The 57172-nt window shown below is 33.9% G+C and carries 59 protein-coding genes and 1 pseudogene (1 of these 60 cut by a window edge); 29 read left to right on the forward strand and 31 right to left on the reverse strand.

Annotated elements, in window-relative coordinates; translation table 11 throughout:
- Positions 1 to 931: the end of a DNA topoisomerase IV subunit B gene (locus ACHRWY_RS08955; protein ID WP_395353943.1), read on the forward strand. 938 nt of this gene lie to the left of the window's left edge; 931 of the gene's 1869 nt are visible here — the last part of the coding sequence; its start codon lies beyond the left edge, outside the window; its stop codon occupies positions 929 to 931.
- Positions 932 to 981: 50 nt separating this feature from the next.
- Positions 982 to 3702: a DNA gyrase/topoisomerase IV subunit A gene (locus ACHRWY_RS08960; protein ID WP_395353945.1), complete on the forward strand. Its 2721-nt coding sequence runs from the start codon at positions 982 to 984 to the stop codon at positions 3700 to 3702.
- A 75-nt stretch (positions 3703 to 3777) separates the two neighbouring features.
- Here ACHRWY_RS08960 and ACHRWY_RS08965 read toward each other — a convergent pair.
- The 7 genes and pseudogenes from ACHRWY_RS08965 to ACHRWY_RS08995 all read right to left on the reverse strand — a co-directional run.
- Positions 3778 to 4434 (reverse strand): annotated as a pseudogene (locus ACHRWY_RS08965) (AAA family ATPase); the annotation flags it as partial.
- A 124-nt stretch (positions 4435 to 4558) separates the two neighbouring features.
- On the reverse strand, positions 4559 to 5185 hold the full coding sequence (locus ACHRWY_RS08970; RefSeq protein ID WP_395353946.1) for a PolC-type DNA polymerase III: 627 nt from the start codon (positions 5183 to 5185) through the stop codon (positions 4559 to 4561).
- 3 nt (positions 5186 to 5188) lie between these two features.
- Positions 5189 to 7108, reverse strand: a complete 1920-nt coding sequence (locus ACHRWY_RS08975; RefSeq protein WP_395353948.1) for a DUF294 nucleotidyltransferase-like domain-containing protein — start codon at positions 7106 to 7108, stop codon at positions 5189 to 5191.
- Between the two features lie 159 nt (positions 7109 to 7267).
- Positions 7268 to 8041: a TerC family protein gene (locus ACHRWY_RS08980; RefSeq protein WP_395353950.1), complete on the reverse strand. Its 774-nt coding sequence runs from the start codon at positions 8039 to 8041 to the stop codon at positions 7268 to 7270.
- Positions 8042 to 8075: 34 nt separating this feature from the next.
- Positions 8076 to 8447, reverse strand: a complete 372-nt coding sequence (locus tag ACHRWY_RS08985; RefSeq protein ID WP_395353951.1) for a DNA topoisomerase IV — start codon at positions 8445 to 8447, stop codon at positions 8076 to 8078.
- A gap of 181 nt (positions 8448 to 8628) precedes the next feature.
- Positions 8629 to 9204, reverse strand: a complete 576-nt coding sequence (locus ACHRWY_RS08990) for a DUF1572 family protein (RefSeq protein ID WP_395353952.1) — start codon at positions 9202 to 9204, stop codon at positions 8629 to 8631.
- Positions 9205 to 9216: 12 nt separating this feature from the next.
- Positions 9217 to 9567: a winged helix-turn-helix transcriptional regulator gene (locus ACHRWY_RS08995; RefSeq protein WP_395353953.1), complete on the reverse strand. Its 351-nt coding sequence runs from the start codon at positions 9565 to 9567 to the stop codon at positions 9217 to 9219.
- A 169-nt stretch (positions 9568 to 9736) separates the two neighbouring features.
- Between ACHRWY_RS08995 and ACHRWY_RS09000 the strand changes: the two genes are divergently transcribed.
- Complete coding sequence (locus tag ACHRWY_RS09000) at positions 9737 to 10540, forward strand: DNA alkylation repair protein (protein WP_395353955.1); 804 nt, start codon at positions 9737 to 9739, stop codon at positions 10538 to 10540.
- A gap of 4 nt (positions 10541 to 10544) precedes the next feature.
- On the opposite strand, the gene ACHRWY_RS09005 is transcribed toward ACHRWY_RS09000, so the two are convergent.
- The 5 genes from ACHRWY_RS09005 to ACHRWY_RS09025 form a co-directional block, all read right to left on the reverse strand.
- Complete coding sequence (locus ACHRWY_RS09005; RefSeq protein ID WP_395353956.1) at positions 10545 to 11117, reverse strand: pentapeptide repeat-containing protein; 573 nt, start codon at positions 11115 to 11117, stop codon at positions 10545 to 10547.
- 52 nt (positions 11118 to 11169) lie between these two features.
- The gene (locus ACHRWY_RS09010) at positions 11170 to 11391 is read right to left on the reverse strand and encodes a DUF6095 family protein (RefSeq protein WP_017498392.1); all 222 of its coding nucleotides are present in this window, start codon (positions 11389 to 11391) and stop codon (positions 11170 to 11172) included.
- Positions 11392 to 11479: 88 nt separating this feature from the next.
- Positions 11480 to 12292, reverse strand: coding sequence for an N-acetylmuramic acid 6-phosphate etherase (gene murQ / locus ACHRWY_RS09015; protein WP_395353958.1), 813 nt, complete (start codon positions 12290 to 12292; stop codon positions 11480 to 11482).
- Between the two features lie 189 nt (positions 12293 to 12481).
- Complete coding sequence (locus ACHRWY_RS09020) at positions 12482 to 13150, reverse strand: ZIP family metal transporter (RefSeq protein WP_395353959.1); 669 nt, start codon at positions 13148 to 13150, stop codon at positions 12482 to 12484.
- A 97-nt stretch (positions 13151 to 13247) separates the two neighbouring features.
- Positions 13248 to 14012, reverse strand: coding sequence for a class I SAM-dependent methyltransferase (locus tag ACHRWY_RS09025; RefSeq protein WP_395353960.1), 765 nt, complete (start codon positions 14010 to 14012; stop codon positions 13248 to 13250).
- Between the two features lie 155 nt (positions 14013 to 14167).
- Here ACHRWY_RS09025 and ACHRWY_RS09030 point away from each other — a divergent pair, with 155 nt between their 5' ends.
- The 3 genes from ACHRWY_RS09030 to ACHRWY_RS09040 all read left to right on the forward strand — a co-directional run bounded on the left by ACHRWY_RS09030 (position 14168) and on the right by ACHRWY_RS09040 (position 16364).
- Positions 14168 to 15331: a class I SAM-dependent RNA methyltransferase gene (locus tag ACHRWY_RS09030; RefSeq protein ID WP_395353962.1), complete on the forward strand. Its 1164-nt coding sequence runs from the start codon at positions 14168 to 14170 to the stop codon at positions 15329 to 15331.
- A gap of 87 nt (positions 15332 to 15418) precedes the next feature.
- Complete coding sequence (locus ACHRWY_RS09035) at positions 15419 to 15655, forward strand: hypothetical protein (RefSeq protein WP_068843170.1); 237 nt, start codon at positions 15419 to 15421, stop codon at positions 15653 to 15655.
- A gap of 16 nt (positions 15656 to 15671) precedes the next feature.
- Positions 15672 to 16364, forward strand: a complete 693-nt coding sequence (locus ACHRWY_RS09040) for an aspartate/glutamate racemase family protein (protein ID WP_395353963.1) — start codon at positions 15672 to 15674, stop codon at positions 16362 to 16364.
- Between the two features lie 54 nt (positions 16365 to 16418).
- On the opposite strand, the gene ACHRWY_RS09045 is transcribed toward ACHRWY_RS09040, so the two are convergent.
- The 4 genes from ACHRWY_RS09045 to rlmD are packed head-to-tail and all read right to left on the reverse strand — an operon-like array spanning position 16419 to position 20137.
- Entirely contained in the window at positions 16419 to 17357 is a 939-nt protein-coding gene (locus tag ACHRWY_RS09045; protein ID WP_395353965.1) for an XAC2610-related protein, read from the reverse strand.
- A gap of 9 nt (positions 17358 to 17366) precedes the next feature.
- Entirely contained in the window at positions 17367 to 18182 is an 816-nt protein-coding gene (locus ACHRWY_RS09050; RefSeq protein ID WP_395353966.1) for a DUF6048 family protein, read from the reverse strand.
- Positions 18154 to 18714, reverse strand: coding sequence for a DUF6452 family protein (locus tag ACHRWY_RS09055; protein WP_395353968.1), 561 nt, complete (start codon positions 18712 to 18714; stop codon positions 18154 to 18156). The genes ACHRWY_RS09050 and ACHRWY_RS09055 overlap by 29 nt, the downstream gene beginning before the upstream one ends.
- A gap of 10 nt (positions 18715 to 18724) precedes the next feature.
- Positions 18725 to 20137, reverse strand: a complete 1413-nt coding sequence (gene rlmD / locus ACHRWY_RS09060) for a 23S rRNA (uracil(1939)-C(5))-methyltransferase RlmD (protein ID WP_395354064.1) — start codon at positions 20135 to 20137, stop codon at positions 18725 to 18727.
- 195 nt (positions 20138 to 20332) lie between these two features.
- On the opposite strand from rlmD, the gene ACHRWY_RS09065 reads away from it, so the two are divergent.
- Positions 20333 to 21346: a sensor histidine kinase gene (locus ACHRWY_RS09065; protein WP_395353970.1), complete on the forward strand. Its 1014-nt coding sequence runs from the start codon at positions 20333 to 20335 to the stop codon at positions 21344 to 21346.
- A gap of 126 nt (positions 21347 to 21472) precedes the next feature.
- Here the strand turns inward: ACHRWY_RS09065 and ACHRWY_RS09070 are convergent, their stop codons facing one another.
- The 3 genes from ACHRWY_RS09070 to ACHRWY_RS09080 form a co-directional block, all read right to left on the reverse strand.
- A complete protein-coding gene (locus tag ACHRWY_RS09070; protein ID WP_395353971.1) occupies positions 21473 to 22459 on the reverse strand; it encodes an aldo/keto reductase in 987 nt (328 codons plus the stop codon).
- A gap of 263 nt (positions 22460 to 22722) precedes the next feature.
- The gene (cysM, locus tag ACHRWY_RS09075; protein WP_395353972.1) at positions 22723 to 23610 is read right to left on the reverse strand and encodes a cysteine synthase CysM; all 888 of its coding nucleotides are present in this window, start codon (positions 23608 to 23610) and stop codon (positions 22723 to 22725) included.
- 1 nt (position 23611) lies between these two features.
- Positions 23612 to 24403 carry a serine O-acetyltransferase gene (locus ACHRWY_RS09080; protein WP_395353973.1) on the reverse strand — a complete coding sequence of 264 codons (792 nt, stop codon included), beginning with the start codon at positions 24401 to 24403 and terminating at the stop codon, positions 23612 to 23614.
- Between the two features lie 191 nt (positions 24404 to 24594).
- Here ACHRWY_RS09080 and ACHRWY_RS09085 point away from each other — a divergent pair, with 191 nt between their 5' ends.
- The 3 genes from ACHRWY_RS09085 to ACHRWY_RS09095 all read left to right on the forward strand — a co-directional run bounded on the left by ACHRWY_RS09085 (position 24595) and on the right by ACHRWY_RS09095 (position 26436).
- The gene (locus ACHRWY_RS09085) at positions 24595 to 25296 is read left to right on the forward strand and encodes a DUF1003 domain-containing protein (protein ID WP_395353975.1); all 702 of its coding nucleotides are present in this window, start codon (positions 24595 to 24597) and stop codon (positions 25294 to 25296) included.
- Between the two features lie 413 nt (positions 25297 to 25709).
- Positions 25710 to 25895: a hypothetical protein gene (locus ACHRWY_RS09090; protein ID WP_395353976.1), complete on the forward strand. Its 186-nt coding sequence runs from the start codon at positions 25710 to 25712 to the stop codon at positions 25893 to 25895.
- Positions 25885 to 26436 carry a Smr/MutS family protein gene (locus tag ACHRWY_RS09095; RefSeq protein ID WP_395353977.1) on the forward strand — a complete coding sequence of 184 codons (552 nt, stop codon included), beginning with the start codon at positions 25885 to 25887 and terminating at the stop codon, positions 26434 to 26436. Before ACHRWY_RS09090 ends, ACHRWY_RS09095 begins: the two co-directional genes overlap by 11 nt.
- A gap of 152 nt (positions 26437 to 26588) precedes the next feature.
- On the opposite strand, the gene ACHRWY_RS09100 is transcribed toward ACHRWY_RS09095, so the two are convergent.
- Positions 26589 to 27596, reverse strand: coding sequence for a hypothetical protein (locus ACHRWY_RS09100; protein WP_395353978.1), 1008 nt, complete (start codon positions 27594 to 27596; stop codon positions 26589 to 26591).
- An 87-nt stretch (positions 27597 to 27683) separates the two neighbouring features.
- Here ACHRWY_RS09100 and ACHRWY_RS09105 point away from each other — a divergent pair, with 87 nt between their 5' ends.
- Positions 27684 to 28808 carry a cysteine desulfurase family protein gene (locus tag ACHRWY_RS09105; RefSeq protein ID WP_395353980.1) on the forward strand — a complete coding sequence of 375 codons (1125 nt, stop codon included), beginning with the start codon at positions 27684 to 27686 and terminating at the stop codon, positions 28806 to 28808.
- 54 nt (positions 28809 to 28862) lie between these two features.
- Here ACHRWY_RS09105 and ACHRWY_RS09110 read toward each other — a convergent pair whose 3' ends face one another.
- Positions 28863 to 29432: an L-threonylcarbamoyladenylate synthase gene (locus ACHRWY_RS09110; protein WP_395353981.1), complete on the reverse strand. Its 570-nt coding sequence runs from the start codon at positions 29430 to 29432 to the stop codon at positions 28863 to 28865.
- A gap of 287 nt (positions 29433 to 29719) precedes the next feature.
- Between ACHRWY_RS09110 and ACHRWY_RS09115 the strand changes: the two genes are divergently transcribed.
- Positions 29720 to 30835 (forward strand): glycosyltransferase family 4 protein, encoded by a 1116-nt coding sequence (locus tag ACHRWY_RS09115; RefSeq protein ID WP_395353983.1) that lies wholly within the window; start codon positions 29720 to 29722, stop codon positions 30833 to 30835.
- A 395-nt stretch (positions 30836 to 31230) separates the two neighbouring features.
- Positions 31231 to 31998: a lipopolysaccharide kinase InaA family protein gene (locus ACHRWY_RS09120; RefSeq protein WP_395353985.1), complete on the forward strand. Its 768-nt coding sequence runs from the start codon at positions 31231 to 31233 to the stop codon at positions 31996 to 31998.
- 35 nt (positions 31999 to 32033) lie between these two features.
- Here ACHRWY_RS09120 and ACHRWY_RS09125 read toward each other — a convergent pair whose 3' ends face one another.
- Together ACHRWY_RS09125 and ACHRWY_RS09130 are read right to left on the reverse strand one after the other, a co-directional pair.
- Complete coding sequence (locus ACHRWY_RS09125; protein ID WP_395353987.1) at positions 32034 to 33101, reverse strand: glycosyltransferase family 9 protein; 1068 nt, start codon at positions 33099 to 33101, stop codon at positions 32034 to 32036.
- A gap of 58 nt (positions 33102 to 33159) precedes the next feature.
- The gene (locus ACHRWY_RS09130) at positions 33160 to 33930 is read right to left on the reverse strand and encodes a glycosyltransferase (RefSeq protein ID WP_395353988.1); all 771 of its coding nucleotides are present in this window, start codon (positions 33928 to 33930) and stop codon (positions 33160 to 33162) included.
- 42 nt (positions 33931 to 33972) lie between these two features.
- Here ACHRWY_RS09130 and ACHRWY_RS09135 point away from each other — a divergent pair, with 42 nt between their 5' ends.
- A complete protein-coding gene (locus tag ACHRWY_RS09135) occupies positions 33973 to 34698 on the forward strand; it encodes a polysaccharide deacetylase family protein (RefSeq protein WP_395353990.1) in 726 nt (241 codons plus the stop codon).
- Here the strand turns inward: ACHRWY_RS09135 and ACHRWY_RS09140 are convergent.
- Positions 34690 to 35439: a glycosyltransferase family 2 protein gene (locus ACHRWY_RS09140; protein WP_395353992.1), complete on the reverse strand. Its 750-nt coding sequence runs from the start codon at positions 35437 to 35439 to the stop codon at positions 34690 to 34692. The genes ACHRWY_RS09135 and ACHRWY_RS09140 overlap by 9 nt on opposite strands.
- Before the next feature lie 168 nt (positions 35440 to 35607).
- The gene (locus ACHRWY_RS09145) at positions 35608 to 36423 is read right to left on the reverse strand and encodes a 2,3,4,5-tetrahydropyridine-2,6-dicarboxylate N-succinyltransferase (protein WP_395353994.1); all 816 of its coding nucleotides are present in this window, start codon (positions 36421 to 36423) and stop codon (positions 35608 to 35610) included.
- A 285-nt stretch (positions 36424 to 36708) separates the two neighbouring features.
- Here ACHRWY_RS09145 and ACHRWY_RS09150 point away from each other — a divergent pair, with 285 nt between their 5' ends.
- From ACHRWY_RS09150 to ACHRWY_RS09165, 4 genes are all read left to right on the forward strand, one after another.
- Positions 36709 to 37341, forward strand: coding sequence for a PAS domain-containing protein (locus tag ACHRWY_RS09150; protein ID WP_395353996.1), 633 nt, complete (start codon positions 36709 to 36711; stop codon positions 37339 to 37341).
- Positions 37342 to 37532: 191 nt separating this feature from the next.
- Positions 37533 to 37973 carry a hypothetical protein gene (locus tag ACHRWY_RS09155; protein WP_395353998.1) on the forward strand — a complete coding sequence of 147 codons (441 nt, stop codon included), beginning with the start codon at positions 37533 to 37535 and terminating at the stop codon, positions 37971 to 37973.
- 1 nt (position 37974) lies between these two features.
- Positions 37975 to 38391 (forward strand): Holliday junction resolvase RuvX, encoded by a 417-nt coding sequence (ruvX, locus tag ACHRWY_RS09160; protein WP_395354000.1) that lies wholly within the window; start codon positions 37975 to 37977, stop codon positions 38389 to 38391.
- 122 nt (positions 38392 to 38513) lie between these two features.
- Positions 38514 to 40010, forward strand: coding sequence for a malate:quinone oxidoreductase (locus ACHRWY_RS09165; protein ID WP_395354001.1), 1497 nt, complete (start codon positions 38514 to 38516; stop codon positions 40008 to 40010).
- A gap of 133 nt (positions 40011 to 40143) precedes the next feature.
- On the opposite strand, the gene ACHRWY_RS09170 is transcribed toward ACHRWY_RS09165, so the two are convergent.
- Positions 40144 to 42366, reverse strand: coding sequence for an FUSC family membrane protein (locus ACHRWY_RS09170; protein WP_395354003.1), 2223 nt, complete (start codon positions 42364 to 42366; stop codon positions 40144 to 40146).
- A 200-nt stretch (positions 42367 to 42566) separates the two neighbouring features.
- On the opposite strand from ACHRWY_RS09170, the gene def reads away from it, so the two are divergent.
- From def to mazG, 3 genes are all read left to right on the forward strand, one after another.
- Positions 42567 to 43157 (forward strand): peptide deformylase, encoded by a 591-nt coding sequence (gene def, locus ACHRWY_RS09175; protein ID WP_395354004.1) that lies wholly within the window; start codon positions 42567 to 42569, stop codon positions 43155 to 43157.
- Between the two features lie 68 nt (positions 43158 to 43225).
- Positions 43226 to 43711 (forward strand): DUF5606 domain-containing protein, encoded by a 486-nt coding sequence (locus ACHRWY_RS09180; protein ID WP_395354005.1) that lies wholly within the window; start codon positions 43226 to 43228, stop codon positions 43709 to 43711.
- Between the two features lie 102 nt (positions 43712 to 43813).
- Complete coding sequence (mazG, locus tag ACHRWY_RS09185; RefSeq protein WP_395354007.1) at positions 43814 to 44584, forward strand: nucleoside triphosphate pyrophosphohydrolase; 771 nt, start codon at positions 43814 to 43816, stop codon at positions 44582 to 44584.
- On the opposite strand, the gene ACHRWY_RS09190 is transcribed toward mazG, so the two are convergent.
- The gene (locus tag ACHRWY_RS09190) at positions 44585 to 45265 is read right to left on the reverse strand and encodes a Crp/Fnr family transcriptional regulator (protein WP_395354008.1); all 681 of its coding nucleotides are present in this window, start codon (positions 45263 to 45265) and stop codon (positions 44585 to 44587) included.
- A gap of 201 nt (positions 45266 to 45466) precedes the next feature.
- Here ACHRWY_RS09190 and ACHRWY_RS09195 point away from each other — a divergent pair, with 201 nt between their 5' ends.
- The 8 genes from ACHRWY_RS09195 (at position 45467) to ACHRWY_RS09230 (ending at position 54093) form a co-directional block, all read left to right on the forward strand.
- A complete protein-coding gene (locus tag ACHRWY_RS09195; RefSeq protein ID WP_395354009.1) occupies positions 45467 to 47854 on the forward strand; it encodes a heavy metal translocating P-type ATPase in 2388 nt (795 codons plus the stop codon).
- Positions 47855 to 47968: 114 nt separating this feature from the next.
- Positions 47969 to 48160 carry a cbb3-type cytochrome oxidase assembly protein CcoS gene (ccoS, locus tag ACHRWY_RS09200; protein ID WP_041517968.1) on the forward strand — a complete coding sequence of 64 codons (192 nt, stop codon included), beginning with the start codon at positions 47969 to 47971 and terminating at the stop codon, positions 48158 to 48160.
- A 2-nt stretch (positions 48161 to 48162) separates the two neighbouring features.
- The gene (gene ccoN, locus ACHRWY_RS09205; RefSeq protein ID WP_395354011.1) at positions 48163 to 50349 is read left to right on the forward strand and encodes a cytochrome-c oxidase, cbb3-type subunit I; all 2187 of its coding nucleotides are present in this window, start codon (positions 48163 to 48165) and stop codon (positions 50347 to 50349) included.
- A 7-nt stretch (positions 50350 to 50356) separates the two neighbouring features.
- Positions 50357 to 50551, forward strand: coding sequence for a CcoQ/FixQ family Cbb3-type cytochrome c oxidase assembly chaperone (locus ACHRWY_RS09210; RefSeq protein ID WP_395354013.1), 195 nt, complete (start codon positions 50357 to 50359; stop codon positions 50549 to 50551).
- A 1-nt stretch (position 50552) separates the two neighbouring features.
- Complete coding sequence (locus ACHRWY_RS09215; protein WP_395354015.1) at positions 50553 to 51494, forward strand: cbb3-type cytochrome c oxidase N-terminal domain-containing protein; 942 nt, start codon at positions 50553 to 50555, stop codon at positions 51492 to 51494.
- 10 nt (positions 51495 to 51504) lie between these two features.
- On the forward strand, positions 51505 to 52923 hold the full coding sequence (gene ccoG, locus ACHRWY_RS09220) for a cytochrome c oxidase accessory protein CcoG (RefSeq protein ID WP_395354016.1): 1419 nt from the start codon (positions 51505 to 51507) through the stop codon (positions 52921 to 52923).
- A gap of 13 nt (positions 52924 to 52936) precedes the next feature.
- Positions 52937 to 53386, forward strand: a complete 450-nt coding sequence (locus ACHRWY_RS09225) for a FixH family protein (protein WP_395354018.1) — start codon at positions 52937 to 52939, stop codon at positions 53384 to 53386.
- Positions 53387 to 53391: 5 nt separating this feature from the next.
- The gene (locus ACHRWY_RS09230) at positions 53392 to 54093 is read left to right on the forward strand and encodes a sulfite exporter TauE/SafE family protein (protein WP_395354019.1); all 702 of its coding nucleotides are present in this window, start codon (positions 53392 to 53394) and stop codon (positions 54091 to 54093) included.
- On the opposite strand, the gene hemN is transcribed toward ACHRWY_RS09230, so the two are convergent.
- From hemN to ACHRWY_RS09250, 4 genes are all read right to left on the reverse strand, one after another.
- Positions 54090 to 55454, reverse strand: coding sequence for an oxygen-independent coproporphyrinogen III oxidase (gene hemN / locus ACHRWY_RS09235; RefSeq protein ID WP_395354021.1), 1365 nt, complete (start codon positions 55452 to 55454; stop codon positions 54090 to 54092). The two genes, ACHRWY_RS09230 and hemN, sit on opposite strands and share 4 nt — an antisense overlap.
- 122 nt (positions 55455 to 55576) lie before the next feature.
- A complete protein-coding gene (locus ACHRWY_RS09240; protein ID WP_395354022.1) occupies positions 55577 to 56047 on the reverse strand; it encodes a hypothetical protein in 471 nt (156 codons plus the stop codon).
- 113 nt (positions 56048 to 56160) lie between these two features.
- Positions 56161 to 56508: a hypothetical protein gene (locus ACHRWY_RS09245; protein WP_395354024.1), complete on the reverse strand. Its 348-nt coding sequence runs from the start codon at positions 56506 to 56508 to the stop codon at positions 56161 to 56163.
- Positions 56509 to 56628: 120 nt separating this feature from the next.
- Complete coding sequence (locus ACHRWY_RS09250; RefSeq protein ID WP_395354026.1) at positions 56629 to 57051, reverse strand: DoxX family protein; 423 nt, start codon at positions 57049 to 57051, stop codon at positions 56629 to 56631.
- Positions 57052 to 57172 lie beyond the last annotated feature (121 nt).

Below are 57172 nucleotides of genomic sequence, written 5' to 3' on the forward strand. Positions count from 1 at the left end.
CAAAACCAAATTGGGTTCTATGGATATGGGTTCTGATGACGGAACACCGCCCGTATCAGTTCGTACTTTTGTAAACGATTTTATTAAAACGAAATTAGACAATTATTTACATAAAAATCCGCCAACAGCAGAAGCTTTATTGCGTAAAATTTTGCAGGCTGAACGTGAGCGAAAAGAATTATCAGGAATTAGAAAACTGGCGACAGATCGTGCCAAAAAAGCCAATCTCCATAATAAAAAATTAAGAGATTGCCGTGCGCATCTTCCGGATACAAAAAACCCAAGAAACTTAGAAAGTACGCTTTTTATTACCGAGGGAGATTCGGCTTCCGGATCGATTACAAAGTCACGTGACGTAAATACTCAGGCCGTTTTCAGTTTGCGCGGTAAGCCTTTGAACTCCTACGGAATGACGAAGAAGATTGTATATGAGAATGAAGAATTCAACTTATTGCAAGCCGCATTAGATATCGAAGACGGACTCGAAAAATTACGTTACAATAATATCGTAATTGCAACTGATGCCGATGTCGATGGTATGCACATTCGCTTGCTGTTGATTACTTTTTTCCTTCAGTTTTTCCCGGAATTAATTAAGGAAGGACATTTGTATATCCTGCAAACACCACTTTTCAGGGTTCGAAATAAAAAAGAAACTATTTATTGCTATTCAGACGAAGAAAGAAAAGATGCGATCGAAAAACTAAAACCAAAACCGGAAATCACCCGATTTAAAGGTTTGGGAGAGATTTCGCCGGATGAGTTCAAAAACTTTATTGGAGAAACGATTCGATTAGACCCAATTATGATGGATAAGAATACTTCGATTGAGCAATTACTGTCATTTTATATGGGGAAAAATACCCCGGACAGACAGGAATTTATTATCAAAAACTTGAAGGTGGAACTGGATGCTGTTGAAGCAGAATAGAAAGAAAGAATTATAGAAGAATTTTTTAGTATTTATACTGAACAAAATATATGAAAGACGAAGAAGACGATAACATAATTCCAAACGACGACGAGAATAATGCTGAAGACAACCATCTTGATGACAATCAGGACGGAGATGATGCTGAGGAAATTATTAGTGTAAATGCCAAGAGTTTTGAAGGACAGCATTTTTACGAAAACCAGGAAGAAGAAGGAGAGGACGTTATTACCAAAGTAACGGGCATGTACAAAGACTGGTTCCTGGATTATGCTTCATACGTAATTCTGGAACGTGCAGTACCCGCGATTGAAGATGGTTTTAAACCCGTTCAGCGTCGTATTATGCATTCGCTTAAAGAATTGGATGACGGTCGTTATAATAAGGTTGCCAATGTTGTAGGGCACACGATGCAGTATCACCCACACGGAGATGCGAGTATTGGTGATGCCATGGTACAAATTGGTCAGAAAGATTTATTAATTGACTGCCAGGGAAACTGGGGAAATATCTTAACAGGCGACGGAGCTGCGGCTTCCCGTTATATCGAGGCACGTTTGTCTAAATTTGCTTTGGAAGTTTTGTATTCGCCAAAAATTACCGATTGGGGAGTTTCGTACGATGGTCGTCGTGCTGAACCCAACAATCTTCCGGTAAAGTTTCCGTTGCTTTTGGCACAGGGAGCAGAGGGAATTGCCGTGGGTCTTTCGACTAAAGTTTTACCTCACAACTTCAATGAATTAATTGATGCTTCGATCAAGATTTTAAAAGGAAAAGCCTTTACCTTATATCCTGATTTCATGACACAGGGTATTGCCGATGTGTCGAATTATAATGACGGACTTCGTGGCGGACGTGTACGTGTACGTGCTAAAATTGCCCAATTAGACAAGAATACACTGGTGATAACGCAAATTCCGTTTTCGACCAATACCACGACTTTGATTGACAGTATTTTGAAAGCCAATGATAAAGGTAAAATCAAAATCAAGAAAATCGAAGACAACACAGCTGCCGATGTTGAAATTTTAATTCATCTTTTCCCTGGTGTTTCTCCGGACAAAACGATTGATGCTTTGTTTGCTTTTACCGCCTGTGAAACTTCTGTAGCACCTTTAGGCTGTGTTATTGAAGACAATAAGCCATTGTTTATCGGGGTTTCTGAAATGTTGAAAATTTCGACACACAGAACCGTTGATTTGCTTCGCCAGGAATTAGAAATTCAGTTAGAAGAATTAAAAAACAAATGGCATTTCTCTACTTTAGAGAAAATCTTCATTCGTGAAGAAATGTACATTGATTTCAAATTATACTCAGACAGAGAATCGCTGTATAAATATTTATACGATCGATTTGAGCCTTTCAAAAAATCATTCGTAAGAGAAATCAACGATGAGGATTTGCAACGATTGACTCAAATCCCAATGATTCGTATTACCCGTTTTGACTCTGATAAAGCCGATGATTTTATCGCTAAATTAGAAGACGAGATGAAAGAAGTAGAGCATAATTTAGAAAATCTTACTGATTTTGCTATTGCCTATTTTACCAAATTAAAAGAGAAATACGGAAAAGGACGCGAACGTCAGACAGAACTTCGTGTTTTTGATAACGTTGAGGCTACAAAAGTAGTTTTGCGTAACACAAAACTATATGTAAACCGCGAAGAAGGTTTCGTGGGAACCAGCCTTAAAAAGGACGAATATGTTACCGATTGTTCTGATATTGATGATGTAATCGTGTTTTTACGAGACGGAAAAATGCTCGTCACAAAAGTCGATGCTAAAACGTTTGTAGGTAAAGATATCATTCACATTGCTATTTTTGACAAGAGTGATAAGCGAACGATTTACAACATGATTTATCGCGACGGAAAATCAGGTCCGTCGTATATTAAACGTTTCAATGTTTCTGGTGTAACACGTGATAAGCCTTATGATTTAACGAATGAAACGAATGGTTCTCAGGTTGTTTATTTTTCACACAATCCAAATGGGGAAGCAGAAGTAATTACCATATTATTGCGCCAGATAGGAACGATCAAAAAACTGAAATTCGATATTGATTTTGCCAAATTGGCCATTAAAGGCAGGGCTTCAAAAGGGAATCTGGTAACCAAATATCCAATCAAGAAAATCGAGTTAAAAGAGAAAGGAATCTCTACGTTGCTGCCAAGAAAAGTCTGGTTTGATGACACGGTAAAACGTTTGAACGTTGATGCAAGAGGGGAGTTATTGGGTGAATTTAAACCAAGTGATAAAATTCTGATCATCAATCAAAGTGGTAAACTGAAGGTTATTATTCCGGAATTATCGACTCACTTTGAAGAAGATATGATTGTACTGGAAAAATTTAATCCTAAAAAACCAATTTCGGCTATTTATTACGACGGAGAAAAAGAACGTTACTATTTAAAGCGTTTTCTGGTTGAAACCGAAAAAGAAGAAAGCTTTATTACAGAGCATCCTAATTCGCAATTAGAAATTGTATCGACAGATTATCGTCCGGTAGCACAATTGATTTTTGCTAAAGTAAAAGGAGTTCAGAAAGAAGATTTACATATCGATGTCGAAGATTTTATTGCTATAAAGGGTTTTAAAGCTTTAGGAAACCAATTAACGACGGATAAATTAAAACAAGTTAACTTGTTAGAGCCACTTCCTTATGAAGAACCAGTCGAAGAAATTCCTGAAAAACCGGAATTGCCTGAAGATGATTCCGTTGAAACAGAATTAGACGATGATGGCCAGATAGGTTTGGTTTTAGATTAATATAAAAAACGAAAAACGCTAAGATTTATTTCTTAGCGTTTTTTTTGTATAGGATACCTTTTATTATTTTAGTTCTCAGGAAATGTTGACCATTTCTTCCTTAATCCATTTTACTTCATTATTCTCAATTATAACAGTCATGGTATCACAATCTTTAACTTCTCCTGAAATTATTTTCTTGGCTAACGGTCTTCTTAAATGGCTTCTTATAATACTTTTTATAGGTCTTGCTCCGTATTTGGCATTGTATCCATTTTCAGCAAGATAAAGTTTGGCTTCCATCGGGATTTCGACTTTAATATTAATATTCTTCAATAAATCCATAAACTCTTTTTTAAGATGGATCTCAAATATTTTTAAAGCATTTTCTTTGCTGATAGGGGCAAAAGGGATAATCTCCGTTAAACGCCCTAAAAATTCAGGCCTGAAATAATTCCCCATAATCTCCATTAAAGAAGTTGAAGTTGGAATTTTACCGCTATTGAAAGTCTCCACAATATGATCTGCACCAATATTTGAGGTAAACAATATAATAGAATTCGAAAAATCGCCTTCTTTTCCTAGTCGGTCATGTAGTTTTCCTTCGTCCATTATTTGAAGGAACACGTCATAAACAGAAGTATGTGCTTTTTCGATTTCATCAAACAATACAATAGAATAGGGTTTTTGTCTGATCTTATTGACGAGCAGCCCACCCTCTTCATATCCGACATATCCCGGGGGCGCACCGTAGAATGGGATTACTTGTGTCACAGTTTTATGAAAAATTTAAAAAATAGATCATCGAATGTATTTCCGTATCGACTCTTTATAGAAGATTAATGTACGCTAAAAGCCTGATTTTAAATCAGGCTTTCTATTTAAACAAAGCATTCAAATTAATGTTTTTTTTCTCTTTTAATTTTTTTACAATTTTCAAAAAAGCAATTGCAGTGATGTAAGCGTCTCCCAAAGCGGTATGACGGTCTTTTTTTGAAATATCAAATTTGTCCGCAAGATCGTCTAAAGTATAGTGATCTTTTCGTTCAAACAAATGCGATTTTATTAATGTCTTTTTATATAAAATAGCGGTATCTAAACGCTTGTTGGTCAATTCAGGTAATCCGTTTCGTTCTAAGGCTTTATTGATCATGGTAACATCAAAAATAGTGTGATGGGCAATAATAACCGAATCTCCTAAAAAAGCCAAAAATTGTTGTAAGGCTTCTGATTCACCGGGGCGTGGAATAACAAAAGCTTTTAAGATGCCGTGAATCTGGGCAGTCGATTTGTCATAATGATCCTGTTCAATATAAACTTCAAAACTGTTCTGAATCGCTATAATGCCATTTTGGAGTACCAGTGCTCCAATACATAGTATGCGGTCATTATCGTAATCAAAACCTGTAGTTTCGGTATCTAAAACGACAAAACGAGTTTCCTCAATGGTACTATTTTCGTCAAAGAGATTTTCTTCTTTTTTCCACAAATTAAATAAACTCATACCTTATACCAGATTTGAAATATTAAAACGTATCGAAATTAATTCCTGAAGCTCTTTAATCGTTTTAAAAGTTCTTTTGAGTTTGATCTTTTCCATTTTTGATAACGATTCTAATGCAATAAATTGTCCGGAATCGTGATGCAGGAGCCCTTGTTTGGTTCTGAATTTTAGTAAGGCTTTAAACGAATACGAACAGGACAAATACAATTCCCTGTTGTTGGGTTCTAACCCGGCCAGCTTTTCAAATCGTTCTGCCGTATTGCTAATCGATTTAACCGAATGTGATAAAATCAAAACCCGGGCTGCATCAGTTAAAGGCATCAGCGCTCTTCTTTTAATATCAAAATGATCTTTATTGGCTCCGTCCTGTTCTACCAAAAATTGTCTAAAAAAACCAGTTGGTGAGGGACTTTGCAAAGCACCACTTACCAAATGAACATAAAAGACAGGATTTGCTTTTACATTTTCAAAAATAGATTCCGAAAGTTCATCCACAATTTTAGCATCTCCATAAGTCAGCGTATAATCGAAGAATATAAAAGAGAGTAAAACTTCATTTTTTCCGGGATTCGTGATCCAGTGGTGCACCTGGTTTTTCCATTCATCAAGGCTCATACACCACTTTGGGTTCGAAGCCATCATTTCAGCAGGACAATATTCATAGCCAATTTCAAAAAGGCCCTTATTGACAAGGGCAGCAAATTTTAAGAAATAAACCTTAGTTTCCTCTTTAAAAACATCAGAAACATTTTCGTAAACAATGGCATTATCCTGATCCGTATGTAGCATCTGTTCACCGCGTCCCTGACTTCCTAGTGCGAGCCATGCAAATTTTGCCGGAGGCGGACTGCTCATTTTTTCTAACGAAATTTCGATAACGCGCGTTGTGCAGGCTTCATTTAATTCTGTAATAATTTTAGAAATCAAGGTCATGGGAATGTTTTGATCCAGATAACCCTGAAGCAATTCCATAATACTGTTTCGGATAGGTTTTATTTCCTTTGTTTTTTTGGCTCTTTTTAAAGCTTTTATTAATACAGCAGGATTGTTGCCTAAGGCTACCATTACATCATGTTTGGATAAGATTCCGACAGCTTTGGTATTTGTAGTTCCGTCTTTGGTAAGGCATAAATGACTGATATTACTTTTCATCATGGCCATTTGTGCCTCTGTAACAGTCATTTTTTTAGGATAGGTAATTACCGGTTTCGTCATGATCGTTTCCGCTGTTGTGAGGATCGAATAGTCTCCCGTAACAATTTTATTGCGAAGGTCTTTGTCTGTTAAGATACCAATAGGCAGCATTTCATCGACAATTAATATCGCACCGACTTTTTTCTGATTCATGATTTTTGCAATATCACGAACTGTAGTTGACGGACTGCAGGTCACAATTTTTTTGGAATATTTAATTGGGGCGAGATCAAAGGAGTGCTTACTGGAATGAAGATTTTCATTTAACAAATCATCGCCATACAATTTATCTTTATGAATGTCTGAATACGGATTTCGGGTATTTGAGGCGTAACTTTCGATCAAAAAATTACCAACAGTTCTGTTTTCCAGTGCATAAGGTTTAAAAACGGCAATTGGAATTGCATATAGAATAGTTTCTTCATACGCAACGGCTTCCATAATATAATTTTCCTGCGCCAATAACGGACGCAATCCAAAAATATCTCCTTCGTCACACATGTCTAAGACTGTGTTTTTCGGGCTTTTTTTAAGGGCTACAGCACCTTTGTGAACAACATAAAAAGAATCATGCGTTTTATCGTTTTCAGCAAATATAACAGTGTCTTTCTCTTTATAAACAATAGAGATCTGTTCCGATAGCTTTTCTAAATCCTTTTGGTGCAGGAAGCTAAAAGGCGGGAAATTCTTTAAAAAGTCGGCAACTCTTTGTGAAATGGTATTTTTCATGCGTTAGATTTAGGTTCTAAAGTACCATTTAAAATAGAAATGTAAAAGAAACACCTTTAAACTTTTTTTAATAGGCCGGAAAGTCACAAAGACATAAAGTTTTGTTTATTCTTTGCGTTCTGACAGTCATAAAAAAAGCTCCAAAATGAACCTTTTAATTTATGATTGTTTCTTTCGAATTCTCATATTGATAAATTCTACAGCGAGCGAAAATGAAATAGCAAAATACAGGTATCCTTTTGGAACTGCGCCAATATGTTCGCCTGCAAGCGCAGCATTGGATAAATGCATACTTTCGGTAATCAGCATAAATCCAATAAGGATTAAAAACGAAAGTCCTAATATTTGGATCGAAGGATTTTTATTGACAAAATTTCCAACCGGAACCGCAAACAGCATCATCACCAAAACCGAGATAATAACTGCTGTAATCATAATAGTTAATGCACCGGGAACACCATTAGTCATACCAACCGCCGTTAAAATGGAATCGACGGAAAAGATTAAATCGATCAGTAAAATTTGCACAATTACATTCGAAAAGGATTTTTTTGCTGCCGTTTCAATTGTCTTTTCTTCCTCTCCTTTATGGTCTACCTTTTCACTGATTTCTTTGGTGCTTTTATAAATTAAAAACAAACCTCCCAAAAATAAAATTAGGGCCTGCCCGGTAAAATTACCTTCAAACCACCCCCAGTTTATACTGAATATTGTGGCTTTCATAGCAATTAGATATGAAATTCCCATCAATAAAGCGATACGCATAAACATAGCCAGAAACAAACCAATTCTAGTTGCTTTTTTACGATCTTCTTCGGGTAATTTGCCTGTTACAATCGAAATAAAAATGATATTATCAATTCCTAAAACAATTTCAAGAAAAGTCAATGTCAATAAGGCTATCCAGGCATCAGGATTTAAAAATACTTCCATTCTCAAAAAGGTTTAGTGTTGTTGTTTAGATTCTTTACTCCACTTTCACGACTGTTCCGCGTTGTTTCTGATCAGAGCCGACCATACCAAATTCAAATGTATAAGAATCTTTTGAAGTGGTAAGGATTTTCATGCTGATCGCTTTTTCTTCGGCCATGTTTTTCGGGTGTTTCTTTTGCAAAATATACTCACAATCACTTACCCAGCGTACTGTTGAGGTATCTGTTTTTCCTTCAAAAGTTTCGATTTCAATACCATCTTTGCGTTCAAAAACAGTTGTTTTTTTAACGCCGTTTACGTCAAACTCAAACTTGAATTTTCCAGTTTTAAAATCTTTACAATTGTGCTCTGCATCATAACAGGAAACTAAAGCAAGTAATGGCAGTAAGAATATAATTTTTTTCATTTTTAATTAAGGTTTTTTTTAGGGGCTAATCCTGCTGTTCGCTATATCTTTTGTAGCGAACCCCGCTACAAAAGGATGCCGCTTCCATCAGGGCCAGGGGCTTTGTTTTATAGGGTCCGGAGTGAAGTCAGAGAGATTTGATTTTCGAAAGGATCCCGACTACGCCCGGTCTGACAAAATGTTATTTTAATCTTTTTAGTTCATCATCGGTAAAGTTCTTAATTTCTTTTTCCTTAGCAAACTTTTCGGCATTGTAATTTCCCGATTTATTCTTCGGAATAGATAAACTGTCCCAACTGCTGCTTTTTAATTGTTTGGCGTAAAAAACGATTTGGCCAATATGATAAGGATAGTGTGCCAATTGTCTATTTATGGCTTCTATAACCGTATGGCCTTCATTACGGATATAAATAATAGCAGAAAGCTGCTCCGGTTTTAAATCATTCAAAGCATTTTCAAAACAATCCCAGCCCTTATTCCAAAGAGAAAGAACCTCTTCTTTTGATTTTAAATCATTTTCAAATTCGGCATCGCGGTTTCGCCACTCTTTTTCCCCGTCAGAAGTGAGGAAATCGGTCCATCTGGAAAGCATATTTCCTGAAATATGTTTGATGATAGTAGCAATACTATTGGTGTCTTCGTTTACAGATATAAAAAGTTGTTCAGGTTCTAATTGATGGATAGCTTTTTCGCCAAGCATTTTATAATATAAAAATTGCTTTTTAACGCTTTCTAAATAAGATTCATTTGTTTTCATAATTATAGAATTTTAGGAAAGAGATTCAATTTTATTTTCAGAAATCAATACTTTTCCCCAGTCATTAAGTTTCCAGAGTATTTCAACTAATTTTTTGCCTGTTTCGGTTAAGGAGTATTCAACCCGCGGAGGGAGCTCATTAAATGACTCTTTTACTAAAATACCGTCCTCAACCATCTCATTTAGCTGTAGGTTTAAAACACGTCTGTCTACCTTTGCAATGCCTCGCAGCAATTCGCCAGGTCTTTTTTTACCTTCATTAATCTGCCAGACAATAGGAATTTTCCATTTTCCGCTAATAGAGTTTACAGCAATTTCCAGGGGACAAATTTTATTTTCTGTATTTCGTTTCTTTGTTTGCATAAAATTGACTTTTATATCCCTACGGGATAAAAATATGCGGTATTGCCCGGTTAATTGAGCTTTCCGATATTTACAAAAATAATCAATTTTTTATGTAGAACGATTGATTTCACCAGCGAAATCGAATGAATCGGTTAGATGTTGTAATGTTGGATTTTAAATTTATTTTATGAGTATTATAAAACGCAAAGGAGCCCGCTCTGCCAAAGATATTCCTATGGCTATTTTGGAACAACTTAATAAGGGAGAAATTGAAACGGCTAATCTGGTTGAATGGCTGGCAGTTGATCAGGTTCTTTTACTTAAAAATGTACTGGAGCAGTTTGATAAGACATGTTATCTGGAGCCTGTTTTGTGTGACATTAAAAGTTTGAAAAAGCTAACCGTTAATACCGTAAACGAAGCCATTGGAGTTGGATTAATGAGACAATCGATCTTGAATAATGATGTTACAATACTAGCAGAAATGTCTAATCATAAATCTGATTTGGTACGTTGCTGGACAGCTTATACCATAGGCAGAGACTCAAAATTGAATATTAATGAAATGCTGGAGCAGATTCAGGTTTTTGCAGCCGATACACATTTTGGTGTTAGAGAAATTTCCTGGTTGGCTGTTCGATCCGTTATCCTGAAAAATTTGAATCAAAGCCTTGAAATTTTATTAAAATGGACTTTTAACGAAAATGAAAATATCAGACGTTTTGCAACTGAATCGACGAGACCCAGAGGTATTTGGTGTGAACATAGTGAAGAACTTAAGAAGAAACCGGAATTGGCAGCAGCAATTTTAAACTCTTTAAAATCTGATTCATCCAAATATGTTCAGGATAGTGTTGGTAATTGGCTGAATGATGCGAGTAAATCAAGACCTGATTTTGTAATGGATTTATGTGAAAGGTGGAAAGCTGAAAATCCGGAAGAAGAGACTCTTTATATTATAAAGAGAGCATTACGGACAATTAAAAAATAAATCGTCAGACAATTTTAATATCGTATTTGTCTAAAAGCCCCACAATTCCCTGAGTAGAAAATTGTGCTTTTCGCATGGGATTAAATTCCGGATCTATTTTATAATTATAGGCTGTTCTAAAATCTACAGAGGCTAATTGTGTATCATTAAAAATAGCACCTTCAAGATTGCAATTATCAAATAACGAATTTGTTAAATTGCATCCAATAAAAGTTACCTCTCTTACAGATGAATTGATAAACTTTGTTTTTGGCATTTTTTTATTCGAAAATGAAGCATAATCCAGTGTGCTTTCTTCAAAATAAACCTGAAATAAAAAATCATCACATTCGTTAAAAGCGATTCCCAGGAGTTTACAATTTTTAAAAGTCACATTCTTTAAATTCGTACCAAATAAACTTGTCATCGATAAGTTGCAATCGATAAATTCGCAATCTAAAAAAGTATTGTAGGCAAAATTACTGTTCGAGAAATCACAGTTTTTGAAAACACAATCTTCAAACTCCCGATTGTTGATTTTTTTATCAATGTAAACGACTCTCTCGAAGGTTTTCTGAATGTGAATTAGACTTTCCATAATTTATTTGAATAGAGGATTTAAAATTATTTGTTGTGGTTAAGTCAAATGACTAGTCATTAAATAACCCTTTCATAATAATTTTCAATCCGTAAAAAATTAAAAACATGGCACTCAAACAAGCTACGATTCCGATTCCTAAAACGAGATAATGCCAATTGGTATGCTGATTCATGAATGCATTGTAAATTAATGATGGTCCAATAAATAAAAGAGGTAATGAGCCTGATAAATATTTAATTCCTTTTCCTAATAATTCTTTATTTGTTGCCATTTTTTAATTTTAGTTTGAGGTTTCATGTTTTTTTAGTTTGAAGTTTGACAAACTTTACCACCTCTTAATTTACATTTTATAAAAAAAATTACTTTTTATAATTGTCAACAGCATTTCTTACGCTGCCGTATTTTTTTAATAATGCTGAAGCTTCTTCATAGGAAACCGAAATTTCTCCCATAATCATCTTTACGCCACGATCTACTAATTTTATGTTGCTCAGTTGCATATCGACCATTTTATTGCCTCTCACTTTTCCTATTTGAATCATAGCAGCGGTTGATATCATATTAAGAACTAATTTTTGTGCAGTTCCGGCTTTCATTCGGGAGCTTCCGGTAATGAATTCCGGGCCTACAACAACTTCAACAGGAAATTGTGCTGTAAGGGCCAAAGGACTGCCGGCATTACAGGTTATGCAGCCTGTTACGATGTTATTTTGATTGCATGTTTGCAGGCCACCAATAACGTAAGGCGTTGTTCCTGAGGCAGCAATGCCAATTACCACATCGTTTGAATCGATATTATGAGCTTGTAAATCTATCCAGGCTTGTGTAGCATTATCTTCGGCATTTTCTACTGCGCGACGAATGGCAGTGTCACCTCCGGCAATAATTCCGTTTACTAAATCAAAAGGAACACCAAAAGTAGGCGGACATTCTGAAGCATCCACTACACCAAGACGACCTGATGTTCCGGCTCCAATATAAAATATTCTGCCTCCCAGTTTTAATTTAGCAACAATTTGCGCCACTAAAGTTTCAATTTGCGGAATTGCCTTTTCGACGGCATTCGGAACGGTCTTGTCTTCCTGATTGATATTGGTTAAAAGCTCATGAACAGACATTTTTTCTAAATGTTCATATTTTGATGCTTGTTCTGTAATATTCGTAAATGTCATTTTTATATTGGAGTCTAAGTTGCAAGGGTCAAAGTTACAAAGTTTTGGGTCTTATAACAATGAAATATATTGCCATCTGGTGACTTTTTTTTGTAAGAGAAAGTGGTGTTATTTTTTTAATGCAGCCAGAAAAGATACAACTAATCTTAAAGCTTTGTGATGTCCCCGTTTTTCTAAGCTCATCAAAAATTATAAGAAAAATGCCAGTACAATTCCAAGTATAATCATGGAAACTTTGGCCACATTAAATTTGTGCCCTTCGCTACTTTCAAAAATAATAGTGGACGAGATATGAAATAAAATACCAATAACGACAGCAGTAATCTCAGTATAATATTCATTTAAAAAAGGTAAGTATTCAGATGCAATTGTGCCAAGTGGCGTCATGACAGCAAATGTAAGCATAAAGGCAAAAATGGCTTTTTTATTGAGATTTGCATTAATAAAAAAGGTAGTCAGAATTACGGCAATTGGCAAGTGATGAATGGCTATCCCCAGTGCTAAATCGTGATGATGACTCACCGGAAAACCTTCCAGAAACGCATGAATACACAAACTGATAAAAAGCAACCACGGGATCTGGCTCATTTGTGCATGTCCGTGAACATGTCCGTGTTCAGCCCCTTTTGAGAAGAATTCGAGGATGATCTGGAATAAAATTCCAACCATGATAAAGACACCAATATGATGATTGTGTGTTGCGTAAACTTCCGGAAGCAAATGCATTACGGTTAACGACAACAAAAATGAACCGCTAAAAGCAAGTAATAATTTTAGATTGGTTTTGTTTTTTGGTTTCAAAAATAAAGCCACCATATAACCTAAAAGTACAGAAAATAAGGGTAATAGATAATTCATTTCGTTTTGGTTTAATCGTTGATTTGTCTAATCGGTTAATTGTTTTTATTAGTTTGCTTAAGCAATTAAACAAATTAACAGTTAAAGAATTAAACAGTTACTTAAAAATCATGATTAATCGTTCGCTTTCCGTTTTGTGAAATTTTTTGAGCTTATAATCTCCAAAGATATCTAACAGAAAAATTCCGGCTTCGTCCATTAATTCCTGAAAATCTTTTAGAGTCAGGGCTTTTACTTTTTCGGTAAAATGATATTTATTTCCTTGATCTTCAAAATCTATTTCTTTAAAAATATGTCCGTCCTGAACGTATCTTTTAATTTTAAAATCAATTCCCTCAACAGTTTTTACTTCTTCAGGAACCAGGGTTTCAATTACATTTGCCACGTTCATAAAGTCAATTACAGCAAAACCATATTCAGACAAACTTTCTTTAATTGCTTTTAGTGTTGTTAAATTATCATCATCACTTTCGAAGTAGCCAAAACTGGTAAATAAATTAAAAATAGCATCAAATTTCTCTTCAAAAGGTTCACGCATATCGTGTACTTTAAAATGAAGGGTTTCGTTACTGTTTTTACTGGCTTCTGTAATGCTGTTTTCAGACAAATCGGCACCTAAAACGTTAAATCCCAATTGATTTAAATAGATGGAATGACGCCCTTTTCCGCACGCTAAATCAAGAACTTTTGCTTTTTCAGGCAGGTTCAGATAATGGGTTAGATTATCCATAAAAATTTGCGCCTCGCGGTAGTTTCGGTCTTTGTAAAGGATGTGGTAATAAGGAGTGTCAAACCATGAAGTAAACCAATTTTCGGTGTTACGCTCCTGATTTGGTGTTGATGAGTTTGGTGCTTCAGACATTTATTCTATTTCAATTAATTCAAAGTACCGCAAATTTAGTGTATTTTTGCCAAAAAATAACTATTTCGCAGTGATACCTGCATAATCATTGTTTGTGCAGAGGCGCATGGCTAATACGTCTGCGATTGGAGTTGTTTTTTAATTCAAAAATAAAGATGGAAGAAAATTTTAGAATGATAGCCAAATGTTTTTTTGGTTTTGAAGAAATATTAGAAACAGAATTACGTGCTCTGGGTGCTCAGGATGTCGAAAAAGGGGTAAGAATGGTAAGCTTTAAAGGCGATAAAGGTTTTATGTACAAAGCCAATTTATCTTTGCGTACGGCTCTTAAAGTTTTAAAACCAATTTACTCATTCAGAGCAAATAACGAACAAGCATTATATAAAGGAATATCTGGTGTAAACTGGTCTAAACTATTAAATGCCAATCAGACTTTTGTGATTGATGCCACCGTGCATTCGACTTATTTTAATCACTCTGAGTTTGTTTCTCAAAAATGTAAAGATGCTATTGTTGATCAGTTCAGAGAAAGAACAGGACAGCGCCCAAGTATTGATAAAGCTTTTCCTGATTTAAGAATCAATGTTCATATCGATAAAGATCAGGTTTCGGTTGCTTTAGATACATCAGGAAATTCATTACACCAACGTGGTTACAGAACCGCAACGAATATTGCGCCAATCAATGAAGTTCTGGCAGCAGGAATTTTGTTATTATCAGGCTGGGAAGGGCAAAGTCATTTTCTTGATCCAATGTGTGGTTCAGGAACTTTCCTCGCAGAAGCCGCTATGATTGCCTGCAATATTCCGGCAAATATTAACCGAAAAGAATTTGCTTTTGAAAAATGGAAAGACTGGGATAATGACCTGTTCGATCAGATTGTAAACAGTCTGATGAAAAAAACAAAAGAGTTTCATTACACCATTAAAGGTTTTGATAAAGCGCCAAGTGCTGTCAACAAAGCCAAAGACAACATCAAAAATGCCAATCTGGATGATTATGTAACAGTTCAGGAAAACAACTTTTTTGAGTCAGAAAAAGCGGTTGAAGGAAAATTGCACATGGTTTTTAATCCGCCGTATGATGAGCGTCTGGATATTCACATGGAAGAATTTTACAAAAATATAGGAGATACTTTAAAGAAAAGTTATCCGGGAACAAATGCCTGGTTTATTACGGCAAATCTTGAAGCATTGAAATTTGTGGGATTAAAACCTTCCCGTAAAATCAAACTTTTCAACGCAAGTCTTGAAGCCCGTTTGGTAAAATACGAAATGTACGAAGGAAGTAAGAGAACGAAATTTCAAGTGAACGAATAGTGACAAAGAGGCAAAGGTTCAAAGGCAGAGCGTAAACAACTTTGTCACTTTGGACCTTTGTCACTTTCAACCTTAAAAAGAAAAAAAATGACAAAACTACAAGTAAGGGCTTTTTTATATCAATTAGGATGTTTTGCAATTCTGTTTATTGCAGGAAGATATCTGGTAGCGGTGTATACAGGATTAACAGGACTATGGATTCCGGTGACGGCATTTATAGTGGCTACGTTGATCTCTCCTAAATTTCAGGCTGCAAAAACCAAGGATGGGGAGAAACTTTTCATGAAATGGATTTTTATAAAAGGAATTAGAGAAATTGGATAATAAAATTTGATTTTAGATGAAGATAATTGGACTTATAGGCGGAATTAGCTGGGTTTCTACAGCTGATTATTATAAACTTATAAACGAGGGTATAAATGATAAACTGGGCGGGCTTAACTTCTCAGAATGTTTGCTTTACTCTTTTAATTATGCTGATATAAAAAGGAATAATGAAAACAACGATTGGGATTCGACTTTTAATATGCTTTTAAAAGGTTGTGAATTTTTAAAATCGGGTGGGGCAGAAGCTATTGTTTTGTGTGCAAACACCATGCATTTTATCGCTGACAGGCTTGAAAAGGCAATTGATTTGCCTGTTATTCATATTGCGACCGCAACTGCTGTAGCAATTCAGAAACAGGAAATTAAAAAAACAGGTTTGCTGGGAACGAAGTTTACAATGGAACTTGATTTTTTTAAGGATAAACTTATTGAGAAAGGAATCGAAGCGATTATTCCGAAAAAGGATGAAGACCGTGATTTTATTCACACTACCATTTTTGAAGAATTAGGGAAAGGTGTTGTAACAGCTGCAACAAAAAAACGCTATTTAGAAATTGCAAATCAATTGATAGAAGAAGGGGCCGAAGGAATTATTTTAGGTTGTACCGAAATACCACTAGTCATAAAACCAGGAGATCTTACTGTTCCAATTTTTGATACTGCTTTAATCCATTCCAATGCAGCTGTAGATTTTCAGCTGTCTTAAAATTAAATAAAATGACAAAAGCCATGAACTTATTAATTTAAATTCATGGCTTTTTTATTTTTGATATTCTTTGACCTTTACTGATTTGTTATTTTTGATTTGATATTCAGTATAAAGTGTTTTATCACTATTTTCAAAACTTTCAGATTTTCGAATTAAATAAAATGTATTTCCGGACCATTTGTAATAAGAGGCAGATTCGTTCCCGCTTCCATCTGCTTCATATCGAACGAACTCTTTGTTTTTCTGATCAAAGAATAAATATTCTAATGCTTCAAGTTTCGTGTCTCTGACAAATTGATTTTTCTTTTTATCGTAAATAAAATAAAGAAAACTGCTGTCATATTTAGTCCGGTCAGGAAAGTAAATTGGAATTTTTATGTCCAAAAGACCGTCAAAATTAAGATCTTCCAATTCAACTTCGCCGTCCTTATCGTAAATAACCTTATTAAATCCGGAAAGGATTTGTACTTTTTCTTTTTTTGAATTATAAATTTGTAGCTCGCTAATTAAGAAATTATTGGACAATTCACCATTTGTATTTTCAGCTTTGCCTTTGTGCTGATTTAGTTTGTAACGGTAATTCTTAGGATTAAATGCAGTCAGATTTTCGATGCAGGTAAGGGTCGCATCAAGTTTTTTGTCTTTTTTAACGTTGTGCCAGGTACCGCTTAGTTCATAGCTGCTGTTGAGGCTTAATGAAAAACTGCCTGTGTTTTTAGGAACATTTCCATTTTTGGATGGAACATAAGTGGTTTCGCTAAGTTTTACTTCGTTATTTTTTAGAGTACCATTTAAGAAAATAGAGAAGTCTTTTCCGTTTTTTGCATAATAATAGCTTCCTGAAACAGAATCTTTTCCCTGTTGAAATTCGATAGTCATTTCGATCGGATACTGGTCTATTTTTCCGGAAAAATGTAAAAATGTATTAATACTTGTTTTTTGAGCAAAAGCAATTTGACTAAAGGCAAAAAGAACAAGTGTTTTTTTCATTTTATGGAATTACTTTTTAGGGGCAGGTTTTGTTAATACAGGTATAATGGTTTTTTTCTTGTAAATAGGAATGAAGTAGGAAACGGTATAATTAAATCCAATTCCAAAATTTCCATCATACGTTCTGTTAAAGCCGGGAATATACAGATTGTCAAATCCTGAAGGTTTTTGATTGGCAACTAATAATTTTAGCTGAACACTAAAACCTACAAATACGTTATTGAAAACTTTTGCTTTTACGCCTCCCGTCACTTCAATCCAGCCTGCTGTAAGTCCTGTGTATTTTTGTCCGGCAGCAATTGCGGGTTGTTCTCCCCAATACGGATTTGGGTTGTAGATTTTGTAGCTGTTTAATTGTTGGCTAAAGGTACTGAAACCACCACGCATACCAATTGTGATCAGGTTTTCCATATCAAGCCAGTTTTGATACAAATTGTAGTCAAAACCTCCTTTGATGTAAGTTCCGGTTGCGCTCGAATTTAAGCGGTCATCATCAGTAGTTTTGTCTTCAAAACCAAGTTCAGCTGCCAGATAGTATTTTTTAGTCAGACGAAAATCACCTGTAACTTCGATACCTTTATAATCTTTGTCATATAAGCCACGAGTTAGTTTGTATAAATCGACTCCTATACGAAGACCGTAACGATCTGTTTTAATGCTATCCGGTTTCGCTTCCTGAATTGCCGGTTTAGCAGCTGCTTCAGTTTTTGGTTTCGGCTGAGGAATTTCTTTTTTTACTGTTTTGCCCGACGTTTCCTGTGCCTGACACAAAAACATTGAAAACAATAAGAAAAAACTAAAAGTATATTTTAAGGTGTGCTTCATTTTCGCTATCAATGTTATACGTCTGTAAGATTAGTCTTTGCATCCAAAAACCGTCACCAGCAGGATCTGTTTGTAAAAAAGGAATTGTTGGAGGATCAGTTGAAGATGGTTGCAGTGCAAAAATAGTTTTAAATCCGCAGGCTCTTGATACATATACATTCTGACGGGTGTAATAAAATGTAATAACATCTGTGTTTACTGCGGCAGGGTTGCTGTTATAAGCATCATAAATAAAACTATAGGTGGTTGAATCCTTATCCGTCCTTAAAGGAATAGAAATTGTATTGGCACTCGTTATATATTGCGTCGAGTCAGTAGCGGTTTTGTTAAAAATAATTCCTGTCCCATTTGGGCTGCCTTCGCCCACTACCTTTAAATTAATTACATTTTTGGGTACTGCCGGGGCCTTATTTTCAAAAAATGAAATTACTAATCGGGGAGTGGTTGGAGTATTTGCATCGCAAATATCGTCTTTCTCACAACTTGACAGACCAAAGGTGAAGATTAATAAAAGAGAGATTATTTTTTTCATTTAAATTTTGTTAGCGAAGTTCTAAAAGTACAACATTTTCGACATGATGCGTTTGCGGAAACATATCAACAGGTCTGACACGTGTTACTTTGTATTTTTCATCCATTAAAGCTAAATCACGTGCTTGTGTTGCTGAGTTACAACTTACATAAACGACTTTTTTAGGAGCAATTTTTAAAATCTGATCAATAACAGCAGCATGCATACCATCTCTTGGAGGGTCTGTAATAATAACATCCGGTTTTCCGTGTTGTGCTATGAAGCTTTCGTTGAATACCACTTTCATATCACCTACAAAAAACTCGCAATTTGTAATATTATTGCGTTCAGCATTTGCTTTAGCATCCAAAATAGCTTCAGGAACGCTTTCTACACCAATTACTTTTTTTGCCTTTTTTGAAACAAATTGTGCAATAGTTCCGGTCCCTGTATATAAATCATAAACCGTTTCGTTGCCGGAAAGACCTGCAAAATCGCGTGTTATTTTGTATAATTCATACGCCTGGTCAGAGTTGGTCTGGTAAAAAGATTTAGCATTAATGCTGAATTTTAAACCCTCCATTTCTTCCAGGATATAGTCTCTTCCTTTATATAATTTAATATCCTGATCGTAAATAGTATCGTTTTGTTTTGAATTTACGACATATTGTAACGATGTAATTTGAGGGAATTTCCCGTAAAGATGATCTAAGATAAGTTCACGGTTTTTTTTGTCATTTTCGAAAAACTGAATTAAAACCATGATTTCTCCAGTCGAAGCTGTACGAATCATAAAAGTTCTCAATAAACCGGATTGCTCTCTTGGATTAAAGAAAGCTAAATTATGCTCATTGGCAAAATCCCTGATTTCGTTTCTAATGGCATTCGAAGGATCTTCTTGTAAATAACATTTTTGAATATCAAGAATTTTGTCCCACATTTTCGGAATATGAAATCCCAGTGCATTTCTGTTTCCTAAATCTTCTGTACTTCCAATTTCCTGTTCTGTTAACCAACGGGCATTAGAAAATGAAAATTCCATTTTATTTCTGTAGAAAAATTGTTTTTCTGAACCTAAAATGGTTTCAAATTCAGGAAGTTCTACTTTTCCTATACGCTGCAAATGATTTTTTACTTCGTTTTGTTTGTAATACAGCTGTTGACTGTATTTCATATTTTGCCATTTACATCCGCCACAAACTCCAAAGTGATCGCAAATAGGTTCAATGCGATGTTCTGATAGTTCATGAAATTTTACGGCTTTGCCTTCATAATAGGCTTTTCTTTTTTTGAAAGTTTGTACGTCAACTACATCACCCGGAACCACGTTCGGAATAAAGATTACTTTACCATCAGGAGCCTTTGCTACTGATACTCCTTTTGCTCCGGCATCCAGAACCTGAATCTGATGAAAGACAACTTTGTCTGTATTTTTTCTTCCCATAGCGCAAAAATAAGGGTTTGTAAACTTTTTCAAATTTAATTTTTAAAATATTTTATCAATTTGTTTAATTTATTATTTTAATTGAGTTTAAAACTTAACTTTGTTTCTGCCAATTCACCCTAAATCTGCTGTTTTTAATCTATAGATTGTTATATTTTTATGAAGTTGTATCATAATCTTTCACAAATTAGCTTTTTGAAAAAAAGTTATGCCTTCAAATTTTTATTTGTTGCTTTTATAGGTATTCATATTCCCTTAATCGGAATTTTGTTTTTTGTACTTTATTACAATCATAGTGTTTCGCCTACTTCGATTTTAATTTTTTCCTTGTTAATGACTTTATTGGCGACTTTAATTACACTTTTGGTTTTAAATCAGTTGATTAAACCCATTTCGCTTGCGTCAAAATCATTAGATGATTACAGAAATAATAGAAAATTATCGCTCTTGCCCACAGAATATAGTGATGAAGCCGGTTTGCTGCTTTGCAATATTCAGGAATCTATTTATGAAGCGGAAAGCTTTATCAATGAAAAACAGGATTTGATTTATATGCTCTCTCACGATTTGAAAAACTTTGCCGGAAATCCTCAGGGGCTGGCTAATTTAATTATAAGTGAAAACCCATCGGAATCTGTTCGTCAACTGGCAGAATTAATTTGCGAATCAACCAATTTGCAGTTTCGATATATTGAAAATTTCATCAAACTTCTGCAAGAACAGGATAGGGTTGCAAAAGGTAACCTGGAAATGAGAATGATATCGTTTCCTAATATTTTGCCTTTTATAAATGAACAGGTAGAACAACGTTTGATTGATAAGAATATTAAGCTGAGTTTAGACCTGGAGTTAATTGAAGCCAAACTGAGAATTGATGAAGGTTTACTGGTTCAGGTTGTGGTAAACTTAATTAGCAATGCCGTTAAATTCTCTTATTTTGATAGTGAGGTAAGAGTTAGAATTTACAATGAAAATTCAAAATTTATAATAACGGTTACAGACAAAGGAATTGGTTTTGATAAAAATCAGATCGATGAATTGTTTAAAAAGTTTACCAAAATGAGCCGTTTAGGAACTGCCAATGAATCTTCAACAGGAATTGGTTTGTATTTATGTAAAAAAATTATCGAAAAAAACAAAGGAACTCTTAGCGCGACAAGCGAAGGCAAAAATAAAGGCGCTGAATTTAGAATTGAGTTTGATGTCTAAGGGTAAATGGTAAAAGTTAGAAGTTGAAAATTCAATTCAGTATAATTTTTATAAACTTCAAAAAAGGACTGAGGTTCATAAAAAAAACTTAGAACCTCAGAATCTTAGTAACTTAGCTTCTTTAAATTACCACAGCTGGTGTACTGCAGGTTTTATATATTCTTCGTAGATTTCATTCATGGCTGAAATCTTTTCAGGGCTTAATTTCGGTAAATCATAAACAGACAGGTTTGATAATACATGATTTGTTGTAGATGCTCCCGGAATAATACAGCTAATATCTTCAAAACTTAAAATCCATTGTAAGGCTATTGGGGCAAGATTAGTGGTTTCCGGAAATAAAGCTTTTAGTTTTTCGACTGCTTCGAGACCCAATTCATAATCAATACCCGAAAAAGTTTCACCTTTATCAAAAGCATCTCCGTTACGATTAAAATTTCGATGATCCTGTGTGCCAAAAGTAGTTTTTAAATCAAATTTACCTGTTAAAAGTCCGCTTGCCAGAGGTACTCTCGCAATAATTCCGATATCTTTTTTTCTGGCTTCAGAAAAAAATAATTGTGAAGGGCGCTGACGAAACAAATTAAAAATAATTTGAACCGTAGTTACGTTTGTATATTCGATAGCCTTCAAGGCTTCTTCTACTTTTTCGACGCTCACACCCAGATTTAAAATTTTCCCCTGTTCTTTTAAACGGTCAAACATTTCAAAAATTTCAGGTCGGTAAAAAACTTCAGTAGGAGGACAGTGCAACTGAATTAAATCCAGTGTTTCTAATCCTGTTCTTTTTAAACTGTCTTCTACAAATTTTTGAAGTACTTTTGGCTGATAGCCTTCGCTAACATGCGGATTAATATGTCGGCCACATTTGGTAGCCACATAAATACGTTCAGATCGGGAACGAACCACACGTCCCACAGCAGTTTCACTTAAGCCATTTTCGTAAACATCGGCAGTATCGATAAAATTTACGCCATTGTCAATTGCGGTATTTATAAGTTCATCAGCGGTTTTATCATTAAATCCTGATCCCCATTTTCCCCCAACCTGCCAGGTACCAAGTGAGATTTCAGAGATATTGAAGTTTGTTTTTCCTAGTTTTCTGTAGTTCATTTTTTTTTAAGGTTCAAAGGTTCATAGTTGCAAAGATGCAAAGGTTTTTGGGGGCAGTTCAGGCAGTGCGTCTTTTTTATGCCCACGGATTTTACGGATTGAACAGATTAACACTGGTTTTTTTAAAGGTGCAAAGGTTTTTTGTAGAGGAACACAGTAGTGCGTCTTTTTTATACCCAGAAGTTTTTTTAAAGGTGTAAAAGCTTTAGGGTTAATTTCTAAAAACTTTGTCCCTATGAACCTTTGCACCTTTGAACCTTTCTTTAATCAAATAAATCCGAAGACAAATAACGATCACCACGATCACAGATCACGGCAACAATAACACCTGATTCTAGTTCTTCGGCAATTTTTAGGGCAACGGCAACAGAACCTCCGCTGCTCATTCCGGCAAAAACACCTTCTTCGAGAGCTAATCTTTTGGTCATTGCTCTGGCTTCTTCTTCACTTACGTCTACAACAGTATCTACTTTTGAAGCATCAAAAATTTTAGGTAAGTATTCTTGTGGCCATTTGCGAATTCCCGGAATTTGAGAACCGTCGCTTGGTTGTGCACCAATAATCTGAACTGCCGGATTTTTTTCTTTTAAATAAGTAGAAGTTCCAATGATCGTTCCTGTTGTTCCCATTGCCGAAACAAAGTGGGTAACAGTCCCGTCAGTATCATCCCAGATTTCAGGACCAGTAGTTTTATAGTGAGCTTTCCAGTTGTCATCGTTCGCAAATTGATTTAGCATGATATAACCGCCTTCTGCCACTTTTTTATCGGCATAATCACGTGAACCGATAATACCTTCGCTGGCAGGCGTTAAAATGACTGTAGCGCCATAAGCACGCATGGTTTGGGTTCTTTCTTTTGTAGAATCTTCCGGTAAAACCAATTCGATCTCGATTTGAAACAATTGTGCGATCATGGCAAGGGCAATTCCTGTATTGCCACTTGTCGCTTCAATTAGTTTATCTCCTTTTTTTATCTCGCCTCTTTCCAGGGCCGAAGCAATCATATTGTATGCTGCCCTGTCTTTTACACTTCCACCGGGATTGTTCCCTTCCAGTTTTAGTAAAAGTTTTACGTTTTTATTTTTAACCAAATTGACAGTTTCCATCAAAGGAGTGTTTCCAATCAGGTTTAGCAATTTCTGTGCATTCATTTTATTTTTTTTCTTTTATTTTAACTTCGGTTGTAGTGGTATTAAGTACGACGGAACCCGGTGGAATCGATTTGGTGATCCAGGCATTTCCTCCCACGATACTATCTTTTCCAATAGTGGTTTCGCCTCCCAGAATAGTAGCATTTGCATAAATGCACACATTCGCTTCTACAGTTGGATGTCTTTTGGCATTTTTCATATCCTTACTTACGCTTAGGGCGCCTAAAGTAACACCCTGATAAATTTTTACATGCTTTTTAATAACGGTTGTTTCTCCAATAACAATTCCGGTAGCATGATCAATAAAAAAAGGCGATGCAATATCGGCTCCTGCATGAATATCTGTTCCGGTAATACGATGGGCATATTCGCTCATTAACCTTGAGAAAAGCAATAAATCCAATTGATAAAGTTCATGGCTTAATCTGTAAATGGCAATGGCATAAAAACCGGGATATCCTAGATAAACTTCATCAATACTGTTTGAGGCCGGATCATTTTCGAGAATATATTCAGCATCCTGATTTAATTTTTCTAAAACACCAGGTAATTTTTCCAGAAAGCGATCCCAGATCGATTCGCATAAATTTTGTGGTTTCTTGCAGGCTAAAACAGCAATTTCTTTAAAGCGGATTTCCAGTTCATCGATGCTTTCATTTAAAGCGGCATTCGAATCAAAAAGGGTATAAAAAAGCTTCTCGGTAAAATCTTCTGTTTTGGTTTTGATTCCGTAATTTATATTAGAATGGTTTTTTAGAGCCTGTATGTTTTGTATGATAGTGTCTTTTGTCACAATTGTAAAATTGAATGGATATTTTGAAACGTTAAAAGTAAGGTGTTTTTTGTAAATAAGGGCACGAATTTTATAAAGAAATTTTGTTTTGAAGATTGTATTTGTGATAAATGAAATAATTTAAGGCAGGAATAATTTATATGATTCTTAAGAAGTTAAATGCGTAAATTCGCCTGTAAAATTTATTAAAAATGAAAAACGATCCCACTTTTAAAAGCTCTATTTCTAACCTGTCTTTTCCTGCAAAAGAAAAAGTTTCCGGAAAATCGATTCACGACCCTATTTTAGGGCTTATTGTAAAGGACCACCCTTCTTTTTGTGATAGTGATTTTATAGCGGTTAAGGAACTGAATTCCTATCGTCAAAAATACATTTCAAATTATTTGTCTACTGAAATCGGAGCACTTTCTGATTTGGAGAAAAGTGTTCTTGAATCTTTAAAAGAAGATAAGTCGATTGTGAGTATTGTTGAAGATGAAGCAGAGGTCAGAAGTTTTGGTCAAAGAGTAGCCGATCAGGTGGCTGATTTTGGCGGAAGCTGGACCTTTATCATTTCGTTTTTGCTTTTTATTGTACTCTGGATAGCGGCAAATGTTTATATTTTGGTCAATAAAGGATTTGATCCTTATCCGTTTATTTTACTGAATTTAATTTTATCCTGTATTGCCGCACTGCAGGCTCCGGTAATTATGATGAGCCAAAACCGTCAGGAAGAGAAAGATCGAAATCGTGCCAAAAAAGATTATATGATCAACCTGAAATCAGAATTGGAAATTAGAATGATCCATGACAAAATTGACCACTTAATTATGCACCAGCAACAGGAATTAATCGAAATTCAAAAAGTTCAAATCGAAATGATGAACGACATTTTGAATCAGATTAAAAAGTAATTTTTTTTTTTGAAGCCATAAGTCAAATGTAAAAAGTCAGAAGTGATGATATCTTCCTGTGTAAAAATCAAATTTAAGATCCGTTAACTTCAATGTAATTTGTGATAATTTTTTGGCTCTTCTAAAAAATAATAGATTCAAAATAACGAAAATTACAGACGAAAGCGATAGTAGTTATACCTACTTTTAGACTTGAAAAACGGTGATCCGGAAGTAGGAATAATGAGTGCCGGGTATTGCATCTTAAACAGTCTGTTTCAAAGATTATCTTTGAGTCGTTTTTAGTATATGATTTTTTGAATTCAGCAGGGTGTTTTTTTGTAGTTTTCCCAAAAAAATAACAATATCATGTCAAGAGTTAAGAACTGCTATTTTAAAGTTTTATACTTTTGACTTCGTAATACTTTAAAAAAATGAAAGCGTTTAAAATTTTAATAATGATTCTTGCCATCTCGGTTGCACTATATGAGCAGGTATCACCGGAAAAAAATATCTACATAACAGTAATTGCGATTGCAGTTTTCATGTTTGGAATGATGCAGTTAAGTGCAAAAACACCGAGTAAAAACCAAGATAAAGAGGAGCAGGATGTTGACTAAAGGAGATAAGGTTTCTGTCTTAGACGAAGCGATAAACGGAACAGTGGTTTCAGTGAAAAACAATGAGGTTTTGATCGAAACAGAGGATGGATTTACGATGACATTTTTTGTCAATGAATTGATTAAGATTCAGGAATCCAGTAACTTAATGAATTCTATTAAAAGAATTGATTTAGATGAGATTACAAAAGAGAAAACAGAGCCAAAAGCACGAAGTTTTGTAAAAGAAAAGAAGGATAAACGTGAAATTGCAGCTCCGGAATTTGATTTACATATCGAAAAACTGGTTCCCAACAAACGCGGAATGTCGAATTATGATATTCTGACTCTGCAAACCGAAACTGCAAAAAGACACATTGAATTTGCGATCAAAAACCGCATTCCAAAAATTGTTTTTATTCATGGTGTAGGTGAAGGAATTTTAAAAGCCGAGCTTGATTTTTTATTAGGGCGTTACGACGGAATCGATTTTCAGGATGCCAATTATCAAAAATATGGCTTAGGAGCGACTGAAGTTTATTTTAGGCAAAACAATAAATAAGACGTTTCCGGAGTCGAAAACAGCCAGGTTTTAAGCATAAAAAAAACATCCGTTTTTCTATCAGTTTCAAGGTGAAATCTGGTCGAAAAACGGATGTTTTTTTGTAAGAATTTAAAATGGGATTTTAAAACCCGAAAACTCGATTTAAACTATTATTTATTAATAGTAATGCTTCCTACTAAAAACGAAGTTCCAAGCATAAAACTGCTATTCCCTTTTTGGAGTGTTGTACTTCTAAGGATAATTTTGTGTCTAAACAAATTGGTTTCTTCTGTTGTTGTAACTTCTATGATACCGGTATTATCTGCAGTAACACCAGCTTTACCAGCCCACGATTCTTGTACCGTAGGAGTGGTTTGTGTTACACTAGTACAAAAATAACCACTTGTATTGATTGGTAATGTACTACTGTAAATTTCGTAATTTACATTGTTTGTTGTCGCAGTGGCATTGATCAAACCGGTTCTGGGTACGCCTACAGGAGTAGCTTCAGGTTTTATCAAGGCAGGGTCAAGATTTTTAATTACAAGGGCCGTTGTGCCATTCTCGTTATAAATTTTTTGTTGTACGCTACAGTATCGGGCATTATTTGTATCTGTAAAAGTAACTACGATAGGAGTGGTTATTGTAGTTTTATAAGTCCCAAAAGGAAAATCTTCCTGAACCTGAGTTGGTCCCGAAGGTTTTAAGAAGGTTACATTTTTTAAATTGATATCGTGCGTATATCCTGTAATTTTAGTGGCTTTGGTGGTTGCATCTTCTTCAGTAATCTGAACGGATGAAATTACTATTTGTCCTGAAGTTGCCAGCCATTCTTCTGTTACATTTGGTGCTTTGGGAGGTATTGCATTGCAAATGTTTGCCGTTGCCACTGTACCATCATAAGCCCTGTATAGAAAACGGTAGGAACCATTTCCCTGACTATCGATATTTATTACTGTTGGATCACCTATTGTTGTAGCATCATTTTTAAGAGTATTTAGAGGTAATTGCAGTAATAATGATTCCTGATCTTTTAGTTTATAAAGTAAAGTATTTAAAAGAGGATCACAGCTTTGTATTGATATGTCTTCAAAATCAACAGAGTCTACCGTTAAATCACCATCATCGCAACCATTTAATAAAAGCGCAAATAATAGAAGGCTTGCATATTTTTTCATCGTAATTTTATTTGAGGTCAAAAATAGTGAAAAATTTCGCAAATGATATTTAAGATTTGACAATTGATATTTCATAACTTTGCGGTAATGAAAAAAGTATACCTCGATAACGCATCTACTACTGCTATACGCCCTGAAGTGATTCAGGAGATGACAAAAGTTATGACCGAAGATTTTGGTAATCCCTCTTCTACACACAGCTTTGGAAGAAATGGAAAGACCATTTTAGAACTTTCCAGAAAAAGTATTGCCAAACATTTAAAGTGTACTGCACAGGAAATTATTTTTACTTCAGGAGGAACTGAAGCAGATAATTGGATTCTTCGCTCAGCTGTTGAAGATCTTAAAACAGAACGCATTATTACTACTAAAATTGAACATCATGCAGTCCTTCATACGGTATTAGTGTTAGAAGCTGAATACAATGTTCAGGTTGATTATGTGAATGTAAATCCGGACGGAAGTATCGATTTAACGCATTTATCAAATTTATTAGCCGAAGAGAAAAAGACAATAGTGAGTCTGATGCATGTAAACAACGAAACAGGAACAATTTTAGATCTGGACAGGGTTGGGGTTATCTGCAAACAATATAATGCTTTATTTCACTCAGATACTGTTCAGTCTGTTGGGAAAACAGAAATTGATCTTCAAAAAACTCCTGTGGATTTTATTTTGGCCAGTGCGCATAAATTTCACGGTCCAAAAGGTGTAGGCTTTGCTTTTATCCGAAAAAATTCGGGTTTGCAACCTTTAATTTTTGGCGGAGAGCAAGAGAAAGGACTTCGCGCCGGGACTGAAGCGGTACATCAAATTGCTGGAATGGCTAAAGCTTTGTCCCTTTCGTATGCGAATTTAGAACAGGAAAGGCCTTATATAACCAGCTTAAAAATGTACCTGATTGATCAACTGGAAATCCATTTTCCCGGATATAGAATCATCGGAAAAAAAGAGGATTTCTATAATATTATCAACATCATTTTACCTTTTTCTGCTGATAAGACTTCGATGCTCTTGTTTAGTCTGGATATGAAGGGAATTGCGGTTTCCAGAGGAAGCGCCTGTCAGTCCGGAAGTATAAAACCCTCACATGTTTTAAAAGAAATGCTTTCAGAAACGGAACTGAAATTACCGAACCTCCGAATTTCATTTAGCCATTGCAATACCAAAGAAGATATCGACTGGCTTATAGAAAGCTTAAAAACGATTTAAAGAGGCAAAGGTTTTAGAGTGTAAATCTACAATCTACACTCTGGAACCTACTATTTATTTACGAATCACTTTTACCTGAGAATCCTTTGTCAATTTTATAATAGTTGAAGGTTTTCCGGCCACTTTATCGCGATACAGATTGACCACATAATCTACACCTTTTACGATTTCAGGATTAATATCTTTGAATGCAATAGGAGTTGGCTGTCCGGAAATATTAGCCGAAGTTGAAACCAAAGGCTTTTTCATGCGCTCTAATAATTTAAAGCAAAAAGGTTCTTTTACTAAACGAATTCCAAGCGAATGGTCTGCTGCTATAATGTTTGGGGCTACATTTCTTGGCTCGTCCAGAATTAAGGTTGTTGGTTTTTCAGATAAATCTAAAATTTGCCAGGCTACCTCAGGGATGTTTTTGAATACATTGTACATCATTTTTTCACCGTTCATCAATACAATCATGCTTTGTGTTTCAGCACGTTGCTTGAGTTTGTATATTTTAGCAACAGCTTCAGGATTAGTAGCGTCGCAGCCAATTCCCCAAACGGTATCAGTAGGATAAAGAATAATTCCTCCTTCTTTGATGACTTCGTAAGCATTGGTTACTTCGTTGTGGATATTTTCCATAAAAAAAACTTTAATTTTTGGCAAAGATAATCATTCAGGCTCCTGAGATTAAATATTTTTTAAATTATCATTAATGATCCATTTTAAACTTTGGATTTACATTTTAAGTTTTTGTTTTTTTTGTAATATATTTATTATTTTTTAAGAACTGTTTTAGAAGTGATTTTTATATGAAAATTGGCCTTTCTTAATATCAATAATATTAAAAATGATATATTGTTACATGGCTTCTCGTAAAATTTCATTTACAATTCTATATTTGCAACTGGATAAAATCTTTTTATTACATGAAAATACTACATATTTCCGGCGCAAAAGCCTGGGGAGGAAATGAACAGCAATTGGTTTATTGTATTCCCGAATTGAATAAAATAGAAGTTGAAAATATCGTTTTTGGAATAAAAGATACGGTATTGGAAAAACTTTGCTTAAAAAACAATATTTCTTTCATTTCTGCTCAGGACAGAAAGATTATGAAGTTTTCAAATTATAAACAATTTAAAGAATTGGTAAAAACAATTCAACCCGATTTGATTCACCTTCATACCAGTAATTCTTTAACATTTTATGTTTTAAGTAATTTGTTTTTAAGATTGAATGTGAAGGTTGTTTTTTCTAAAAAAGCCATCAGCGCAAGCAGCAGTTTTATCAGTAAGTTTAAATACAATTCAAGCGCTATTGATGCTATTTTTTGTGTTTCAAACGCAGTAAAAAATAATTTTGCACAAGTTCTTTCAGCTTCAAATAAGGCTAAACTGACAGTTGTTCCGGATTGCGTTCCATTGGAAATCTTAAATAAAAAGCCAATTGTTAATTTAAGAGAAAAATATAATGTTGCTGAAGACAAATTTTTAATTGGAAATATTGCAAATCATACAGAAGCAAAAGATTTAGAAACACTTATAAACACGGCCGATTATTTAGTAAACGTGCAGAACAGAAAAGACCTTGTTTTTTTTCAGATTGGAGATTATACAAAACGTACAGATGAATATTTAAAACTGATGGCAGAAAAAAATCTGCAGGATTATGTTATTTTTACCAATACAATCGAAAATGCAGCTGACTTAAACAGGCAATTTGATGTTTTTTTAATGACATCACAAAGAGAAGGGGGGCCAACCTCTGTTTTAGAAGCGATGTTAATTGGTGCTCCTGTTGTTTCAACTAATGTAGGTATTGTTCCTGAAGTTATTACCAACGGTATAAATGGTTTTATTTCTCCTGTTAAAGATTTTAAGAGCTTAGGGGATAATATCAATTTGCTTTTGAATGATAAAAAATTACAGGAAAAGTTTATTGAAAAAGGTAAATTTTCTATTAACGAAGGCTATATTGCTCCGGTAATTGCCAGAAAAACAGCCGAAGCATATCAAAAAGTAATAAATTCACAAATAGTTTAAGACGGCAATGTTTAAACTTTCCTGTACAGTTAAATCGTTACACTTCTCGTGAATTTCCTGAAAATAAAGACTGAAATAAAATTAAATGGAAAACGATTAATATCAAATTTTATTTTTTTTATTTTTTAGATTAAACCTTTTTATCTTTTTCTAATCTAAAGATAAAATATACAGGTTTCGATTTAATTTGCTTAAAATTAATATAAAGTAAAATGCCTGTTTTCAATTGAATATCAGGCATTTTTTTTATTACCTGTACGTTTTGATTGTTAAAATAATAAAAACAAATTACAACAAATTAGTGTGTTTATTACAATTAAATTATTATGAAAAGATAATATTAATTTGAAGTGTTATATTCTATGCGTATTTTTGTTGTTTCAAAAAAAACATAAATGAATTTTAAAGTAAGCCCCATTTTTATCAACGCAAGTTCACCTATTCTTGACATTATTAAGAAGTTTAATACGTCAGGAATTATTTTTGGTAATGGACAGCGTAATATTATAAAATTATTTGATCTTGATGGCAGAACAATTAATATAAAATCATTTAAGGTTCCAAACTTAATCAATAAAGTTGTTTACAAATATTTTAGAAAATCAAAAGCAAAACGATCGTTTGAATATGCAACGATTCTCCTAAAAAAAGGTATTGGAACTCCTGAACCAATGGCATTTATGGAAAACTTTAGCGGTTTGGGTTTAAAAGACAGCTATTATGTTAGTGAGCATTTAGTAACCGAGCTGACATATAGAGAATTGGTAGAAATTCCGGATTACCCTGATCATGATAATATATTAAGACAGTTTACGCGATTTTCTTTTGACTTGCATCAAAAAGGAATTGAGTTTCTGGATCACTCTCCTGGAAATACTTTGATAAAAAAGAGCTTAGACAATAAGTACGAATTCTTTTTGGTTGATTTAAACCGAATGAATTTTCATGAGAGCATGAATTTTGAACAACGAATGAATAACCTTAGACGTTTAACGCCTAAAAAGGAAATGATTGCAGTAATGAGTAATGAATATTCTAAGTTGTATACGGCCAAAACAGAAGCTGAAATTTTTGAAAAAATGTGGCAGGCTACCTCTCAATTTCAAGAAAGTTTTACCAGAAAGCAAAGACTTAAAAAGAAATTAAAATTTTGGAAATCATAAAGTTTTTGTCTTTGCTTTTTGAAAGCAGAACTTAATTAAAGGTGCTGGTTTATAAAAACGGAAATTTGATCCTTGAATAAATCAGGAGTAAATTTGGTATACAAATGAAGGGTATTTGGTTTTATTTCCTTATCTGTGAATTTGTTAAATAGTTCTGGTTTGAAATCATTTAAATGTACAGAAACATTTTGTTTGCCGTCCTCAAAAGTTGCCCAGTCGTTTTTATCAACATGTGGCGAAAAAATAGTAAAAGAAGGTTTGTTTAATGCTTTTGCCATATTTACAGCACCTCCGTCATTTCCTATAATGACATCACACAGGTTCATGATAGCAATAAAGGAAGCTAGATTATCCGCTAATAAATCAAAATGTATTTTTTCCTGTGTTGTTGGAGAGCAAAGATTGTATATTTTTTGCGCATCTTCTATTTGGCTCGGAAAGTAATTAAATAGAATAGTAACATCTTTGTTTTTACTTACATGTTCTACCACTTCGGCCATATATTCCAGAGGATACGTTTTTAGTTTTTCACTTCCCAAAAGGCTGAACATTACAATCTTTCTGTTTGTATCTACATTGTGATTTTTGAATAGAATAAGCGCATCTTCGTTGTCCTTAGGAGCAACATATAGTTTTGGATAAGGATTAATGGCGTTATGGTCCAGGTTTAAAGGCTGCAACAATAAAAGCCTATTGTCTATTGCCTGGCCATATTTTGTTTGGGTGTCTTTCGATAATCTCGGAAGGTTGTGGTTGTAAAATAATGAAGAATACCATTTGTAATACGATATCTTAGTATTTGCACCCGAAAATAATGTTATCAGATTGGTTTCTAATTTGCCATATACGTCTATTAGGATATCATACTTTTTTGATCTGATTTCAAAAAAGAATTTAAATAATGATAAATATGATTTTCTTATTTCATTTGGTAGCAATAGTATAGAATCAATGTTAGGATTACCTAATAAAACATCTTTGCAATTAGGATAACACATGAAATCTACAGTAGCATCCGGATGTGCTGTTTTTATACTATTACATAGGATAGAGCTTAGTAAAACATCTCCAATTCTTTTTTGTTGTATAATTAATATCTTCATCTTAAAATGGAATTTGTGGACTTAAAAATTTAGTTCTTATTATGGATTTAAAACGAAATCAATCCATATTTCGGTATAATAGCCATAAAATAAAATAACGTTTTAAAATAGAAAAAGAACTGATATAAGCTAAAATAAATCCCTCTCTGCCATTTAGAAAACCAAGTTTAAAAAAAAATTGATTTGTAAAAATAAAGAAGGGTTTCATGAAAAAATGATAAATATTTGGTCTTTTGTTTTTTTGAAACAGCACCAAAGCTTCCTCTTTGCGGATCATATTTAACCGGCTATTAAAATCTTCAAAATTTTTATAAGAAAAAGAATTGATCTTGTTTTTAAAAAGGGTTAATCTTTTGGGAGGTTTTCGATTACATTCTTCCGAATAAGAGTGTCTTGTTTTGTCAAAAAGCAGCAGCTTTTTTTTGTTTAAAAACACACCATATTTTATTGTTTTACCAAAGAAAAACAAAGTTTGTCCTGAAAAATAGCATGCAGCAGTTTTTGGTTTGTCAATTTCTGTAGTTAATTCCTTTATAAGCTCATCAGAAAGATAATCAGTAGTATTAACGACTATGACCCAATTGTTTGTTGTAGATTCAATGGCTAATTTTAAAATATCAGCTTTATTAGTATCATTTTGCTGAATTACGGTTGCCCCAAATTCTTTTGCAGTTGCAACGCTTTTATCTGTACTGTTATTATCAATAAAAATAATCTCGTGGGCAAATGATAAATTCTCAATATGTTTCTTTATATAGATCTCATCATTATAACAAAGTGAGACAATGCTTATGTTTTTAAGGGACACGATTTCTGATTTTTTCGTCAAAAATAATGTTAAATAGTATAACTTTGCCGAAAATTAATTAAAATGTCCAAATTACCAATTTTAATGTATCATAATGTATGTCAATCTGATTCAGGTAGAAATAAATTGACAGTTTCGGTACAAGATTTAGAGCGACAATTTCAGTATTTAATTGATAATAAGTATAAGACATTTCATTTTTCTGAGATAGAAAAAATGAAAACAATTCCCAAAAAGAGTATCGTATTAACATTTGATGACGTTACAGAAAATCAATTAATTTATGCTTTGCCGTTATTAGAAAAGTTTAAATTAAAAGCCAGTTTTTTTATTCCTTTTCAATATATCGGAAATACAGATCTATGGAATAAAAATAATGGAGACCTGCCGCAAAAAATCATGACTGTTGAGCAATTAAAACAATTGCCGGCTGACATAATTGAACTTGGTTATCATTCTTATGCGCATAACAGATATCAGGCATTAAGTCCTTCAGATATAGAAACTGATTTTTTGAAATGTGAAGAGGAAATTAGAAATCACAATCTTAAGGTATATCCGGCACTTGCCTATCCTTATGGTAATTATCCTAAAGAAGCTATTCAAAAAGCAAATTTCAAGATGTTAATCAGTGAAAATAAAATGAAATTTGGATTAAAAATAGGCAATCGCCCTAATGTATTTCCATTTAAGGATAATTATGAAGTTAAACGTATAGACATTAAAGGTTTAGATAGTTTAATGGTTTTTCGCCTGAAAATAAAATTTGGTAAATTGAAATTATTCTAAATTTTTTTCGAGTAATACCATCTTAGCATATCTTGAAAAAACGCCATAAGCATCGATTGAAGCCGCCGCTAGTCCGGGAACTCCGTCAAGATATACTCTTTTTATAAAATAAGTGTGAAAAAAGCGATAAAAGGGTTTAAAGAATAATAGTAAAAGGGTTGCTTTTTTACCTTTTTCGAATGACATTTTTGCCTGGAACCATGCATACTTATCTTTTTTACTGATGAAATTAAATAAACCTTTATAAGTATAATGTATCATGTAATTTTTTAATACAGGAGGTTTTGATTTCAGAACTAATTTTTCATGTACTTCATTTTCAAAACGAATATTTTCATTTTTTATCAGGCGGGTTACTTTATCGGTATAATGAAATAAAAAACGATCCATAAAAAAGTGGGGAAACCAGATTCTGTAAGCATTAGAATTGTTTAAATTAATGCTTTCCAGGATTTCGTCCTTAAGCTCGTCAGTAACCCTTTCGTCTGCATCGAGAAAAAGGACCCATTCTCCGCTGGCAGATTTTATGGCGTGATTTCTTTGATTGCAATAATTGTCAAATTTTCTAAAAATAAGTTTTGCTCCCAGGTTTGAAACAATTTCAGCAGTTGAGTCGGTGCTGTATGAATCTAAAACAATTATTTCGTCGGCAAATGCAACAGATTTAATGGCGTGAGCAATATGGAATTCTTCGTTATAAGTTAATATAATTACAGATAATTTTTTACTTTCCTTGAGCATAAAATGTAGTCGTATTTTTTTCTTTTTTCTTTTTTCTTTTTCCCCGCAAATAGCATGCCTCTAAAAGTTGTACAATAGTATAATTTTTTTTCTGATTTTACATAAAAAAAATCCATCCTTCCGAATAAATCGGAAGAATGGATTTTTTAGGTTGTTTATGTTTAAAATCTACACGGCTACGTCGTATTCGCGTAGTGCATTATTTAATGAAGTTTTTAAATCTGTAGATGGTTTACGGGTACCAATAATTAAAGCACATGGAACCTGAAATTCTCCGGCAGCAAACTTTTTAGTATAACTTCCGGGGATTACCACAGAACGTGCAGGAACAAAACCTTTCATTTCAACTGGCTCATCTCCGGTTACGTCAATGATTTTTGTTGAAGCGGTCAGACAAACGTTAGCTCCAAGAACAGCTTCTTTACCAACATGAACCCCTTCTACAACAATACAACGGGAACCAATAAAAGCACCGTCTTCAATAATTACAGGAGCAGCTTGTAATGGCTCTAGTACACCACCAATTCCAACACCACCACTTAAGTGTACGTTTTTACCAATTTGCGCACAGCTGCCTACAGTTGCCCAGGTATCTACCATAGTTCCCTCGTCAACATAAGCACCAATATTTACATAACTTGGCATTAAAATTACACCGCTTGAAATATAAGCTCCATAACGCGCTACGGCATTTGGTACAACACGAATTCCTTTTTCAGCAAAACCTCTTTTTAGCAACATTTTATCGTGATATTCAAAAATACCAGACTCCCATGTTTCCATTTTTTGAATTGGGAAATACATAACGACAGCTTTCTTAACCCATTCGTTTACCTGCCATCCTTCACCAACTGGTTCAGCAACACGTAATTTTCCTGTATCAACCAATTCGATAACTTCTCTAATCGCATTAGTTGTAGTTGTTTCTTGTAATAAAGCTCTGTTTTCCCAAGCTTGTTCAATTATAGTCTGTAAAGAATTCATAAGTTTTAATTTTTGGCAAAGATAACGTATTTGTAGAAAAGCAAAAAAGTAAAGAGACTTGAAAGTGTTATAAATATAACTTTTTGTTTTTAATTTGATAAATAAGGAAAAATCCTTTTATACGCAATTCATTTTTATAAATGAGCCACTAAAAGTTTTTTTTGTGTCAAAATATGACAAAAATCAGATTTTGAATTTTTTCTTCTCAATACTTTTGCCGGATTAAATCTGGAAAACCGGAATTTAACAATATAAAAACCAAATCATAAATATAATCAGCAAGATATGAATCAGGAAAATCAACTTCGAAATCCAGTTACCGTTATAGATAAAGAAGTTACATGGGATAAAACACAAGTAATTATGAGTAAAACAAATGCTTTTGGTATTATTGAATATGCCAATGAAGTTTTTGTTGATGTTTGTGGTTATGAAGATTATGAATTAATGGGCCAGCCACATAACATTATTCGTCATCCGGATATGCCAAAAGTAATCTTTAAAGTGTTATGGGAAAATCTTAAAAATGGAAAAAACTTTCATGCTATTGTAAAGAATCTGGCAAAATCAGGAAGGTACTATTGGGTCATTACAGATTTTGATATTGCAAAAGATGAAGATGGCGTAATTGTAAATTATTTTGGAAGGCGACAAGCCGTTCCACAGGAAGTTATTGCGATGCATATTGAACCACTATACAAAAAACTACTTCAGATCGAAGCCGCAAGCGGAGTAGAATTTAGTGAAAAATACCTGATTGGATTCTTAGAAGAAAAAAAGAGAACCTATGTTGAGTATATTAAGGAACTGATCTATGAGCATGAAAAAGCCCAGTCAAAGTTTGCTAATTATGAAGCACAGGAAGAGGAGGGGGAAGAGGAAGAAAGAGGATTTTTCAGAAGGTTATTTAACAGATAAAGGTTTTTTTAGTTTTAAATATTTAGGTAATCCGTTTTGAACTTTTTCAGGACGGATTTTTTATTTTCTAAATTATCTTTTTTATTTTAAAGCTAAAAAAGGAACTATTGTAAAAAGATTATATTTGTATTGCAATTTTATCGATACGATACTACTCGAATTTGAATTTAGGATAAGAAAAATAAAATTAAATGAGTTTAGGGGAAATTTATTTTTACGTTCTGACTGGCTTGGTTTTATTGTTTAGTGCTTTTATTTATTTAGGAGTTGAAGATCTTAAGTTGTTACCCATTTTTAAAAAGCTAATATTAATTAGCTTTTTGATTCAAATTAGTGGATTTTTATTAGTTTTCTTTGATGTAAGTCGCTTGTCAGTTGCCAGAACAATTTTCATTTACTCATTACCAATAATAGTGCTGCTTCTAAATAGAGTGTTATTTTGGCTGAATGATTATTTTTTCGGTGAGCCTTTCGTTTATGCTAAAAATGGTTTTTTACAAGGTTTTTGGTATAACAAGGTTGTAGATAAAAAAAGCATAACTTTGCTTCATAAAATCTATTATTTCTATTGTACAGTTTTGCATTTGTCTCAGATATTTCTCTATTCAATGTTGTTTCATAAATTTAAATAAAATGCCAAGAATTCTCTCTATAGACTACGGACAAAAACGTACCGGAATTGCCGTTACAGACGAAATGCAAATTATAGCATCAGGTTTAACAACTGTTCCTACAAATACCTTAATCGATTTTTTAAAGGATTATTTTGCAAAAGAAAAAGTCGAAGCTGTATTGATTGGCGAACCGAAACAAATGAATGGAGAGCCATCAGAAAGTGCTTCCGTAATTAAAGGTTTTGTAACTCATTTTTCTAATATCTTCCCGGATATGAAAGTGGTTCGTGTGGATGAGCGTTTTACCTCAAAAATGGCATTTCAGACTATGATTGATAGTGGATTGAGTAAAAAACAACGTCAGAACAAGGGATTGATTGATGAAATTTCGGCAACAATCATGCTTCAGGATTATCTTTCTTCAAAAAGATTTTAGCTTTTTTTTCATTAATCACAATTCATCCCTTTTTTTAGAAAAACATAACTTTTATCATGTGATTTTAGTTTTTTTTTGCAATTATAAAAAGTACCTTTGCGCTTTAAAAACAAATTACTGTTATGCCTGACAATACAATACGTTCCAATAGTGAAGTAGTGCTTATTGGAGCTGGAATTATGAGTGCAACTCTTGGATTAATTTTAAAAGAGCTGCAGCCTGATATAAAAATTGAAATTTACGAAAGATTAGATGTTGCTGCTGCCGAAAGCTCAGATGCCTGGAATAATGCAGGAACAGGACACTCCGCTTTTTGTGAGTTAAATTACACTCCGGAAAAGGCTGATGGAAGTATTGATCCTAAAAAAGCAATAAGCATAGCAGAATCATTTGAAATTTCCCGTCAATTCTGGTCGTATTTAGTACAGGGAAATAAAGTACCTGCACCTGAAAATTTTATAAAAAGTGTTCCTCACATGAGTTTTGTCTGGGGGGACAAAAATGTGGAGTATCTAAAAAAGAGATTCGAAGCATTACAAAGCAATCCAATTTTTTCTCAAATGGAATTCAGTTCAGATTTTGAGCAATTAAAAAAATGGATGCCACTTGTTATGGAAGGCAGGGATCCTAATGAAAAATTAGCAGCAACTCACATGGAAATTGGTACCGATGTGAATTTTGGTGCCCTGACAAGAAGTATGTTTAATTATTTAGAAAAACTGGATGGTGTTTCTTTATATTTTAATCATGAAGTGACCAAACTAAGACAACGTGACGATAAAACCTGGAGAATTAAAATCACTGATTTAACGACAGGTCAAAAACGAAAAGCATATACTAAATTTGTATTTATTGGTGCAGGTGGAGGTTCATTACCTTTGTTGGAAAAAGCAAATGTTCCGGAAGGAAACGGCTACGGAGGTTTCCCGGTAAGCGGGCAATGGTTAAAATGTACCAATCCTGAAGTAATTGCAAAGCACCAGGCAAAAGTTTACGGAAAAGCAAGTGTTGGAGCTCCTCCAATGTCTGTTCCTCATATTGATACACGTGTAATTGATGGAGAAAAAGCACTTCTTTTTGGCCCTTTTGCAGGATTTTCAACCCGTTTCTTAAAAAATGGTTCTTATTTAGATTTACCATTATCCATAAAAGCAAATAATTTAATTCCAATGTTATCAGCGGGATTTCATAACATTCCACTAACAAAATATTTAATTGAACAGGTTCGTCAGTCTCCAAAAGACAGAATGAATGCTTTGCGCGAATATTTGCCAACAGCAAGATCTAAAGACTGGAAATTAGAAAGAGCCGGACAACGTGTGCAGGTGATTAAAAAAGATGAAAAAGAAGGCGGTATTTTAGAATTTGGTACAGAAGTAATTAATACCCACGACGGAACTTTGGCAGTTTTATTGGGAGCTTCTCCCGGAGCTTCAACTGCAGTTGCGATTATGGTTGATTTAATTAGCAGATGTTTTACCAGTCAGATTAAAACACCGGAATGGGAAGCAAAAATGAAAAATATGATTCCTTCTTACGGACAAACTTTAAACGATAAACCAGAGCTTTTGACAGAACTTAGAAAGCATACTTCTGAAGTTTTAAAACTGAATAATTAGCATCTGGAGGAGATATAAAAAAATAAGGGCTTAGTTTAATATTAAAACTAAGCCCTTATTTTTTTGCAATTAGAATTATAAATTTAAGATATTCTTCAAAAACGAAATTTTGTTTTAATAATCAGGACTCATTTTAATCCTGACTCGTTTCTTTGAATTCTTTTGTGATTTTCAGAATCTTTTCGGCCAGATTGCTCATCCAGATCAATTGTTCAATTACCATTTGTGCTTCCTGCATTTTAGCCTGACGTGTTTCTTTGTCTAAATCTTCATCTGTTGCCAGACGGGTAAAATTAACACGTTTAAGTTCTTCAAATTGCAAAGTCACATCTTCTTTGTCAAAAAAAGTATCTGTAATAATAGTTTCATTTCGTAAAATAGAAATAGAATGATCTAAGTTGGATAAGATTGTTTTTATAATATAATTAAAAGATTCTGAGGCCGATGTGGTTTGATGCGATTGAATATAAGTCGACAAGGATGCCAGGGCAGATAATATTGAATGGTTTAAAACGACCAGCTTGTTTACTAAAGGAAGTGTTTTTTGTTTTGATTTCGGTTCCTGCATCATACGCTGAAATGAGGTCATTAAATTCCCGATTTCAACAAAAGCATTCTTTCTTGCCAGTCGGTATGAGGTTGGAACTTCTCCTTTTTTATTATAAAAATCAGCAATCTCTTTAAGATAATTTCGATTTGCACGAATCGAATTTTCGATATGAATAGGAGTGTTGATAAATTCCCATGCCGGCCATAAAAACTGATTTGCCAAAAAGGCCAATGTGGCTCCGGCTAATGTATCTAAAACACGAAACTGAATAACCTCTACAACATCCGGAGTTAAAATTCCGTAAATAAAAACTACATACATCGTGACGAAAGTAGCACTTATTTTATAGTTGATCTGAGTGAAAGAAATTCCGAGAAGCATACATATAATAGATAATATACTAAGCGCAAAGTGATTCTGAATCACAGAAACAATTCCAAAAGCCAGTAATCCGCCTAAAATAGTCCCAAAAATCCTGTTATAGGAGCGTTCTTTGGTTAAGCCGTAACCTGGACGCATAATTACTACGATTGTTAATAAGATCCAATAAACGTTCTGAAATGGCAAAAGCTGGCCAATAATAAAACCAATTAGAATTGTAATTGTCAGTCGGAAAGAGTGCCTGAAAATGGAAGAAGAATAACTTATATTTTCAATCAAAGTACGCAACGGGTAGTACTGGGGTGTCAGGAATTTTTCCAGTTCTTTGTCCTTGTCTTTTAATTTAAAAGATTGCATGGCAAGCGAAAAAGCACGTTGGATAATTTTGATTTTTCCAACCTGATTTTTAGCATATTTCAGCATATTCATCAACATTAAAACACCTTCGGCGGCTTCGTCTTTGCCTAAGGTTTTTTCATAATCAAAAATGGCAAATTCAAGTGCATCTAATTCATTTTTTAAATCGTTTTTATCTACATAAACAGCGATATGATGTACGTTTTTTGAAAGTTTCTTTAAAGTTGACGCTAATTTGTAAGCTACATTTTGATACGTACGAAGAACCTCAGGGTGTCTGGCAAATTTTTCATGAAGTTTATTATGATCAAATGAAGTGTACAATGCCAGTTCCTGAATTTCAACCAAAGTAATAAAAACCAAAAGCATTTTTCGGTTTTGGCTTGTTGTTCCGGATGAGTTTTGATTGCCAATCAGCATCTTTCTTAAATCTTCATGAATCAGGTTCAGATCTACTTGTATCGCAAGTTGTTTTTCGATTATTTTTTCACGGTTCGCTTCAGGATTCCATAAATCACCTCTTAATTTTAGATATTTTGCAGTTAATTTTATGCCTTCTGCAATCTGTAGCTCTACATATTTATAAGGCTGGACAAAATGAAATATAAGGGAAACAATTAAGTATAAAATACCTCCGACAAAGATAAAACCTGAATATTGAAAAGCTTCCCAGCCTGTGTGTAAGTGACCAAATGATAATGAAATAGACAATAAAGCAGAAAACGAAACCAAAGTAGCACGTTGTCCGTAAACCGAAATCATAGAGCACAGGAAAAGCAAAAACCCCAAAAAAGGATAAAATAAAAAAGGATAGGGATAAGCAAGGTTTACTAATAAATTAACACCCGAAACAATAAAAGAAGCCACAATAAGACCTTTGATTTTATGACTCAATGAACTCGGAATATCACTGGGATAGGTATAAAAGGCACCAAGGGCAATCGTAAAACCTATTTCAAAATGTCCTAAAAAATTCAAAATTAAAACAGGAACAACAGAAGCAATAGTGACTTTAGAGGCGTTTAAAAAAGAGGTACTGTTAGTAAATTTCGAGATACGGTCAAGCATATGGTAAGGTTTACAAACAAAAGTACGAATTGTACGAGTGAATTTGGCATAATTATGGATGAGTTTTTAGATAGAATGTAAAAAATGACAGATAATATAGCTTTAGAATTATTCATTGACTATTTTTTACTATTTTTGCCAGCTGAATTATGAGAATAAAATTCAGGATTTTCAGTAGATAATACATTAAAATAATACAAATGATTTTACCAATTGTAGGATATGGTGATCCTGTTTTAAGAAAAGTGGGTGAGGCAATTACGCCGGAGTATCCAAACTTAAAAGAAACTATAGCAAACATGTATGAAACCATGTATAACGCTTACGGCGTAGGACTTGCCGCACCGCAGGTAGGTATGCCTGTTCGTTTGTTTGTTATTGATATGACCCCTTTTAGTGATGATGAAGATTTGCCTTCAAAAGAGCAAAACGATTTAAAAGGTTTCAAGAAAACTTTTATCAATGCTAAAATTGTTAAGGAAGAAGGTGAAGAGTGGAGTTTTAACGAAGGATGTTTAAGCATTCCGGACGTTAGGGAAGATGTGTATCGAAAACCAACCGTTACAATTGAATATTGTGAAGAAGACTTTGTAGTAAAAACAGAAGTTTTTGATGGTTTAATTGCAAGGGTAATTCAACATGAATACGACCATATTGAAGGTGTTTTGTTTACAGATAAAATATCTTCTTTGAAAAAGCGTTTGATTCAGAAGAAATTAAAAAATATTACTGAAGGTAAAACATCTCAGGAATATAGAATGAAATTTGCCGCAGCTAAAAAAGGGAGATAAGAATTCTAAAGCTATTTAGAATCAACAAAATATAATAAATCAAATTCTTAATACTAATTTTAATAAACATGAATTTAGAGAAAATTTTAGCCATTTCTGGGAAACCAGGTTTATATGTATTGAAAGTACAAACTCGTACAGGTTTTGTGGCAGAATCATTATTAGACGGAAAAAAAATAACAGTAAACTTAAAAAGTAATGTAAGTTTATTATCTGAGATTTCAATTTATACTTACGAAGGAGAAAAACCTCTTACTGAAGTAATGCAACGTATTGCAGCTAAAGAAGATAAAGGTCAGGCTATTTCACATAAAGAAGATAATGCTAAATTAACAGCTTATTTTAAAGAAATCTTACCTGAATATGATGAAGAAAGAGTATATCCTTCAGATATTAAAAAAGTATTAAACTGGTACAATACGCTTCAGGCAAAAGGATTAGTTACTGATTTAGCCCCGGCTGTGGCTGAAACTCCGGAAGAAACTCCGGTTGCTGAAGAAAAACCAAAAAAAGCTCCTGCATCTAAAAAAGCAAAAGCTAAAAAAGAAGAATAGCAGAACACTGCATTGCAATATAATAATCCTGTTGAGATGTTTTCTTGACAGGATTTTTTACTTTTACAATTAGTAGGTTACAACCCAAAAAAAAACTTCAAAATGAGCAAAGAACTTCAACTTAAAGCTTTCGAAAGATTATTAATTATAATGGATGAACTTCGTGAGCAATGTCCGTGGGATAAAAAACAAACGTTACAAACCCTCAGGCATCTTACTATTGAAGAAACGTACGAATTAGGAGATGCCATTTTAGATAACGATTTAAATGAAGTTAAAAAAGAATTGGGCGATTTGCTGTTGCATATCGTTTTTTATGCCAAAATAGGTTCAGAAACAAATGATTTTGATATTGCTGATGTATGTAATGAAATCTGTGATAAGTTAATCCACCGCCATCCTCATATTTACGGTGACACAATAGTGAAAGATGAAGAAGAAGTCAAGCAAAACTGGGAAAAGTTAAAACTAAAAGAAGGGAAAAAATCAGTTTTAGAAGGCGTTCCGCGAAGTTTACCGGCATTAGTAAAAGCCAGTCGTATTCAGGACAAAGTAAAAGGTGTTGGTTTTGATTGGGAAGAACCACATCAGGTCTGGGATAAAGTACAGGAAGAACTTGAAGAACTGCAAGCAGAGGTAAAAGCGGGTGATCAGGACAAAGTAGAAGCTGAATTTGGGGATGTTTTATTCTCGATGATTAATTATGCCCGATTTCTGAACGTCAATCCCGAAGACGCTTTAGAACGCACCAATAAAAAATTTATAAAACGTTTTCAATATCTGGAAAGCAAAGCGGGAGAATTAGGAAAACCTTTAATGGATATGACTTTAGCCGAAATGGATGTATTTTGGAATGAAGCCAAAAAACTGTAATTATTCAGCTAATTTTTTAAGGGCTTTTACATCTTTTAATTTGATTTTTTTACCCACTAATTCAATTAGTTCCAGTTTGTTAAAATCAGATAATAATCTAATGCAGCTTTCGGTAGCAGTTCCTATAATTCCGGCTAATTCTTCTCTGGTTAGCTGGACTTTTAAAGTTTTATCTTCGTTTTCGCCAAAAGCATCATGCAAATGCAACAAGGTTTCCGCCAGTCTTTGTTTAACCGTTTTTTGAACCAAAGCAATTTTATCATTTTCAGATTCTTTTAAATCTTCACAAACAGACTGCATCAAATTCAAAGAGAACTGATTGTTATTATTGAAAAAATGCAGGATTTCAGATTTTGGAATAAAACAAACTTCCATGTCAGCAATTGCTTTCGCAGATAAATTTGCAGGTTCGTTGCTAATCATAGAACGTTGTCCTAAAAGCTCCCCTGATTTAACCAATTTTACGATTTGATCTTTTCCGTTTGCACTTAATTTAGAAAGTTTTCCAACACCATCTTTCACACAGAAAACACCATTAGTAACTTCTCCTTCTTCAAAAATAGCTTCTCCTTTTTTAATGCTATAGGTTGTTTTACTATTAGCCAGCTTTATTACTTCATCTTTATTAAGGGCTTTTAAAGAAGAAAGTTGCCTCACAATACATTGATCACATTTATTCATAGCAAAAGTAATTTAGTGCAAAATTAACCAATATTGCGGTTCGGCGGTAGTTTTATTACTTAAAAAATACAGAAAAGTTGTGATAATGTAATCTGACCGTTTTATTTGATTAATTTAGAATTAGATTTCATTGAACATGATAAATGTCATAGTAATAATCGCTGCATATTTTGAATATTTGTCGAATTAAAAAAACAAATTATGAGTGAGCAGAGTTGTTTTCATTGTGGATTAATTATTCCTAAAGATGAAGAAATCAATTTTGATGAAAAAAAGTTTTGTTGTACCGGTTGTAAAACAGTTTACGAAATTTTTAGTCTTAATGATCTGACCTGCTACTATGATTTTGAAAAATCACCAGGTGCCACTCCGCAGGATATAAAAGGGAAATATGACTTTTTGGAAAATGAAACGATCCTTTCAAAAGTTTTGGAATTTCAGGAAGGAAATACTGCAATAGTTTCATTAAACATTCCCCACATTCATTGTAGTTCCTGTATCTGGATTCTTGAAAACCTTAATCGCCTGCAGCCAGGCATAAGTGCTTCACAGGTTAATTTTCCGGAAAAAAGAGTTCGCATTACTTTTAATTCGGATCTGGTTTCTCTAAAATCAATCGCTTATTTATTAAGTTCAATAGGTTATGAACCTTATATAAGTTTAGAAAATTATGAGACGGGAAAAAATAATGTAGACAGGAGCCTGACTTACAAACTTGGCGTTGCCTTTTTTTGTTTTGGAAACATAATGTTGCTGTCTTTTCCTGAATACTTCGAGATCAAAGAATTTTGGCTCGACAATTACAAGCCTTTTTTCAGGTTATTAATTTTTGTTTTAGCATTGCCCAGTTTTCTGTATTCTGCAAGCGGCTACTATGTTTCTGCTTATAAAAGTATAAAATCCGGAATGCTTAATATTGATATTCCAATTGCTTTGGGGATTATCGTGATGTTTATACGCAGTACTTTCGATATTGTAATGAATTACGGATCAGGCTTTTTTGACAGTTTAACCGGATTGGTGTTCTTTATGCTTCTTGGAAAAATGTTTCAAATTAAGACCTATAGTTTTTTAAGCTTCGAAAGAGATTTTAAATCCTATTTTCCAATTGCAGTTACCCGCATTAATCCAAATACTTCAGAAGAAAGTGTGCCTATTTATGATGTTTTAAAGGGGGACAGATTATTAATTAGAAATCAGGAACTAATACCTGTTGATGGTATTTTAATCAGCGAAAAAGCAGAGATAGATTATAGTTTTGTAACCGGAGAAGCAGTGCCGATCACTAAAAAATCCGGAGATAAAGTATTTGCAGGCGGAAAACAAATTGGAAAAGTAGTCGAGATGGAAGTCCTGCATTCTGTTTCACAAAGTTATCTGACACAACTATGGAGTAATGAAATTTTTCAGAAAAGTGTAGAGCAAAAGCACAAAACGATTACAGATAAAATCAGTCGTTATTTTACTCCTATATTATTATTAATCGCTTTTGCAGGATTTGGTTACTGGATATTTATTGATGCAAATACCGCTTTTAACGTTTTTACTGCTGTTTTAATTGTAGCATGTCCGTGTGCACTGGCACTTACAGCCCCTTTTACTTTTGGAAATATCCTTAGAATTATGGGAAAACAAAAAATGTACCTTAAAAACGCTTTAGTTATTGAGCAATTAGCAAAAGTAGATACCATCGTTTTTGATAAAACAGGAACAATTACAACCAATAAAAAATCAAATATTGTATACGAGGGCAATACACTTTCAGATGAAAATTATGTATTGATAAAAAACGTACTTCGTGCTTCAAATCATCCTTTAAGCCGAATGTTGTACGATTTTCTGCCTGAATTAAAAAGAATTAAAATTGATGATTTTCAGGAAATAACCGGTAAAGGAATTTTGGCCTCTGCTGAAAATAAAACCATCAGAATAGGTTCGGCCTCATTTGTTGAAAGTCCTGATCTTCATTCTTCTGAAATCGAAAAAACAGCACTTCATATTAAGATCAATGAGGTTTATTATGGAAGGTTTAATTTTCAGAACCAATATAGAGACGGGCTTGCAGCGTTATTTTCATCCTTGAGTAAAAACTATCAAATAAAAGTGCTTTCCGGGGATAATGATGGAGAGCAAACTAATCTGGAAACGATTTTACCGGCGGGAACTGAACTTGTTTTTAATCAAAAACCGGAACAAAAACTGGAGTTTATTAAAGAACTTCAGGAAAAAGGCCGGAATGTGATGATGGTTGGAGACGGATTAAATGATGCCGGAGCGTTGGCACAAAGCAATGTTGGAATTTCTATTTCTGAAAATGTCAATGTATTCTCTCCCGCTTGTGATGCTATATTGGATGCCAGTGAATTTTCACGACTTGGTTACTTTTTAAAATTATCCCATAAATCCATTCTGATTATAAAAATGAGCTTTGTCTTATCCTTGCTTTATAACATAGTGGGACTCACTTTTGCTGTTACAGGTAACTTACTGCCATTAGTAGCCGCGATCATCATGCCATTGAGTACCATAACCATTGTCAGTTTTGTTACTTTAATGTCTAACTATTTCAGCAACAGTAATTTAAAGTGATTTTAAATAATTTAAAAGTATTTTTTTTTAAATTTAACATAAGTCTTCTACAATGATAATTATCATATTTTACCTGCCTGTAAACCAGTAATTTTGTTAACATAAATTTAAGGCATGAGTGTTATTTATCTATTAATTTCAGTAAGTATTTTCGTAGCGATTGGATTCTTTATCGCCTTTATTGTAGCTGTTAAATCAGGACAATACGATGATGATTATACGCCATCAGTCAGAATGTTGTTTGATGATGAAACCAAAATTACTCCCCAAAATAATAATTCACCAACCGAAGAAAAACAAGTATAATTATGGAAATGGAACAGTTTTACTACGACAACAAAATTGTAAAAAAATTCATTTACGCCACTATTCTTTTTGGAGTAGTAGGTATGTTAGTGGGGCTAACCTTAGCGGTTATGTACCTTTTTCCCAACATCACAGATGGGATTTCATGGCTTAGTTATGGTCGATTAAGACCTTTACACACCAATGCGGTAATTTTTGCCTTTGTTGGAAATGCCTTTTTTGCGGGTATGTATTACTCGTTGCAGCGATTGCTAAAAGCCAGAATGTTTAGCGATTTTTTAAGCAACTTACATTTTTGGGGATGGCAGCTTATTATTGTAGCTGCTGCAATTACACTACCATTAGGATATACTTCTTCTAAAGAATATGCTGAGCTGGAATGGCCAATTGATATTGCTATTGCGCTTATTTGGGTGGTCATGGGGATTAATATGATAGGGACTATGTTGCGCCGTAGAGAACGACACTTGTATGTGGCAATTTGGTTTTACCTTGCCACCTTTGTTACAGTTGCAGTTTTGCATATTTTTAATAACATCGAAATTCCGGTTTCGGCCTTAAAAAGTTATTCTGTTTACGCAGGTGTACAAGATGCGCTGGTACAATGGTGGTACGGTCATAATGCAGTTGCATTTTTCCTTACAACTCCTTTTTTAGGGTTAATGTATTACTTTATTCCAAAAGTTGCCAATCGTCCTATCTATTCCTATAGATTATCTATTATTCACTTTTGGTCTTTGATCTTTATTTATATCTGGGCAGGACCACACCACTTATTATATTCAGCTTTACCAAACTGGGCTCAGAATTTAGGAGTTGCATTTTCTGTAATGTTAATTGCTCCGTCATGGGGAGGTATGATCAACGGACTTTTAACTTTAAGAGGGGCGTGGGATAAAGTTCGTGAAGAACCGGTTTTAAAATTCTTTGTAGTGGCAATCACCGGTTACGGAATGGCAACTTTTGAAGGGCCAATGCTTTCTCTTAAAAATGTAAATGCTATTGCACATTATACAGACTGGATCGTTGCTCACGTTCACGTTGGTGCATTAGCCTGGAACGGATTTATGTCATTTGGTATAATTTACTGGCTGATCCCAAGAATGACAAAATCTAACCTGTTCTCTAAGAAATTGGCAAACTTTCACTTTTGGATAGGTACTTTAGGGATCATTATATATACAATTCCGTTATACGTAGCTGGTTTTCAACAAGCTTCAATGTGGAAACAGTTTAACCCTGATGGTACTTTAACTTATGGGAACTTTCTGGAAACTGTAACGGCTATTATGCCAATGTACTGGATGAGAGCTATTGGAGGTACGTTGTATCTGGTTGGAATGCTGACCTTAGTTTACAACATTATTATGACAGTTAGGGCTGGTAATACTATAGAAGATGAATTAGCACAGGCTCCGGCTTTACAAAAAATAAATCCTAACAGATTAAACGGGGAAAAATTCCATTCATGGCTGGAAAGAAAACCAATCCAGTTAACCATTTTAGCGACTATTGCGATTTTAATTGGAGGTATCATTCAAATTGTACCAACAATCATGGTGAAATCTAACATTCCAACTATTTCAAGTGTAAAACCATATACACCGTTAGAATTGGAAGGACGTGATTTGTATATCAGAGAAGGATGTGTAGGTTGTCACTCTCAATCAGTTCGTCCGTTTAGAAGTGAGGTAGAGCGTTATGGACCACAAGCTAAAGCAGGAGAATTTGTATATGATCATCCGTTCTTGTGGGGATCAAAACGTACAGGTCCGGATTTATTAAGAGTAGGAGGTAAGTATAATGATAACTGGCACTTTAATCATATGTGGAATCCGCAAAGTACTTCTGCAGGATCAATAATGCCGGGTTACAAATGGTTGTTCGATAATGAACCAATGGATATTTCATTGACTCAGAAGAAAATGCAGGCAATGGTGTCACTTGGCGTTCCTTATACTGAAGCAGAAGTAGCAAATGCACAAAAGACTTTACGGGCTCAGGCAATTAAAATAGAAAAAAGCTTAGAAAACGATCCTGATTTTGTGAAAAGTTATGAGAAAAGCAAGCAAAAAGCAGCTGAAAAAGGCGAGAAATTCGTTCCAATGAATGAGAGAGAAATTGTTGCTTTGATTGCTTACATACAAAGACTTGGTACGGATATTAAGGTAAAAGAACCTTCTAAATAACAGCATTATGTTTGAACAAATAAAACACAACATGGAAACCATATCGGGTATTGAAATTTACCCGATTCTTTCTCTCTTGATTTTCTTTTTCTTTTTCGTAGGATTAGGCTTTTGGGTATTCTCTTATAAGAAAGATAAAATTGATGAGATGAGCCAGATCCCTTTAGAGGAAGGAAGTAGTATAATTTCAAAAGATAGATAAAATGAAAAAGTTTTTCCCAGTATATGTTAGAGTACCGTTGATTTTTTTCATCGTTTTTGCTTTGATGGAATATTTTATAGATTCCGGTGACAGACCAGCTTTTATAAAATACCCAATGGTATCTGTCTTTTTGTTTGTCTTCCTGTTTATTTTGATTGCAATCGAAGTAACGCTGAGTGCGGTAAATAGGGTTATGTATCAATTATTGTCGCCAGAAGAAAAAGCGAAATTGGAGTATGAAAATACCTTAAGTTTAAAAGAGACGACCTGGTTTAAAAACTTAATGCATAAGCTTACCAAAACAGAACCAATTGAAAAAGAAGGCGATTTATTGATGGATCATGATTATGACGGAATCAAAGAACTTGATAATAATTTGCCGCCCTGGTGGGTTTACCTATTCTATATCTGTATCATTTTTGGAGTAATTTATTTTGCCCGTTATGAGATTTTTGGAGGAGATGATCAGGAAATGGAATTGAAAAAAGAAATGGCTCAGGCAAAAATTGATGTAGAGGAGTATTTAAAAACAGCACCTGATTTAATGGATGAGAAAACAGTTGTTTTACTCACAGATGCGCCAAGTTTAGCCGAAGGAAAAGAAATTTTTACGACTAACTGTGCAGCTTGTCACAGAGCAGATGCCGGAGGTCAGATTGGTCCAAACTTAACAGATGATCATTGGATTCTGGGAGGTGGAATTAAAAATGTATTTCATACCATAACCAATGGCGGACGTGACGGAAAAGGAATGGTTTCCTGGAAAACCAATGGTTTAAAACCAAAAGAAATTCAGAAAGTGGCCAGTTACATCCTGTCGTTACAAGGAAGCAATCCAAAAGATCCAAAAGCACCGGAAGGCGAAATTTGGGCAGATGATAGTGCTCCCAAAGCAGATGCAACAGCAAGCACAAAAAAAGATACCACAGCAGTTAAAAAATAATTAGAATATCATGTCAAATTTACCAGACGAGGCTTTTAGAGATACCATTGGAACTATAGATGAAGGTGGAAACCGAAAATTTATTTTCCCAAAGAAACCGTCTGGTAAATTTTATAATTACCGAAAAATTGTCAGCTATATTTTATTGGCCATTTTAATTGTAAATCCGTTTATTAAAGTAAACGGAAATCAATTCATGATGTTCAATATAATGGAACGTCGATTTAATATTTTTGGATTTCCTTTTTGGCCCCAGGATTTCTACCTATTTGTAATCTCAATGCTTGTTGGGGTTGTATTTGTAATTTTATTTACAGTTGTTTTTGGAAGGATTTTTTGCGGGTGGATATGCCCGCAAACTATTTTTCTCGAAATGGTTTTTCGTCGAATCGAATATTGGATTGATGGAGACCGCGGTGCACAGTCCCGTTTGGCCAGACAGGAATGGAATGCCGAAAAAATACGAAAGAGACTTATGAAGTGGACAATTTTCTTTCTTATTTCCTTTGGTATTGCGAATGTTTTTCTGGCTTATTTAGTAGGGAGCGATGCCTTGTTTTTAATGGTGGAGCAAGGACCAATTGAAGAAGCAAGTAATTTTATTGCACTGCTTATTTTTACCGGAATTTTCTATTTTGTTTTTGTGTGGTTTCGTGAACAGGTTTGTATTATTGCATGTCCTTACGGACGACTTCAGGGGGTTCTTTTAGATGATAAATCCATTAATGTGGCGTATGATTTTGTACGCGGCGAAAAAGAAAAAGGACGTGCCAAATTCAACAAAAAAGAAGAGAGGACTTTAACCGGAAAAGGCGATTGTATTGATTGTCTTCAGTGTGTGCATGTTTGCCCAATGGGAATTGACATTAGAAACGGAACGCAGTTAGAATGTACAAATTGTACTGCCTGTATTGATGAATGTGATCATATAATGGAGACCGTAGGATTACCAAAAGGCCTTATTCGGTATGCTTCTGAAGATGAAATCGCTAAAAAAGAACCTTTTAAGTTTACTGCAAGAATGAAAGGATATACCGCTGTCCTGTTCATTTTGTTAAGTGTTTTTGTTGGGATGCTATTTTTACGAACAGATGTTCAAGCTGTTATTTTACGTTTACCCGGACAGCTTTTTCAACATAAAGGAGATAAAATTAGTAATGTTTATACCTATAAAATTGTCAACAAAACGATGAAAGATTATAGCGATATTCATTTTGAATTGATCAATCAAAAAGGTGAAATTAGAAATGTTGGAAAACAACATTTTAAAGTGGCCAAAGAAGGTATTTCGCAAGGAACATTATTTATAGAAATAAAAGAAGTTTTGTTAGAAAGTGATAAAACGAATGTAAAAATTGGAGTTTTCAACGGCACTGAACTTCTTGAAACAACCACTACAAATTTCTTAGGGCCACGAAGTTTTAACTAAAAAACATATTATCATGAAAATTAATTGGGGAACCGGAATTGTCATTGCATTTGCATTGTTTATGAGCTTTATTTTATACTTTGTTTTCGAAGTACAGTCAAATAGCAAATATGACAACGATTTAGTTGTTGAAGAATATTACAAGCATGATTCTCATTTTCAGGAGGAAATGGCGAGAATTCAAAATGCACATGATTTACAGCATAAACCTTCAATTAAGTTGGAGCATGATGGTGTCAAAGTAACTTTTCCTGTAGCATTTGAAAGTGATAAAGTAAAAGGAAATGTTTTATTATACCGGCCATCAAACAAAAAATTTGATTTTGATACTCAGATTGCATTAACAAATTCATCCTTAATTATTCCGCAGAAAAAACTAATTAAAGGACGTTGGGATGTAAACATGGAATGGCAATATGAGGGTAAAAAGTATTTAACTAAAGAGGTCATTTACGTAAATTAATAAAAATGTTGTATTCTGCTTTCATATTGGGTCTTATAAGCAGCCTGCATTGCGTTGGAATGTGCGGCCCAATTGCTATGATGCTTCCGGTTGATCGTCAAAATGAAGCTAAGAAAGTAATCCAGATTATTACCTATCACTTAGGGCGATTAACCGCTTATTCAACCATTGGCCTAATTTTCGGACTCTTGGGAAGAGGTTTCTTCTTGGCTGGCATGCAGCAAAAAATGTCAATTTTTATTGGTATTGCAATGATTGTTGTAGTTTTAATTCCGGAAAAGATATTTGCCAGGTATAATTTTTCTAAACCAGTTTACAGCATAATTTCAAAGATAAAATCGACTTTAGGAAGTCAGTTTAAAAAGAAAAGCTATAAGTCTCTTTTTACGATAGGTCTGTTAAATGGTTTTTTGCCATGCGGAATGGTCTATGTTGCCTTATTTGGGGCAATAGCTATGCAAAGCGCAGGTTCTGGTGTGCTTTATATGTTGCTCTACGGATTAGGAACGATTCCTTTAATGACTATTGTAGTATACATTCATTCAGTATTGAAATTGCCGTTTCGAAATAAAATTCAAAAGGCAATTCCTTATGTTGCAGTAGTAATTGGGGTATTATTTATTTTAAGAGGTTTAGGCCTTGGAATTCCTTACATTTCTCCGGCTAATATGAGTTTGTTTGTTCAGTCCTCTCCTAATTGCCATTAAACAGTCATAGAAAACAGATTGGTTTCCGGAGATTTTCTTTTTAAGTGTAAATCAAAAGCCATACAAATATTACGGACAAAAGGTTTTCCGGCTTCAGTAATCGTAATTTTGTTTTCTTCGATTATAATTAAACCATCTTTTTCAATTTCTTCAAGATCCAGTAATACCTCTGGAATTTCTTTAAAATAAAGCGTTTCATTACTCCAGGAAGTCTCAAATTCACAAGTAAGGTTCAAGATGTGTTTTCTGATAATTAAATCCTCATCGTTTAAAATGTGGCCTTTTACAACAGGTACTTTATCCCATTCTAATAATTGGTAGTAATCTTCCAGATTCTTTGTGTTTTGGGCAAAACTATACCAGCTGTCGCTTATGGAAGAAACACCTAAACCAATCATCAATTGTGTTTTTGAGGCGCTGTATCCCATAAAATTGCGGTGTAATTTTTTATTTTGTGTTGCTTTGTACAAACTATCCGATTCTAAGGCAAAATGATCCATTCCAATTTCGTGATAGCCACTTTTAGAAAGCAATTGTTTTCCAATTTCATAAAGCTTTCTTTTTTCAGAATCCTTTGGAAGATTTTCATCATTAAACCCGCGTTGACCATTTCCTTTAATCCAGGGCACGTGTGCATAGCTGTAAAATGCCAGTCGGTCTGGTTTTAATGAATTTGTTTTTTCAACAGTATCTATCACATCTGCCAGGGTTTGAAATGGCAATCCGAATATAATATCATGCCCAATAGATTTATAACCAATTTCTTTGGCCCAAAAAGTAACTTTTGCAACATTGTGAAAAGGCTGTATACGATGGATTGCTTTTTGAACTTTCTCCGCATAATCCTGAACACCAAAACTTACCCGGCGAAAGCCAAGATCATATAATTTTTTTAGTTGCTCGTAAGTAGTATTATTGGGATGCCCTTCAAAACTAAATTCGTAGTTTTCTGCTTTATTGGCAAAAGAAAAAATACCATTTATTAACTGCTCTAAATTTTCTTTTGAGAAAAAAGTCGGAGTTCCTCCGCCCAAATGTATTTCTTTTATGGAAGGTCTTTCAGTGAGTACTTTGCAATACAAACTCCATTCTTTTATCAGCGCTTTTATATACGTTTCTTCTACAGAATGATTTTTCGTAATGCGCTTGTTGCAACCGCAAAAGGTACACATACTTTCGCAAAAGGGCAGATGTATGTACAAACTGATTCCGTTTTGGGTATTACTTTCTGAAAAAGCTTTCTGTAAAGAAGTGATCCATTTTTGTTCTGTAAATTCACTTTCATTCCAATACGGAACGGTGGGATAACTTGTATATCTTGGACCAGGAACATTGTATTTTTGGGTAAGTGATATTTTCATAAAAAGTGCATTTTGGACACTTCAAAATTAATATACCGATCGTCGATATAAAATGACAAATATCATGTAACAAAAAAAGAGACTCAAAATGAGCCTCTTTTACTTGAATTAAATAACTAACATTAAATAGAATCCTGAATGGTTTTAAGCCATTTTTTTGCAAACATATGATCCTGATACGCACTTATTTGTTTAATACGGTCATCGTCAAAATCATAGAATGGGATTGTAATTTTTTTAGGAGTTTCTTTATCCTGAAATTCAAAATCAATCTTAACAATAGTATCAGAAGGACCTTCAGTTGTCAGGACTAATTTAGCAGAAGAAACACTTTTTAAATCTAAATATGTTGATTCCTGCTGATTTGGATTAAAATTCATCAGGATAAATCGTCTGTTTTTTTGATCTATAGTAAGCGTTTTATTGCTTTGGGATTCTGTCAGGTCGAAATCTTCCGGATGCGTTGGATTGAACTTCTTTTTTATGTTTAAAATTTTTGATTTGTTTGCAGCGCTCGATCGTGCTGAAAAATATACCGGTATGGCTACTATGATGGCAATCACAATACCAATTATGGTTACACTTGTTTCCATTTTTGTTTTAGAATTTGATAGTTTATTATGAAACACTAAACAGCCTTTAAGTAAAAAGCAGCTTATTTATTAGTAAGAATATTTAGTCTTACTATTTGAAAATCATAGGATTACTACCAGAAAAAATGAAAAGGGTAGAGCAGTAAAAGAACTTTTTTGCTCTGTGTTGCAAATTGATTTGAAAAGTTTGATGTTGCTTTTATTATGTGATGCTGTGGAACAACAATCAATAAAGAGTCAAACCATTTAATTAAATTAGGATGGCTCGTTTTGATATTACCTGCAAACTGATAAGCTGCCTGAGGTTGTATAAAAGCAAGAGAATCGGCGTGGTCTATAGAAAAATTGGTATCGGTTTTTTTATTTTCGATTTTTTGCACAGCAACTTCATTTGCCTGAGAAGCAAAAAAAGCCATGATCAAAAGTGATACAAAAATAATTGTTTTACGAATCCAATTCATGGTCGCGAATTTAATTCATAAAAGACAATTAAAGAAATTTTAAAGAATTAATTAACTTTAAAAGTGCAGTTATTATTTTATCCTCAACGTTTAATAATTATGGTTGAGGATAAAACAGGGTTATTGTTGCATTTTAAAATAATAATCAGCTGAATGTTTACCACTTCCGTAAAACAAAAAGAACATGCAAACTAATAGTACTACTATTGCCAAAATCAGGCTTTCGGAGTGCATGTGCCCCATAAAGTTTACCAGAATTGCTCCAAAAAGAATTGGTAATTGAGCTGCAATTGCCCAACGGGTAAGTAATCCAAAAACAATCATAATACCTCCAATCATGTGGGCCGGTGCAATGTAATGTAAAAGAAACATTCCGCCCCCGTACTGATCGATCGGAGAAATTAAATCATGCAGATATTGGGCATTCGTTACAAACGAAACCCCTTTCATAAATAAAAAAACACCCAATACAATACGTACTAAATCTACAGGTAAATAAGTGTGCGAATTTGCCCACTTATTCAGGCTTTTTACATTTTCCATGATACTACGTTATTAAAAATTACACCTAAAGTTACTAAATTTTAATGGAATATGTATTTTTAAGTGCTTGAAAATGAGTTTTTTATTATTTGTTTAACGTATCATTGAAAATCCTTAAATA

Origin of the sequence: Flavobacterium sp. FlaQc-48, from assembly GCF_044007335.1 — a bacterium.
GTDB lineage: Bacteria > Bacteroidota > Bacteroidia > Flavobacteriales > Flavobacteriaceae > Flavobacterium.

Coding starts and splice junctions, on each gene's coding strand:
- ACHRWY_RS08980 (WP_395353950.1), bottom strand. CDS start 8,041: ATGGAAGTATTTTTAAATCCTGATGCCTGGATAGCCTTATTGACATTG.
- ACHRWY_RS09010 (WP_017498392.1), bottom strand. CDS start 11,391: ATGGCAACAAATAAAGAATTATTAGGAAAAGGAATTAAATATTTATCA.
- rlmD (WP_395354064.1), bottom strand. CDS start 20,137: ATGGGAAGAAAAAATACAGACAAAGTTGTCTTTCATCAGATTCAGGTT.
- cysM (WP_395353972.1), bottom strand. CDS start 23,610: ATGAATGCACAGAAATTGCTAAACCTGATTGGAAACACTCCTTTGATG.
- ACHRWY_RS08970 (WP_395353946.1), bottom strand. CDS start 5,185: ATGAGTTTATTTAATTTGTGGAAAAAAGAAGAAAATCTCTTTGACGAA.
- ACHRWY_RS09150 (WP_395353996.1), top strand. CDS start 36,709: ATGAATCAGGAAAATCAACTTCGAAATCCAGTTACCGTTATAGATAAA.
- ACHRWY_RS09210 (WP_395354013.1), top strand. CDS start 50,357: ATGTTTGAACAAATAAAACACAACATGGAAACCATATCGGGTATTGAA.
- ACHRWY_RS09180 (WP_395354005.1), top strand. CDS start 43,226: ATGAATTTAGAGAAAATTTTAGCCATTTCTGGGAAACCAGGTTTATAT.
- ACHRWY_RS09020 (WP_395353959.1), bottom strand. CDS start 13,150: ATGAATTATCTATTACCCTTATTTTCTGTACTTTTAGGTTATATGGTG.
- ACHRWY_RS09155 (WP_395353998.1), top strand. CDS start 37,533: ATGAGTTTAGGGGAAATTTATTTTTACGTTCTGACTGGCTTGGTTTTA.
- ACHRWY_RS09040 (WP_395353963.1), top strand. CDS start 15,672: ATGAAGATAATTGGACTTATAGGCGGAATTAGCTGGGTTTCTACAGCT.
- ruvX (WP_395354000.1), top strand. CDS start 37,975: ATGCCAAGAATTCTCTCTATAGACTACGGACAAAAACGTACCGGAATT.
- ccoS (WP_041517968.1), top strand. CDS start 47,969: ATGAGTGTTATTTATCTATTAATTTCAGTAAGTATTTTCGTAGCGATT.
- ACHRWY_RS09165 (WP_395354001.1), top strand. CDS start 38,514: ATGCCTGACAATACAATACGTTCCAATAGTGAAGTAGTGCTTATTGGA.
- ACHRWY_RS09170 (WP_395354003.1), bottom strand. CDS start 42,366: ATGCTTGACCGTATCTCGAAATTTACTAACAGTACCTCTTTTTTAAAC.
- ACHRWY_RS09000 (WP_395353955.1), top strand. CDS start 9,737: ATGAGTATTATAAAACGCAAAGGAGCCCGCTCTGCCAAAGATATTCCT.
- def (WP_395354004.1), top strand. CDS start 42,567: ATGATTTTACCAATTGTAGGATATGGTGATCCTGTTTTAAGAAAAGTG.
- ACHRWY_RS09025 (WP_395353960.1), bottom strand. CDS start 14,012: ATGTCTGAAGCACCAAACTCATCAACACCAAATCAGGAGCGTAACACC.
- ACHRWY_RS09225 (WP_395354018.1), top strand. CDS start 52,937: ATGAAAATTAATTGGGGAACCGGAATTGTCATTGCATTTGCATTGTTT.
- murQ (WP_395353958.1), bottom strand. CDS start 12,292: ATGACATTTACGAATATTACAGAACAAGCATCAAAATATGAACATTTA.
- ACHRWY_RS09145 (WP_395353994.1), bottom strand. CDS start 36,423: ATGAATTCTTTACAGACTATAATTGAACAAGCTTGGGAAAACAGAGCT.
- ACHRWY_RS08990 (WP_395353952.1), bottom strand. CDS start 9,204: ATGAAAACAAATGAATCTTATTTAGAAAGCGTTAAAAAGCAATTTTTA.
- ACHRWY_RS09105 (WP_395353980.1), top strand. CDS start 27,684: ATGAAAAAAGTATACCTCGATAACGCATCTACTACTGCTATACGCCCT.
- ACHRWY_RS09100 (WP_395353978.1), bottom strand. CDS start 27,596: ATGAAAAAATATGCAAGCCTTCTATTATTTGCGCTTTTATTAAATGGT.
- ACHRWY_RS09250 (WP_395354026.1), bottom strand. CDS start 57,051: ATGGAAAATGTAAAAAGCCTGAATAAGTGGGCAAATTCGCACACTTAT.
- ACHRWY_RS09085 (WP_395353975.1), top strand. CDS start 24,595: ATGAAAAACGATCCCACTTTTAAAAGCTCTATTTCTAACCTGTCTTTT.
- ACHRWY_RS09190 (WP_395354008.1), bottom strand. CDS start 45,265: ATGAATAAATGTGATCAATGTATTGTGAGGCAACTTTCTTCTTTAAAA.
- ACHRWY_RS09230 (WP_395354019.1), top strand. CDS start 53,392: ATGTTGTATTCTGCTTTCATATTGGGTCTTATAAGCAGCCTGCATTGC.
- ACHRWY_RS08985 (WP_395353951.1), bottom strand. CDS start 8,447: ATGAAAAAAATTATATTCTTACTGCCATTACTTGCTTTAGTTTCCTGT.
- ACHRWY_RS09135 (WP_395353990.1), top strand. CDS start 33,973: ATGTCCAAATTACCAATTTTAATGTATCATAATGTATGTCAATCTGAT.
- ccoN (WP_395354011.1), top strand. CDS start 48,163: ATGGAAATGGAACAGTTTTACTACGACAACAAAATTGTAAAAAAATTC.
- mazG (WP_395354007.1), top strand. CDS start 43,814: ATGAGCAAAGAACTTCAACTTAAAGCTTTCGAAAGATTATTAATTATA.
- ACHRWY_RS08995 (WP_395353953.1), bottom strand. CDS start 9,567: ATGCAAACAAAGAAACGAAATACAGAAAATAAAATTTGTCCCCTGGAA.
- hemN (WP_395354021.1), bottom strand. CDS start 55,454: ATGAAAATATCACTTACCCAAAAATACAATGTTCCTGGTCCAAGATAT.
- ACHRWY_RS09045 (WP_395353965.1), bottom strand. CDS start 17,357: ATGAAAAAAACACTTGTTCTTTTTGCCTTTAGTCAAATTGCTTTTGCT.
- ACHRWY_RS09030 (WP_395353962.1), top strand. CDS start 14,168: ATGGAAGAAAATTTTAGAATGATAGCCAAATGTTTTTTTGGTTTTGAA.
- ACHRWY_RS09195 (WP_395354009.1), top strand. CDS start 45,467: ATGAGTGAGCAGAGTTGTTTTCATTGTGGATTAATTATTCCTAAAGAT.
- ACHRWY_RS09005 (WP_395353956.1), bottom strand. CDS start 11,117: ATGGAAAGTCTAATTCACATTCAGAAAACCTTCGAGAGAGTCGTTTAC.
- ACHRWY_RS09110 (WP_395353981.1), bottom strand. CDS start 29,432: ATGGAAAATATCCACAACGAAGTAACCAATGCTTACGAAGTCATCAAA.
- ACHRWY_RS08960 (WP_395353945.1), top strand. CDS start 982: ATGAAAGACGAAGAAGACGATAACATAATTCCAAACGACGACGAGAAT.
- ACHRWY_RS09245 (WP_395354024.1), bottom strand. CDS start 56,508: ATGAATTGGATTCGTAAAACAATTATTTTTGTATCACTTTTGATCATG.
- ACHRWY_RS09095 (WP_395353977.1), top strand. CDS start 25,885: ATGTTGACTAAAGGAGATAAGGTTTCTGTCTTAGACGAAGCGATAAAC.
- ACHRWY_RS08975 (WP_395353948.1), bottom strand. CDS start 7,108: ATGAAAAATACCATTTCACAAAGAGTTGCCGACTTTTTAAAGAATTTC.
- ACHRWY_RS09035 (WP_068843170.1), top strand. CDS start 15,419: ATGACAAAACTACAAGTAAGGGCTTTTTTATATCAATTAGGATGTTTT.
- ACHRWY_RS09115 (WP_395353983.1), top strand. CDS start 29,720: ATGAAAATACTACATATTTCCGGCGCAAAAGCCTGGGGAGGAAATGAA.
- ACHRWY_RS09055 (WP_395353968.1), bottom strand. CDS start 18,714: ATGAAAAAAATAATCTCTCTTTTATTAATCTTCACCTTTGGTCTGTCA.
- ACHRWY_RS09050 (WP_395353966.1), bottom strand. CDS start 18,182: ATGAAGCACACCTTAAAATATACTTTTAGTTTTTTCTTATTGTTTTCA.
- ACHRWY_RS09240 (WP_395354022.1), bottom strand. CDS start 56,047: ATGGAAACAAGTGTAACCATAATTGGTATTGTGATTGCCATCATAGTA.
- ACHRWY_RS09070 (WP_395353971.1), bottom strand. CDS start 22,459: ATGAACTACAGAAAACTAGGAAAAACAAACTTCAATATCTCTGAAATC.
- ACHRWY_RS09215 (WP_395354015.1), top strand. CDS start 50,553: ATGAAAAAGTTTTTCCCAGTATATGTTAGAGTACCGTTGATTTTTTTC.
- ACHRWY_RS09140 (WP_395353992.1), bottom strand. CDS start 35,439: ATGCTCAAGGAAAGTAAAAAATTATCTGTAATTATATTAACTTATAAC.
- ACHRWY_RS09090 (WP_395353976.1), top strand. CDS start 25,710: ATGAAAGCGTTTAAAATTTTAATAATGATTCTTGCCATCTCGGTTGCA.
- ACHRWY_RS09125 (WP_395353987.1), bottom strand. CDS start 33,101: ATGAAGATATTAATTATACAACAAAAAAGAATTGGAGATGTTTTACTA.
- ccoG (WP_395354016.1), top strand. CDS start 51,505: ATGTCAAATTTACCAGACGAGGCTTTTAGAGATACCATTGGAACTATA.
- ACHRWY_RS09120 (WP_395353985.1), top strand. CDS start 31,231: ATGAATTTTAAAGTAAGCCCCATTTTTATCAACGCAAGTTCACCTATT.